Source organism: Cryobacterium melibiosiphilum (assembly GCF_003602235.1).
GTDB classification, from domain to species: Bacteria; Actinomycetota; Actinomycetes; order Actinomycetales; family Microbacteriaceae; genus Cryobacterium; species Cryobacterium melibiosiphilum.
Genome location: NZ_QZVS01000069.1, coordinates 1 through 52,250, shown reverse-complemented (window position 1 = coordinate 52,250; position 52,250 = coordinate 1). Strand labels below are relative to the sequence as shown.

Annotated in this window: 46 protein-coding genes; 13 read left to right on the top strand and 33 right to left on the bottom strand. The window is 67.4% G+C overall.

Features of this window, described 5'->3' with window-relative positions; all coding sequences use genetic code 11:
- Positions 1-331 precede the first annotated feature (331 nt).
- Entirely contained in the window at positions 332-1,228 is an 897-nt protein-coding gene (locus tag D6T64_RS05960) for an IclR family transcriptional regulator (RefSeq protein WP_158594829.1), read from the top strand.
- 69 nt (positions 1,229-1,297) lie between these two features.
- On the opposite strand, the gene D6T64_RS05955 is transcribed toward D6T64_RS05960, so the two are convergent.
- From D6T64_RS05955 to D6T64_RS05925, 8 genes are all read right to left on the bottom strand, one after another.
- Complete coding sequence (locus D6T64_RS05955; RefSeq protein WP_119973118.1) at positions 1,298-2,203, bottom strand: glycine betaine ABC transporter substrate-binding protein; 906 nt, start codon at positions 2,201-2,203, stop codon at positions 1,298-1,300.
- Positions 2,200-3,165, bottom strand: a complete 966-nt coding sequence (locus D6T64_RS05950; RefSeq protein WP_119973116.1) for an ABC transporter permease — start codon at positions 3,163-3,165, stop codon at positions 2,200-2,202. Before D6T64_RS05950 ends, D6T64_RS05955 begins: the two co-directional genes overlap by 4 nt.
- Positions 3,165-4,475, bottom strand: a complete 1,311-nt coding sequence (locus D6T64_RS05945) for a quaternary amine ABC transporter ATP-binding protein (RefSeq protein WP_119973114.1) — start codon at positions 4,473-4,475, stop codon at positions 3,165-3,167. The genes D6T64_RS05950 and D6T64_RS05945 overlap by 1 nt, the downstream gene beginning before the upstream one ends.
- Positions 4,476-4,610: 135 nt before the next feature.
- Positions 4,611-6,071: an aldehyde dehydrogenase (NADP(+)) gene (locus D6T64_RS05940; protein ID WP_119973112.1), complete on the bottom strand. Its 1,461-nt coding sequence runs from the start codon at positions 6,069-6,071 to the stop codon at positions 4,611-4,613.
- Between the two features lie 21 nt (positions 6,072-6,092).
- On the bottom strand, positions 6,093-6,881 hold the full coding sequence (locus D6T64_RS05935; RefSeq protein ID WP_119973110.1) for a 2-keto-4-pentenoate hydratase: 789 nt from the start codon (positions 6,879-6,881) through the stop codon (positions 6,093-6,095).
- Positions 6,878-7,315, bottom strand: coding sequence for an ester cyclase (locus tag D6T64_RS22890; protein ID WP_233550856.1), 438 nt, complete (start codon positions 7,313-7,315; stop codon positions 6,878-6,880). Before D6T64_RS22890 ends, D6T64_RS05935 begins: the two co-directional genes overlap by 4 nt.
- Entirely contained in the window at positions 7,312-7,887 is a 576-nt protein-coding gene (locus D6T64_RS22885; protein WP_199719077.1) for a flavin reductase family protein, read from the bottom strand. Before D6T64_RS22885 ends, D6T64_RS22890 begins: the two co-directional genes overlap by 4 nt.
- Before the next feature lie 12 nt (positions 7,888-7,899).
- The gene (locus tag D6T64_RS05925; protein WP_233550853.1) at positions 7,900-9,294 is read right to left on the bottom strand and encodes an LLM class flavin-dependent oxidoreductase; all 1,395 of its coding nucleotides are present in this window, start codon (positions 9,292-9,294) and stop codon (positions 7,900-7,902) included.
- A gap of 298 nt (positions 9,295-9,592) precedes the next feature.
- Between D6T64_RS05925 and D6T64_RS05920 the strand changes: the two genes are divergently transcribed.
- From D6T64_RS05920 to D6T64_RS22220, 3 genes are all read left to right on the top strand, one after another.
- A complete protein-coding gene (locus tag D6T64_RS05920; RefSeq protein ID WP_325049777.1) occupies positions 9,593-10,387 on the top strand; it encodes an HpcH/HpaI aldolase family protein in 795 nt (264 codons plus the stop codon).
- A gap of 41 nt (positions 10,388-10,428) precedes the next feature.
- The gene (locus tag D6T64_RS05915; RefSeq protein ID WP_119973103.1) at positions 10,429-11,754 is read left to right on the top strand and encodes a flavin monoamine oxidase family protein; all 1,326 of its coding nucleotides are present in this window, start codon (positions 10,429-10,431) and stop codon (positions 11,752-11,754) included.
- Positions 11,755-11,870: 116 nt separating this feature from the next.
- Positions 11,871-12,113, top strand: a complete 243-nt coding sequence (locus tag D6T64_RS22220) for a hypothetical protein (RefSeq protein ID WP_147364493.1) — start codon at positions 11,871-11,873, stop codon at positions 12,111-12,113.
- A 282-nt stretch (positions 12,114-12,395) separates the two neighbouring features.
- Here D6T64_RS22220 and D6T64_RS05910 read toward each other — a convergent pair whose 3' ends face one another.
- The 8 genes from D6T64_RS05910 to D6T64_RS23410 form a co-directional block, all read right to left on the bottom strand.
- Positions 12,396-12,728 (bottom strand): GIY-YIG nuclease family protein, encoded by a 333-nt coding sequence (locus tag D6T64_RS05910; protein ID WP_119973125.1) that lies wholly within the window; start codon positions 12,726-12,728, stop codon positions 12,396-12,398.
- 144 nt (positions 12,729-12,872) lie between these two features.
- Entirely contained in the window at positions 12,873-15,038 is a 2,166-nt protein-coding gene (locus tag D6T64_RS23415) for a type VI secretion system tube protein Hcp (protein ID WP_147364492.1), read from the bottom strand.
- An 824-nt stretch (positions 15,039-15,862) separates the two neighbouring features.
- Entirely contained in the window at positions 15,863-16,906 is a 1,044-nt protein-coding gene (locus D6T64_RS22550) for a RyR domain-containing protein (RefSeq protein ID WP_158594828.1), read from the bottom strand.
- Between the two features lie 311 nt (positions 16,907-17,217).
- Positions 17,218-17,568, bottom strand: a complete 351-nt coding sequence (locus D6T64_RS22545) for a hypothetical protein (protein WP_158594827.1) — start codon at positions 17,566-17,568, stop codon at positions 17,218-17,220.
- Between the two features lie 253 nt (positions 17,569-17,821).
- Positions 17,822-18,220 (bottom strand): TolB-like translocation protein, encoded by a 399-nt coding sequence (locus D6T64_RS05890; RefSeq protein WP_119973095.1) that lies wholly within the window; start codon positions 18,218-18,220, stop codon positions 17,822-17,824.
- 236 nt (positions 18,221-18,456) lie between these two features.
- Positions 18,457-19,926, bottom strand: coding sequence for a sugar porter family MFS transporter (locus D6T64_RS05885; RefSeq protein ID WP_267900474.1), 1,470 nt, complete (start codon positions 19,924-19,926; stop codon positions 18,457-18,459).
- Positions 19,927-20,012: 86 nt separating this feature from the next.
- Entirely contained in the window at positions 20,013-20,177 is a 165-nt protein-coding gene (locus D6T64_RS22540; RefSeq protein WP_158594826.1) for a hypothetical protein, read from the bottom strand.
- Positions 20,178-20,788: 611 nt separating this feature from the next.
- A complete protein-coding gene (locus tag D6T64_RS23410) occupies positions 20,789-24,592 on the bottom strand; it encodes a putative Ig domain-containing protein (RefSeq protein ID WP_158594825.1) in 3,804 nt (1,267 codons plus the stop codon).
- Positions 24,593-25,091: 499 nt separating this feature from the next.
- Between D6T64_RS23410 and D6T64_RS05875 the strand changes: the two genes are divergently transcribed.
- The 3 genes from D6T64_RS05875 (at position 25,092) to D6T64_RS05865 (ending at position 27,549) form a co-directional block, all read left to right on the top strand.
- Complete coding sequence (locus tag D6T64_RS05875; protein ID WP_119973089.1) at positions 25,092-25,751, top strand: hypothetical protein; 660 nt, start codon at positions 25,092-25,094, stop codon at positions 25,749-25,751.
- A 73-nt stretch (positions 25,752-25,824) separates the two neighbouring features.
- Positions 25,825-26,868 (top strand): DUF2382 domain-containing protein, encoded by a 1,044-nt coding sequence (locus D6T64_RS05870; RefSeq protein ID WP_119973087.1) that lies wholly within the window; start codon positions 25,825-25,827, stop codon positions 26,866-26,868.
- 135 nt (positions 26,869-27,003) lie between these two features.
- A complete protein-coding gene (locus D6T64_RS05865) occupies positions 27,004-27,549 on the top strand; it encodes a hypothetical protein (RefSeq protein WP_119973085.1) in 546 nt (181 codons plus the stop codon).
- 123 nt (positions 27,550-27,672) lie between these two features.
- Here D6T64_RS05865 and D6T64_RS05860 read toward each other — a convergent pair whose 3' ends face one another.
- Entirely contained in the window at positions 27,673-29,805 is a 2,133-nt protein-coding gene (locus tag D6T64_RS05860; RefSeq protein WP_119973082.1) for a PKD domain-containing protein, read from the bottom strand.
- 365 nt (positions 29,806-30,170) lie between these two features.
- Here D6T64_RS05860 and D6T64_RS05855 point away from each other — a divergent pair, with 365 nt between their 5' ends.
- Positions 30,171-31,757, top strand: a complete 1,587-nt coding sequence (locus tag D6T64_RS05855) for a sensor histidine kinase (protein WP_147364491.1) — start codon at positions 30,171-30,173, stop codon at positions 31,755-31,757.
- 116 nt (positions 31,758-31,873) lie between these two features.
- On the opposite strand, the gene D6T64_RS05850 is transcribed toward D6T64_RS05855, so the two are convergent.
- Genes D6T64_RS05850 through D6T64_RS05830 form a run of 5 tightly spaced genes read right to left on the bottom strand, consistent with a single transcriptional unit; the run spans position 31,874 to position 36,743 of the window.
- Positions 31,874-32,707, bottom strand: coding sequence for an alkaline phosphatase family protein (locus D6T64_RS05850; protein ID WP_119973078.1), 834 nt, complete (start codon positions 32,705-32,707; stop codon positions 31,874-31,876).
- A complete protein-coding gene (locus tag D6T64_RS05845) occupies positions 32,704-33,816 on the bottom strand; it encodes an ABC transporter ATP-binding protein (RefSeq protein WP_119973075.1) in 1,113 nt (370 codons plus the stop codon). Before D6T64_RS05845 ends, D6T64_RS05850 begins: the two co-directional genes overlap by 4 nt.
- On the bottom strand, positions 33,813-34,655 hold the full coding sequence (locus D6T64_RS05840) for an ABC transporter permease (RefSeq protein ID WP_119973071.1): 843 nt from the start codon (positions 34,653-34,655) through the stop codon (positions 33,813-33,815). The genes D6T64_RS05845 and D6T64_RS05840 overlap by 4 nt, the downstream gene beginning before the upstream one ends.
- Positions 34,652-35,599, bottom strand: a complete 948-nt coding sequence (locus D6T64_RS05835; protein ID WP_199719076.1) for an ABC transporter permease — start codon at positions 35,597-35,599, stop codon at positions 34,652-34,654. The genes D6T64_RS05840 and D6T64_RS05835 overlap by 4 nt, the downstream gene beginning before the upstream one ends.
- Positions 35,583-36,743: an ABC transporter substrate-binding protein gene (locus D6T64_RS05830; RefSeq protein ID WP_119973068.1), complete on the bottom strand. Its 1,161-nt coding sequence runs from the start codon at positions 36,741-36,743 to the stop codon at positions 35,583-35,585. The genes D6T64_RS05835 and D6T64_RS05830 overlap by 17 nt, the downstream gene beginning before the upstream one ends.
- Positions 36,744-36,909: 166 nt before the next feature.
- Between D6T64_RS05830 and D6T64_RS05825 the strand changes: the two genes are divergently transcribed.
- The gene (locus tag D6T64_RS05825) at positions 36,910-37,638 is read left to right on the top strand and encodes an HAD family hydrolase (RefSeq protein WP_119973065.1); all 729 of its coding nucleotides are present in this window, start codon (positions 36,910-36,912) and stop codon (positions 37,636-37,638) included.
- Here the strand turns inward: D6T64_RS05825 and D6T64_RS05820 are convergent.
- Complete coding sequence (locus D6T64_RS05820; RefSeq protein ID WP_158594824.1) at positions 37,621-38,490, bottom strand: GntR family transcriptional regulator; 870 nt, start codon at positions 38,488-38,490, stop codon at positions 37,621-37,623. The genes D6T64_RS05825 and D6T64_RS05820 overlap by 18 nt on opposite strands.
- A gap of 170 nt (positions 38,491-38,660) precedes the next feature.
- On the opposite strand from D6T64_RS05820, the gene D6T64_RS05815 reads away from it, so the two are divergent.
- Positions 38,661-39,911 carry a sensor histidine kinase gene (locus D6T64_RS05815; protein ID WP_119973059.1) on the top strand — a complete coding sequence of 417 codons (1,251 nt, stop codon included), beginning with the start codon at positions 38,661-38,663 and terminating at the stop codon, positions 39,909-39,911.
- A gap of 112 nt (positions 39,912-40,023) precedes the next feature.
- On the opposite strand, the gene D6T64_RS05810 is transcribed toward D6T64_RS05815, so the two are convergent.
- The 6 genes from D6T64_RS05810 to D6T64_RS05785 are packed head-to-tail and all read right to left on the bottom strand — an operon-like array spanning position 40,024 to position 45,453.
- Entirely contained in the window at positions 40,024-40,719 is a 696-nt protein-coding gene (locus tag D6T64_RS05810; RefSeq protein WP_119973057.1) for a nucleoside/nucleotide kinase family protein, read from the bottom strand.
- Positions 40,706-41,623 carry a sugar phosphate isomerase/epimerase family protein gene (locus D6T64_RS05805; RefSeq protein WP_119973053.1) on the bottom strand — a complete coding sequence of 306 codons (918 nt, stop codon included), beginning with the start codon at positions 41,621-41,623 and terminating at the stop codon, positions 40,706-40,708. The genes D6T64_RS05810 and D6T64_RS05805 overlap by 14 nt, the downstream gene beginning before the upstream one ends.
- Before the next feature lie 54 nt (positions 41,624-41,677).
- A complete protein-coding gene (locus D6T64_RS05800) occupies positions 41,678-42,586 on the bottom strand; it encodes a sugar phosphate isomerase/epimerase family protein (RefSeq protein ID WP_119973049.1) in 909 nt (302 codons plus the stop codon).
- Between the two features lie 2 nt (positions 42,587-42,588).
- Positions 42,589-43,368: an ATP-binding cassette domain-containing protein gene (locus D6T64_RS05795; protein ID WP_119973046.1), complete on the bottom strand. Its 780-nt coding sequence runs from the start codon at positions 43,366-43,368 to the stop codon at positions 42,589-42,591.
- 26 nt (positions 43,369-43,394) lie between these two features.
- A complete protein-coding gene (locus D6T64_RS05790; RefSeq protein ID WP_119973043.1) occupies positions 43,395-44,405 on the bottom strand; it encodes an ABC transporter permease in 1,011 nt (336 codons plus the stop codon).
- 10 nt (positions 44,406-44,415) lie between these two features.
- Positions 44,416-45,453 (bottom strand): substrate-binding domain-containing protein, encoded by a 1,038-nt coding sequence (locus D6T64_RS05785; RefSeq protein ID WP_119973040.1) that lies wholly within the window; start codon positions 45,451-45,453, stop codon positions 44,416-44,418.
- 134 nt (positions 45,454-45,587) lie between these two features.
- Between D6T64_RS05785 and D6T64_RS05780 the strand changes: the two genes are divergently transcribed.
- On the top strand, positions 45,588-46,763 hold the full coding sequence (locus D6T64_RS05780) for an ROK family transcriptional regulator (protein WP_119973037.1): 1,176 nt from the start codon (positions 45,588-45,590) through the stop codon (positions 46,761-46,763).
- 136 nt (positions 46,764-46,899) lie between these two features.
- Entirely contained in the window at positions 46,900-47,388 is a 489-nt protein-coding gene (locus D6T64_RS05775) for a hypothetical protein (RefSeq protein WP_119973034.1), read from the top strand.
- Between the two features lie 134 nt (positions 47,389-47,522).
- Here the strand turns inward: D6T64_RS05775 and D6T64_RS05770 are convergent, their stop codons facing one another.
- The 4 genes from D6T64_RS05770 to D6T64_RS05755 all read right to left on the bottom strand — a co-directional run bounded on the left by D6T64_RS05770 (position 47,523) and on the right by D6T64_RS05755 (position 50,914).
- Positions 47,523-47,990 carry an HAD domain-containing protein gene (locus D6T64_RS05770; RefSeq protein ID WP_147364490.1) on the bottom strand — a complete coding sequence of 156 codons (468 nt, stop codon included), beginning with the start codon at positions 47,988-47,990 and terminating at the stop codon, positions 47,523-47,525.
- Positions 47,991-48,081: 91 nt separating this feature from the next.
- The gene (locus D6T64_RS05765; RefSeq protein ID WP_119973027.1) at positions 48,082-48,870 is read right to left on the bottom strand and encodes an ATP-binding cassette domain-containing protein; all 789 of its coding nucleotides are present in this window, start codon (positions 48,868-48,870) and stop codon (positions 48,082-48,084) included.
- Complete coding sequence (locus D6T64_RS05760) at positions 48,867-49,931, bottom strand: ABC transporter permease (RefSeq protein WP_119973024.1); 1,065 nt, start codon at positions 49,929-49,931, stop codon at positions 48,867-48,869. Before D6T64_RS05760 ends, D6T64_RS05765 begins: the two co-directional genes overlap by 4 nt.
- Positions 49,928-50,914: a sugar ABC transporter substrate-binding protein gene (locus D6T64_RS05755; RefSeq protein ID WP_119973021.1), complete on the bottom strand. Its 987-nt coding sequence runs from the start codon at positions 50,912-50,914 to the stop codon at positions 49,928-49,930. The genes D6T64_RS05760 and D6T64_RS05755 overlap by 4 nt, the downstream gene beginning before the upstream one ends.
- 274 nt (positions 50,915-51,188) lie before the next feature.
- Here D6T64_RS05755 and D6T64_RS05750 point away from each other — a divergent pair, with 274 nt between their 5' ends.
- A complete protein-coding gene (locus D6T64_RS05750) occupies positions 51,189-52,220 on the top strand; it encodes an aldo/keto reductase (protein ID WP_119973019.1) in 1,032 nt (343 codons plus the stop codon).
- The last annotated feature ends 30 nt before the right edge of the window (positions 52,221-52,250 follow it).

Sequence of the window (52,250 nt, the reverse complement as noted above, 5' to 3'; positions counted from 1 at the left end):
GCAAGGCCGGCAGCTTCGCCGGGCCCACCACGAAAACCAGGACTCTGAATTTAGCGACGCCCTTCAGTCAACGCGGGGCGGTGGATCGAGGCTAAGCACGCACGTCGTCCTCGCCCCGCCCGGTGCATTTCCCGCTCCTGACAGCCGAACGTCGCCTCACCGCAGGTTGTGCGGGCGCGCGCAGCGGGCCTCGGCGTTTATACTTGCAAAGAATGTTCCAAGAAGCCGTCGTAGCAGCTGGTCGCCTCTTTCAACTGATCCAAGCCCAGACCGGCATTTGATGTCGCCAGGGTGCGGCCTCAAGAGATCCAACCGTTCAAGCCCCGCACGCGTGGCACGACGGAGCTGGTCGACCAATGTTGCCACGCTGGCGACTCTATTAGACGGCATCTTCGATGCGAATCGAGAGGCGAACGGTATCGACGAGCGAACAGATCAAACGGGCGAGACGCCCGAAGCTAATGAGAATGTGCCCGAACTCATGAACCGTTCGGTGCTTCGAGCGATGGCCCTACTTCAGGAACTGGGGAAACGACCCGAAGGGGCAACCGCAGCCGAGTTAGCCGTTGCCACCCGACTAGCGCGACCCACCGCGTTTCGACTGCTCCTCAGCCTCGCGCACTCGGGCATGGTGGTCAAGATCGAGAGCAGATTCTCGCTCGGCCTAGAACTCGCCCGACTCGGCCGCATCGCAGATCCCTACCGCGAGTTGCAACCGCGCGTCCAGGTGTTCATCGACCGTCTCTCGAAAGAGCTGAACGAAGCCACTGCCTTTTCGATCGTCACGGGACCATCCGGTCTCGATCTCATCGCTGAGGCCGCGGGATCCCATCTGCTCTCGACCGCGATGGGTTACATCGGGCGCGATATGCCCCTGCATGCCAGTGCGATGGGAAAAATTCTGCTGGCCGAGCTTGCAGACGACCAGATCGTCGCGCTTCTGCCCGAGCAACTGGAGAAGCTCACACCCTTCACGATCACCGATCGCAGACTTCTACTCCATGAACTGGCTGACGTGCGGGCTCGGGGGTACGCCACCCTCGACAATGAACTCGAGGACGGACTGTATGCAGTGGCCGTGCCCGTGCGCGATCACGCCGGGCACCTCACCGGCATTTTGTCGGTTTCCGGTCTCGGCCAGCGCATGAAGGCGGTCAACGTGCACGCCTATATCGAGAAGCTTCGCACCGCATCCAACCAGCTCACAGCGGACATCCTGGGTAGCTGAGGGCCCGGCCCGCGCAGGGAACGGGGCGTATCCACCGAGTGGATACGCCCCGTGATCACTCGCCCGTGGTTACGGGATCAACGTGGGGAAAGCATCCGGGTTCTCCTCGATCCACTTGGCGACGGCACCCTCGAAATCGTCGAGGTACTCGTCGCTCGTGATGAGGCTCTCGAGAGCTCCGTATGCATCATCGTCAAGCTGAATTCCAGCGATCAGCTCGGCCGCATCCGGATGCTCTTCGGAGAACCCCTCCACGGCGAGGGTCTGCAGGCTTTCTGCTTCCCCCATCGCGCCTTCGGGGTCCTCGAGGTCCCGCATGTCGTAGGCGCTGTTCGCCCAGAAGGGACGCCACAGCGTCACCACGATTTCTTCTTTATTCTCCAATGCCTCGCCCAGAACGGTGAGCATCGACGCCGTCGACGACGTGCGCAGCGTCCAGTCATCCAGACCGTAGGCCGGCATCGCGTCTTCCTGGGTCACCCGAGTCAGACCGGCTCCGGGCTCCACGCCGATGATCTCGCTGTTGAACGTGGAACCTTCACCGGTCAGATCTGCGATGGAATAGGCACTCGAGTACGACGGGACCGCGAGCGTCAGCTTCGCGTTGTCGTAGTAAACATTCAGGGATTCGAGAGTCTCCCCGAACTCATCCATGTAGGACTTATGCGTAATGTCCGGCCACGTGGATGCAAAGATATCGAGGTCGCCATTGGCGGTCGCCGCAAAGATCGGACCATTGTCGGCAAGCGTTTCTACCTCAATGCTGTAGCCGAGCTTCTCGAGCTGGTTCTTGATCAAGTACGTCAGGCTCTCTTGATCCGTCCAACCCGCGACGTAGCCCATGGAGAGGGTGGTGCCGGCGGCATCGCCGCTGTCGTCGCCGCCACCGCCACTGCCGGAGTTGGAGCAAGCGCCGAGGGTCAGTGCGGCCGTGGTCGCGATTGCCAGGGCCGTTATGAGCTTGATCGATTTCATTTTGCTACCTTTTCTAGAATGTTCAGCGGGGCGCTCTGGTGGGTTGGCACAGTGATGATTCTCGATCTAGCGGCGGCGATGGCTTTGTTGCTCTTCCGGCGGCTGAGCGTCGCGCGGATGGAAGTCGGATAGTCGGCGCGGTTGCCCAGCGCGGCCGTCAAACGGTCGAGGAAGACCGCGATGATCACCACGCACAGCCCGGCCTCGATACCGAGTTCGAGACGTTGGGTGGCAACCGCAGCGACGACGTCTTTACCCAAGCCGTCGGCTCCGACAAAGCCGGCAAGCACGGCCATCGACAGGGCGAGCATGATGACCTGGTTGATGCCGGCCATTATGGTGGGTGTCGCGAGCGGAAGCTGGATGCCGCGGAGGATCTTGCCAGGAGTGACGCCGAAAGCATGGCCCGCCTCAACGGTCTCGCTATCCACACCCCGGATGCCGAGCTCGGTGAAGCGCACTCCCGGGGGGAGTGAAAAGATCACCGTGGCAAAGATGCCCGGAACGAAACCGATGCTGAAGAGCAAGACCGCCGGAATCAGGTAGACAAACGCCGGCATGGTCTGCATGAAGTCCAGAACGGGCTTCACAACGGCGCTGACTGTGTCGTTCTTAGCCGCGAGGATTCCGAGCGGCACGGCGATTGCGATGGCTATAAGCGTCGCAATGATCACGAGGCCGAGTGTCTGCATGGTGCTTTCCCAAAAGCCCATCGAGTCGACGACCAGCAGTGAGATCACGGTGCCGACCGCCAACTGCCACGAACGTAGGTACCAGCCGATCAGTGCGAGTAGCAGGATGACGATCGGGGTGGGGGTGACCAACAACAGATCGACGAGACCCTCTACGGCCGATTTAACCACGACCGTGAAGATATCTATCAGCCATTGAAAGGTTTCCTTGAACCAGTCGAAGATGTCTCTGCCCCAGGTTCCAATCGGAATGCGATAGAACTCATCCATCAGAATGCCCCCTTCTCACCCGATGCCGGGTTGCCCGGCGGCTTGACGATGGAGATCGCACTCGTCGCGGGAGGAAGATTCGCCAATGACGCGAGCAAGGTCACACGGGGCACGACACCCAAGAGTCGATCGTCGTCGTCGGTGACAGCGATCGGCAGACTGCTCTCGACGACCATCTCAAAGAGATTCGCCATGAGCTGATTCGGTTTCACGATCGAAGGAACGGGACACATTCTCTCGGTGAGATCGGTGCCTTCCTCGCGCACGAGCCGCATCATGTCTTTGTCGCGAACGATGCCGAGCAGCCTGTGCCGATCATCGGTCACGTAGCAGGCGGAGACCTGCAGGCGACGCATCGTATCCAGCGCCGTGCGCGGTCCGGCGGTCGCCCTCACCACGGAGCGTGCGGGCTCCATGACATCGCCCGCGGTGAGAATGCGTGCGCGATCAACATCCTGTACGAACTGAGCGACGTAGTCGTTGGCCGGGTCGGTGAGGATGCGATTGGGGGTACCCACCTGCACGATCCGGCCATTGCGCATCACGGCGATGCGATCGCCGAGAAACATTGCTTCGTTCAGATCGTGCGTGATGAAGACTATCGTCTTGCCAAGTTCGCCTTGCAGCTCGATCAACAGTTCTTGCATCTCGCGGCGGATCAGCGGGTCGAGTGCGGAGAAGGCCTCGTCCATCAGGAGGATCTCGGTGTCGGCCGCGAAAGCCCGGGCGATCCCGACACGCTGCTTCATCCCGCCAGAGAGTTGGCCGGGCAGGCTGTCAGCCCACTCGCCCAGGCCGACACGGTCGAGCCAATGCCGAGCGCGCTCCTGACGCTCCACGGCCGGTAGTCCCTGGCTTTCGAGGCCGTACGCGACGTTGTCGACCACCGTACGGTGCGGCAGCAAGGCAAAGTGCTGAAAAACCATCGACATCTTGTCGCGTCGCCGTTCGCGAAGTTCGGTCGCCGAACAACCGACGACTTCCTCGCCGAGCACCATGATCGATCCTTCGCTGGCGGGGTTCAGCCCGTTCAGCATGCGGATGAGCGTCGACTTGCCCGATCCGGACAAGCCCATAACGACGAAGATTTCGCCTTTTTGAACGTTGAACGAGACATCGATCACGGCTGCGGTGCCCAGGCCGAGAAGGTCGTCGCGGTCCCGTCCCGTCTTGAGGTGTTGGACAACCTCCTGCGGGCGCTTACCGAAAACTTTGTAAACATTTGACACGTCGATTGCAAGTGGCCGTTCGTCGGGGGGCGAATCCCTCGGGGCGGTTGCCACAAGTGTGGCGGGTAGTTGGTCGGTCATCGTTGACTCCAATCCAGCAGGGTGGTTCTAGGGCTCACCAGACACGGACCGTGCACGTGCCGGTCAGTGAACGGTGAGGTTGAGCGGAAGTATCCGCTTCGTGGTCGATCGGCGCCGCGGCGAAGCGCCGGATGGTTATCGGCCGTCGACCAGGCGCGGCACGGGGTCTGCGGAGTCCTCCCGTAGCTCGTCGGGAAGCTGACGCTGGGGAAACCCCTGCAACGCGACCGGTCGCACAAAACGACCAATCGCCGCGACGCCGACAGACGTCGACACACTCGACGTTGATGCCGGGTACGGCCCACCGTGCTGTTGTGCGTATGTCACCGAGACCCCCGTCGGCCACTGGTTCCAGAGCACCCGGCCAGCCTTCACCATGAGTGTATCGATGAGTTCGGCTACGTCGTCGCCATTTTCGGCCTGGATCGAGGCGGTGAGCTGGCCCTCGAAGGCCAAGGCCAGGTCACCGAGTTGCCCGGCGTTGTCATACTCGATGACGAGCGCGGAGGGTCCGAAGCATTCCGCGAGCAGGGTGCTCGGGTTGGCGAGCACGTCCGCCGCGGAGACGAGGTGCAGGATGGGTGACGGTATGTCGCCGTAGGGGGCCGGTCCCGCATTGATGATTTCGGCACCGCCCGCCTGCAAAGCACGCACCGACTCGACATAGCCGGAGCGAATCCGCTCGTTCAACATCGGGGCACCGTCCGGCAACTTGGCCTTGCGCAGCGTCGCCAGCATTCGGGAGTTCAGCGGCACAAGGACCGTGCCCGGCTTGGTACAGAACTGGCCGGAACCCAAGGTAAAGGATGCGATGAATTCGCCTGCGATCTCAGCGCCGCGGGCTGTGTCGGCCGCCTGAGTGACGAAGACCGGGTTGTTGCTTCCGAGTTCGCCGAAAAATGGAATGGGTTCGGGGCGGGACTGGGCGAGCTCAAATAGAGCTCGGCCACCGGAGATCGAGCCGGTAAACCCGGCTGCTTTGATTCTCGGATCCTGAACCAGGGCTCGTCCCACCGCCGTGCCGAACACCAAAGCGAAGGATCCCGGGGGAGCTCCCGCGGTAGCTAGGGCCTCAGACACGACCTGGGCCGTTTCCCGGGAGAGTTCGGCATGGCCGCTGTGTGCCTTGACCACAACCGGGCAGCCAGCGGCCAGAGCAGAAGCGGTGTCGCCGCCGGCGACCGAAAACGCGAACGGGAAGTTGCTGGCAGCAAATACGGCGACCGGTCCGATCGGTATGTGCGTGCGGCGCAGGTCGGGTCGGGCGCCCATGGGCCATTCGGGATCCGCATGGTCGATGCGCACATCGAGGTAACGGGCATCGGCGACGGCCTCAGCGAAGAGTCGAAGCTGGAAGGTGGTGCGGTTGAGTTCCCCTCGGAGCCGGACTTCGGTCAGCTGGGTCTCGTGGTGGGCAAGCAACACGAGTGGGTCTGCTGCCGCGTCGAGGGCATCGGCGATCGCGATGAGGTAGGTCGCCCGTGTGGTGCGATCACCTCGCCGCAACTGGCCGGAGGCCAGCTCGGCTGCCGAGAGGATCACCTCCAATTCGGAGAGTTCGGTCGGCGGTATGGTGTTCAGGTCTGTGGAATTCATTGTTTCTCGCATCGCTTTCGGTTACACAGCCGTGTATTCAAAGCTGACGCTGCCCCAACCAGCGAACGTTCCTGTGACCTTCGTGCCGGGATGGAGTCTTTCGGCAGCGAGGCAGCTGCCGGGCAGAATGAAGTCTCCCGCCTTGAAGGTGATGCCGTATTCCGCGACGCGTCGGCATAGCCACGCGACGGCGGAGACCGGATTGCCGTAGATCGCCGACGTGTTTCCGGAGGCGACCACCTTGCCGTCGAATCGGACCTCGCCGTGAGTGTCCGCGAGGTCTACTTCGCTGAGCCGGCGAGGCTGGGCGCCAACGATGACGCCGCCGACCGAGCCGCCGTCGGCGATAGTGTCCAGGATGCCGATATTCCAGTTCTTGACCCGTGAGTCGATGATCTCGATCGCTGGGACCACGTAGTCGGTGGCCGAGATCACGTCGAACGCCGTGACGTTGGGGCCGCCCAGGTCAGATTTCAAAACGAAGCCGGGCTCGAGTTCGACGTAGGGGGCGATGAACTCATCTGCCGAGATTCGGAGGTTTTCGGGATAGAACTGCCGGGCCAGCAGGGGGCCGTAGTCGGGCTCCGAGACTCGGAATTTTTCTTGCATAGCTTTCGCGATATTGCCGAGTTTGAATCCAACCTGCCGGTCCCCTTCCCGGACACGGCGTCGCACAACTTCCTGCGCGACGCGAAGTGCGTCGAGCGGGGAGTCGGCAGGTTCGCCGGAACCGATGAGCAGCTCCAGGGGGATCCCGGTGCGTTTGGCCTCGATCAATCGGTCCGCGGTCGCGTTGATGTTGATGGTCATACCTGCTCCTTCGCGCGCGTGGACGAAGTGCCGAGGTGCATGATCTTCATGGCCGACAGCAATTCGCGGGGATCCCACACCGTGGTCTCTTCGAGGATCTTGCCGTTGGCGTGCTTGATGAAGGCTGCTCCGCTGACAGCGACAGTGCGCCCGGTTGGCGGCACGCCCATGTACTCGCCTGTGTGTGTGCCGGTGCTCTGCCAGTGGATCGCGATCCACTGGTCATCCTCGACGGCGTGTAAAATCTTGACGGTAAAGTCGCTGAACGCGGTGTGTGACGTCTCGATTTGTCTGATCACGACGTCGAGCTGTTCCTGTCCTGTTTTGGAGTGGCGAACATAGCTATCGGCCACGATCTCTTCGAAGGCACGGGTTTCCCCGTGCGCCCAAGCGCGGACCCAGGCGGTCACCACTTTCTCAAGCATGGTGCTCATTCTGACGTCTCCTCTGCGATGGGCTTGGGTGCAGGTGCGGGCTGATCCCACTCCGTGAATTCGCCGAACTTGCCACCCCGGAAGACCAGTGCGTCACCGCTCCCGACTTCCATCCCGATGATCGAGGCGACAATGATGTAGTGATCGCCCGCAACCACTTCATAGAGCACGTTGCAGTCGAGCCAGGCGGTCGAGCCGGGCAATCGAGGATTGCCATGCGGTCCTTTGCCATGAGCGAGGTCCGCGAACTTGTCAACGCCCCGCCGCGACAGTGCGCGGCAGACCGGCAGCTGCGCGGTGGAAAGGACGTTAGCGGTGAAGTTTTCGAGACTGCGAATCGTGGGCCAGGTGCTCGACCCTTTGTCAACGGAGAAGGCAACCAGTGGAGGATCGATCGACAGCGACTGAAATGTGCCGACGACAAACCCGACGGGCTTGTCCTCCTTCGAGGTGCCGGTGATGGCGGTGACCCCTGTCGGGAGCATGCCAAAGACCTGCCTGTAGTCCAGGGGGTCGATGGAACCGTCTTCCGCCACGGTGATGGTGGTGGTGGTGCTAGTGCTGGTGCTCATGGCTCAGTTCTCCTAGCTGACAGTCAGTTGGTAGGCGATGCCATGGCTGGATCCAGGGTGATCCGAGGGCAGGAGGGCATTGCCTGCTCCGAACAGCTTTTCGCGCAGGGTGGAGGCGCCACCGTCCGTTCGCATGGCACCACGATTTTGCAGCTCGGGAACCACGAACTCCGTGAAGTCCTTTATGTCCTGGTATTTGACGGCATGTGCGATGTTAAAGCCGCTGATGCCTGTCTCGCGTACCCAGGACTCGAGTTCGTTTGCGCAGGTCTCGGGCCCACCCACGATGACGGGTGAGGTTCCCCCGATGCCGATGTATTCGGCAATTGCGCGTGGCGTCCACACCTTGTCGGGATCCATCTTCGTGAAGACGTCCAGCATCGTCTGCGTGCCACTCGTCTTTACGTCAGCAAGGGGGACATCCGGATCCAGCGTGCTCATGTCGAGGCCTGCCCAGCCGCTGTAGCGGGCCATTGCGCCTTCATAGGAGACGTACGACAGGTAGTCCTCATATTTCGCTTGGGCTTCCTCATCGGTAGCCGCGCTGATGACGGTTACCATTTGCAGAACGGCAATGCTCTCGGGTCGGCGCCCGGCTACGACGGCCGCCGCCCGCAGGGTATCCACCCACTTCTTCAAGCCCGACTTTGTCGTCGAGTTCATGAACACCGCCTCGGCGGTGTTAGCGGCCAGAGCTATTCCGCGGCTTGACCCTCCCGCCTGGAAAATTACGGGAGTGCGCTGCGGAGAGGGTTCGCAGAGGTGGATTCCCGGAACCGTGAAACTAGGTCCGCTGTGTGCAATGGCATGTACTTTCGCCGGATCCGCGTACGTACCGCCCGCGGCGTCCCGCACCACAGCGTCGTCCTCCCATGATCCTTCCCACAGTTTCAGGCATACGTCGATGAATTCCTCGGCACGGGTATAGCGATCATCGTGGGAACGCTGCTCTCCCGCACCGTGGTTCTGTGCCGCACTTTCTGAATAGGAGGTCACGACGTTCCAGCCGACCCGCCCCTTGGTCAGGTGATCCAGCGTGCTGAATTTGCGAGCGACCGTGTAGGGCTGCTCGTACGCTGTCGAGGTAGTGACGCCGAAGCCAAGCTTCTTCGTCGCCGCAGCCATCGCGGGGATGAGATAGGCGGGATCGTTGGCCGGGATCTGCGCGGCATCGCGCAGAGCCTCGTCGACGCTGCCTTTGTAGACATCGTGGTAACCGATGTTGTCGGCGAAAAAAATGCCATCAAAACAGGCGTCCTCCAACAAGCGGGCGTACTCGACCCAAAACTCGACGTTGTTGTACTCGGCGCCGCGGTCCTTCGGGTGCCGCCACAGCCCCGCTGATAGGTGAGCTGGGCCCGAGAAATCGAAAGCGAAGATCTTCATCTGTTCACTCAAAATAGTCACACTTCCTTGTGTCAATACTGTCCAGCTAGTGAACTTGGCGTTCATCTAGTGGCTCAAAGCTAGGGATTGGCTCCAGAAATGTCAAGCAGAATCAAGAAATGAGTGTCTCAGAAAGCCACAGGTGGCGGAGTAATGAATTGACTAGACGGAATTTCTCGTCATCGACGCATAAAAAGAATTCGATAGCCTAAGGTCATCTAATAACCGTGGTGTTCATAGAGTGACCATCCGGTGTGGCCGCGCCTGGCCCGTGAAGGCTCGAGACAGCCGCACTCCCTCTCAATGACGAAAGGTCCTCGTGTCTGTGACCGCAGCAGAATCGCCCCGCTTCGGGGCTTGGATAACCGTGAATTCTTCGATAATGGTCGAGCAGATTGCCCGGCTAGGTTTCGACTTCATGGTCATCGACGGGCAGCACGGCGTGCTGGGTTACGCCGAGATGCGAGACGCGCTCGTCGCGGTGACGGCCGGCGGGTGCCCCTTGCCGTTCGCACGAGTCTGCGCCAACGAGCCTGGAGAAATCGGCCGCATGCTCGACGCCGGCGCTCGGGGCATCATCGTCCCCATGGTGAACACCGCCGAAGATGCGCGACTGGCCGCGCGGGCCGCCCGCTACGCCACGTCTGGCGGTCAGCGCTCATATTCCCCCGTTCGTCACGGCGCGCATTTTGCTGTGACGCCAGGCCAAACCGATGCGGGAGTGATCGTCCTCGTGATGATTGAGACTCGGGAGGCCCTGGCCCAGATCGAGGAAATTCTCGATACGGATGGCATCGACGGCGTCTTCGTTGGCCCCTACGATCTCTCGCTCGCCTTGGGTGCCGACGTGCCCCTGCAGGTGAGCGTCCGGCCCGAGCTTGAGTCCGCCATTAGTCGAGTATGCGAAGCAGCAGCGCGGCGGAGCAAGATTGCCGGCATCTATTGCGGCACCGGCGAGGAAGCCGTGCAGCGTGCACGCGAAGGTTTCACGCTTATCAACACCTGCCACGACATGACCGCGCTCCGTGCGGGCATGGGGGCAGAACTTGCTGCCGTCGTGGAGCGCGGCCTCACCCTAGCCACTCACCTCGAAGAGGAATTGCGCGCGCACTAAGCGCACCGCAGCATCCGATCACAAAACAAGGAGTTAGATACATGCAAACCGTCGATGTCATCGTTATCGGTGCAGGCCTCGCTGGCCTCACTACCGCTCGAGAGTTGGGCAATTCCGGGCACAAGGTGCTCGTGCTTGAGGCGCAGGATCGTCTCGGCGGCCGCATCTACACAGATGATCGATTGGGTGTGCATCTCGAGCTGGGCGGTAACTGGTTGCACTGGCTCCAGCCACACGTGTGGGCAGAAGTCACCCGCTACGGGCTCGAGGTTGATCGTGGCCCGCGCTCGGAGGAATGTTATTGGCTGCAGAACGGTGAGGTGGTCAAGAATGACCTTGCCGGCTTTCTCGCCTTCATCGATCCGGGTCAGAGGAAACTGGTCGCCCGCAGTGCCGAAATCATGCCTCGACCAGACCTCATCGAAGGCGGTGCAGAATTCCGCGCGGCGGACCAGCTATCGCTGCAAGAGGTCTTTGACGGCCTGGACTTGAGCGACGAAGAGCGCGATGCAAACGAGTGCGCCTGGGTTGGTCACTGCAACGGCCCTCTCGATCAAGTCAGCTACTCCGCTGCGATTCGCTGGACAGCAGCGACTGCCGGCGAGTGGGGTGTCATGCACACGGCCAGTTCAGTCCTGCGCATCACGGCTGGCAACAGCACCCTCGTCGACGTGATTGCTGGCGATGTCAAAGGCGAGATTCGTCTGAATTCCCCCGTGGTCAAGATATGCCATCAGCGTGACGGCGGTGAGGTCACCCTCGCCGACGGATCGATCAGCCGGGCTCGACGGATAGTCAATACGCTGCCGCTCAATATCTTGCACAAGCTTGACATTGAGCCGCCCCTCAGCCCGGTAAAGCGCGAGGCCAGCGAGGAGGGGACCGGTTCACGCGGTCTCAAACTCTGGATCCGGGTGAAGGGGCCCATCAAACCCTTCTTTGCCTACTCGTCGCAGCATCACAACCTCTCGGTTATCCGCACGGAATTCGTGAATGCGGAAGATGCGGTGCTGGTCGCATTCGGCGCTGACATTGATCGCTTTGACTTCGAAAATATCGCGGCGGTGAGCGAGGCGCTGAAGGTTTGGCGAGACGACCTTGAAGTCCTCGAAGTTGCCGCACACCCTTGGGGCCGTGACCCGTATGCCGAGGAGACCTGGATGATTCAACGACCCGGGGCCTACACTCGCAGCCAAGCAGAGCTCCAGCGCAATGAGGACTCCCTTTATTTCGCCAGCTCCGATATTGCGAACCTGTGGGCCGGCTTTTTCGACGGCGCCATCGAGAGTGGCCTGCGCACCGCCCGCGAAGTCCACACTTCGCTTGGCGCCGCGTATCGGGAGTTCCCCAGGAGCGCGGATCAGTAAGGCCGATTGCATGTAAATCGGGTGCGTGTTGATGGGGCAAGTGCGAGCCGGCGGCGCTGGAGCGAGCCAGCGGCGGTGGAGCGGCCTGGGGTGCGCACGGATGACGAGGTCACTCGGTGCGTGCCAAGCAAGACAATTACTTTGAAGCACGAGCTGAGCTAGTTTTTCGAGCTGCCAAGCATGTCTCTGAAGATGCAGATTTGCTCTCCTATGCAGACAAGGACTCGCTCGGCGATGCTGTCTTCATCTCGACGGAGCAAGGCGAGTCGGTCACGCTCGTTGTTGAGCGAAGCAGCAAAGTTGAATATCTCGGACGCGCGTGTCCAAGCGCTGAAAGTGAGCCGCGGCATCCGTATTGATAAAGAACCGGGGTACCGGCTCCTCGGCCAGCGGAGGTCTCGCTGGTTGAGCCTGCGCGCGTAGCGCGCTGGTCGAAACCCAGTGGGCCGACCTACAGTCGGGAGGTCGGCTCGCTTGGTTTCGACCGCTCCTTCGTCGCGGCTCAACCAGCGGGTGGGGTCTCGCTGGTTGAGCCTGCGCGCGTAGCGCGCTGGTCGAAACCCAGTGGGCCGACCTGCAGTCTGAGGGTCGGCTCGCCGGGTTTCGACCGCTCCTTCGTCGCGGCTCAACCCGCGAAGGGGTTAACCAGCGGGTGGGTTACCCAGCGGGGGAGGAGGGGCCGGCGGCGGGATCTTACTGTGGCGGATGCTGAGGGCCGGGAGGTCGTCGAACCGGCCCTCGATCAGGGCTATTCGTTTGGCACGATTCCAGCCCTGGATCTGCTTTTCGCGGGCGTAAGCATCCGCTATTCGCGGACACTCTTCGAGGTAGACGAGCTTCACCGGCCGTCGACGCTTGGTGTACGCCGCGCCGCCTTCGCCCGAATTGTGCTGCCAGAGGCGGCGGTCGATGTCCCAGGTGCTGCCGACGTAGAAGGAGCCATCGGCGCATTCGAGGATGTACATGTGCGGCATGTCGGCATCGTGGCACGCGCGCCGGGCCATCGCGGGTTATGCACAGGCAAGAGGTCGGCCTGCGTGGGCTCGAGACGCTGGCGAGCTTCGACAGGCTTGACAACCCGGTGCCAGCTCCTCGACGGAAGGCCCGGCGGCATCCGCTTACTGCTGCGCGGTGTTTTCGGCGACGTTGTAGGAGAAGCGCTTGTTCTGGTTTAAGTTGCGCGTGTCGTCGTGGCGGTTCCAGGTGATGGCGCCGTAGTTGAACTGCGCCTGGTCGTAGAGGGCGGGGGATCCGAGCACGAGTTTGGTGACCAGGACGTCGCTGAGCTTGGTAGTGGTGGTGCAGTTCGTGAGCTCGCAGCCGGCCAACTCCACGGTAGGCAGCACCTCGCCGCTGGCGACCGCGCGCAGCAGCGCGATGGTGCCTGGGCCGGTGCGGGTGTCGGCGATCACGTCGGCGAACTCCGACTTGCCGGCGCCGCCGCCACTCTCGTGGGTGTTGCCCAGCTGGGTGGAACTCTGACTCCAGCTGAGGGCGCTAAACACCGAGCCTCCGGGCAGGGTGGTGGTGTACGTGGTATTGCCGGTCGCCGTGGCGATGGCGGAGCCGCTCTCGGAGACGAGCACGTTCTGGGCGATGTCCCACTCGTAGGTCACGGCCTGCGCGGTGCCGGGAAGAATCGACACCTTCTCGCGGGCGAAGTTCAACACCAGGGTCGCGGTCGCCTGCGTCGGATCCTGCTGCACGTCAATTCCCTTGACCAAAACGTCAGTCATGGCCAGCTCGAGGGTGCACTGGCCGGTGGTCTCGCCGGGCAGGCACATCTCCACAGAGGCGCTCGGCACGTGGGCGCCCCTGGCGAGGTTGTTCATAAGGGTGATGATCTGCGAGTTCATCGGCAACGTCAGGGAAACGTCGCCGAAGATGGCCTTGCCGGCGCCGCCGCCGCCGCCCATATGGGTGCTGCCCGACTGGGTGATCTCCTGGGTGAACCCGGTGACCTGCACGAGCGGGTTTGTGCCGACCTTCATACGGTAGGTGAGGTCGTTCGGGTTCGCATCGACGACGGATGCCCCGCCGGCCGGCCCCTGCGCGCCGGTCGCTCCGGTCAGCCCGATGAGGCCCTGGGCTCCGGTTGCGCCGGGTTCGCCCTGGTCACCTTGCTGGCCGGTGGCTCCCTGGTCGCCCTGCGTTCCCCAGGACCCGTCCGCTCCGGTGGCACCGCGGGCACCGGCCGCTCCGGTCATGCCCTGCGGCCCCATGGGCCCGATCGGCCCGTCCGCCCCGATGAGGCGCTGGGAGGTGCCCGACCAAGATCCTGCGGCCTTGGGGCCGTAGAGGATGAAGTCCGTGGTGTTGAGGTAGAAGTCGCCGTCGATGCCCACCGTGGCCGCGGGCGTGCCGGATCCGTTGAGGATGCTGGCGCCGTCCCTGCCTGGGAGCCCCGCGAAGCCGGTGGTGCCGGTGGCTCCGGTGGTGCCATTGGTGCCGTTCGTACCGTTGGTGCCGGCTGTGCCCGTTTCACCCGCGGCACCCGCGGTGCCAGCAGCGCCGTCTGTGCCGTTCCTGCCAGGGCTTCCGGCTGTTCCGTTGGCACCGACTGCGCCATCAGCGCCGTCGGAGCCGTTCGTGCCGTCGGTGCCGTTCGTACCGTCGGAGCCGTTCGTGCCGTTCGTACCGTCGGAGCCGTTCGAACCCGTTGCACCGGCTGTTCCGTTGGCACCTATTGCGCCATCTGCCCCATCAGCCCCGTTGGCGCCGTTGGTGCCGTCGGTGCCGTCGGTGCCGTTCGAGCCAGCGGCACCGGCTGTTCCGTTGGCACCTACTGCCCCATCAGCTCCATCAGCGCCGTTGGCGCCGTTGGTGCCGTCGATGCCGTCGGAGCCGTTCGTACCAGCGGCACCGGCTGTTCCGTTGGCACCTACTGCCCCATCAGCCCCGTCAGCCCCGTTGGAGCCTGTTGCGCCCGTCGCACCGGTACTACCGTCACTGCCGGAGTCGCCGGCCGTTCCCGTGGTGCCGGTTGCGCCATCCGCGCCCGTCGCTCCGGTGTCGCTTTGTGCCGCGTCGGTCGGCGAGGGCTGGGCGGGTTGCTCGGTGGTTGCCGAGACCGCAGCCATCCAGGAGACCGCGGCTTCGGTGGGCCCGCAGGTGGGTGCGGCACGGGACCCGAAGGAGATCGCGGAGAACTGCAGACTGGCCGTGTCGAGGCAGGCGTTGAACCTGTCCGGTTCGGTCTGGGTGATGCAGCCAGCCATCGTCAGGCAGGCGACCAGCGCAGCAGATACGAGAAGGAATCGCTTAGTCGTGACGCCACCGGCCATGCGGATACTCCTCGGAACGTGGATTTCCGGGCTGTTATTGGGCACAGACCGACAAGGATGAGCACCCCGACGCGAGGCTGAGCTTCTCCCCCGGAGGGGCCGAATCAGACGGGTACATGCGAAGGCTACTGGCCGGGCGGTGCCAGAACCGGGTGTGGTCCTGTTTTGGGGGTGCCGGGCGCGACCGGGGCTTCGAGCCCGAGCGGTGGGGTGGTTTTTCGCTGGTTGAGAGTTCGACAGGCGCAATCCGGCGGCCGGCGCAGGGAGCGCGGCGGCATAACTCCTGCTGATCGTGGTGACCGGCCCGGAAGTACGGGCACGTTTGCGACGATGACGGAAGCGAGCAGGAGTTATGACGAGACGCGGTGTTGACACCCTCTCAGCGCCCAGAAATCCGACGCCGCCTGCGCGTTCGGGCTGCCTCGGGCGCAATCTCGCTGGTTGAGCCTGCGCGCACAGCNCGCCTGCGCGTTCGGGCTGCCTCGGGCGCAATCTCGCTGGTTGAGCCTGCGCGCACAGCGCGCTGGTCGAAACCTCGCGAGCCGACCTAAAGTCTTGAGTTCGGCGTGCCTGGTTTCGACCGCTCCTTCGTCGCGGCTCAACCAGCGGATGGGGACCAGCGCGCTGGTCGAAACCTCGCGAGCCGACCTGCAGTCTTGAGGTCGGCTCGCCGGGTCTCGAGACGCCGGCGAAGGGCGTGCCGGCTCCTCGACCAGCGGATCGCTGGTTGAGCCTGCGCGCGCAGCGCGCTGGTCGAAACCTCGCAGGCCGACCTAAAGTCTTGAGTTCGGCCTGCCTGGTTTCGACCGCTCCTTCGTCGCGGCTCAACCAGCGGATGGGGACCACCTCGCTGGTCGAAACCTCGCGAGCCGACCTGGAGTCTTGAGTTCGGCTCGCCTAGTCGCGACCGGAACCGAGGGGGTATAGTTCGCCGCGAAGTGGGCGGCGGGCGTGACCCAGCGGTCGCCGGCGGGCCCGCGCACGACCCAGCTGTCGGCCGGGGCGGTGACGACGCCTTCCCGGGTTTCAACCGTTTCGGCCGGGGTTGCCGGTCGGGCCTGCACCTGGCCGGTGCGCCGCCAGCGGCCCGGCCCGGCCGCGGCGTAGGTGGCAGCGAAGATCTCGGGCTTGACCGACCAGGGGGCGCCGGCGCCGTCATCGACGAGCCAGTCGCCGGCGCTGGCGTGCAGGGTGTCGCCGGCGGCCGAGGTCCAGTCCCACGCCTGGTCGGCTGGGCTCGCAGTGACCTCGCCGCTGCGGGCGAAACCGCGCCACAGCGACCGGGACCGGTACCCGAGCGCCTCGAGCAAGGCCATCGACGTGGCCACGGTCTGCCGCGTCCTGGCCCGGCCGTCATCGCCGAACGCCGCCCAATCCACGAGAAGCGGATGCCGCCGCCGGCCGTCATCACGCACGTCACGCTGGGTCCACCCCGCGTCGCGCAGGTGCTGGCACCAGGAGGCGTGTTCCAGCTCGGCCATCTCGTCGAGCTCCGCGGCGGTCAGCTCCGCGTCGCTCGGCGCGCTCGTGCCCAGCCCGGTCGCCGGCTCCCAGCTGCGCCCGATCGCCCGCGCCGACGCGAGCGCCGTCGTGATCGAGCGCAGGTTGGACTGCTTGAGAAACAGCGGCAGCGCGGGCCAGTCGGCGAGCCGAAAAGTGTCTCCGACGCGCTCGTTCCACCGGTAGTTCAGGTGCACGATGCGGGCCGCGCGTTCCCAGGAGCTGAGCGCGCCTCCCGCATGCGGCTCAAGGGTGAGCCCGAACGGAAACAGCCGGGCCATGACCGGGCTCGCGCTGAGGCCGCGGGTGTGGCTGTCGAGGGCCAGGATCGTCCAGTCGGAATGCCTCCGCCGCAAGGGCGGAGGCATGCCGGTCGCTGTACTCGGCGTCGGTGCTGATGACGAACGCGCGCCGGCTGTCGGCGAGTTCGGCCTCGAGACCCCGCGCCCGAGCAGGCCCGGCGCCGGCAGGATCGCCTCCCGCGGGGTGCCGCCGGGGACACCTAGGGGGTGACGGGGACGACCAGAGCCGTGTCCCGTGCGGGAATCCATCGCAACCCGACAGCGCAGGCGCGCCCCGTCGCGGCCAGCCCGCATAACTCCTGCAGATCGTACTGATCGCAGGCTGTGTGACCCGGAATCACGGGCAGGTGTGCGGCCTCGTTTAAGGCGAGCAGGAGTTATGCCGCCGGCGCGTCGGTAGCGGCGACCATCGCGCGCTGGACTGCGCGGTCGAGGGCGCGCACGGCGAGGAGCGCCGCGATCACCATCAGCACGGCGCCGCCGAGCGGCACCGCGGTGGCGAGATGCTCGGGAACGACGAAGAGCAGGCACCCTACTCCGATGAGGCAGGCCGCGAGGGCGAGGCCGTAGGGGAGGGTGGCGCGCAGGCCGGCGGTCCAGGCGGCATCCGTCTCGTGTGGTTTCTTGCGGCGCAGGCCGTTGAGCGAGGTCGGGCGCAACACGCCGCGGTAGGTGAGAACGTTGGTGGCGATGCTCAGCAAGCCGAGCACGATGAAGAAGTATGGCATTGGTGACCCCCGCATTCAGACTACGCGGACGCGGGCTCAGCGCCGTTGGCCGCATAACTCCTGCTGGCAGCAGTGCGGGACAGTTCCCGGCCCAGTGAAACACTGGGCTCGCGGGAACAGGCTGAGCAGCGAGCAGGAGTTATGCCGGGGCGGCCGGGCAGAAACCCCGCCATCGGCCCTGAGCCGCGCCCCTGAGGCCTGAATCCCGAGTCAGATAGTGACCGTCAGCCGGTTACGCGGCGCAACGGCGTGCTCAGTCAAGCGGATACGCGACAAACGCGAACCGGGAGCTGTCGGGGGCCCAGCTGTTGACGTTCAGGGTGCCCGGGCCGCCGGACAGCAGAGCGCGGTAGATGTGGCCGTCGTTGGCGCTGAGGTAGACGTGCTCGCCGTCGGGGTCGAGCACGTGGTCGTTGTTGGTCTCGAGCAGGCCGACGCGGTCGATGGCGTGCAGCCCGCGGTCGGGCGTGGCAAGGTCGAGGGACCAGAGGCATCCGGCGCCGTTGAGGTAGAGGGTGCGGCCGTCGAGCGACCAGTTGGGCGCTTCAACGAGCAGGTCGGCGGTCTCGAAGACCACGACGGAGGCGGATGGGCCGGGCCCGCCGATGCAGATCTGCGAGCGTTGGCCGGGGGCGAGCCTGCGGGAGGTCATTCTCTAGGGTGCACCCGCGGGCAGGCGGCGGCCGCACCGCTCGGTGGTCGAGCCGGGACTCCGAGGGCATCGGCAGGCTCGAGCGCGGCGACGTGATCGGCCGGTTGGTCGCCCTGTCCGACTGAGCGCGGCATCCGCTTGTCGATAGGTGACAGCTGTGGGCGAGGGAGGCCGCTAGAGCGGGCTTGCTCGCCGGTGGCTGTCACCTATCGACAGGTCGGCCCGGCGCGGCCGGGTCAGCGGCGGCGGGGCTTGATGGTGTAGATCGCGCCGGTGCTGAAGTCGTCCTCGAGCTGTTCGAGCGAGCGGCCGTTGGTTTCGGGCACCGTGGTCACCACGAAGATCAGGGCCGCCACGTTGAGCGCGGCGAAAATGAAGAACGTCGTGGAGATGCTGAGGGCATCCACGACGATCGGGAACCCGAGCGTCACGGCGAAGTTGGTCAGCCACAGGCAGAGCACGGCCAGGCCCATGCCGGCGCCGCGCAGGTGCAGCGGGAAGATCTCGGACAGCATCAGCCAGACGACCGGACCGATGGTGCCCTGCATCACGGCGACGAAGCAGATCACGAAGATCAGCACCATCACGGCGCGGGGCGTGCCGGCCGGGAGCAGAACCGACGACAGGCCGATCAGCAGGTGGAAGACGGTGGTGCCGATGAAACCGAAGATCAAGAACGTGCGGCGGCCGAACCGGTTGATGAAGCGGAGGCCGACGACGACCGCGACGACGGCGATGATTCCGCTACCGACGTTGGCGATCAGGGCCGCCTGCTGGGAGAAGCCCGAGTCCTGCAGCACCTCGGTGCCGTAGTACATGATCGAGTTGATGCCGGTGAGCTGCTGGGCGATGCCGAGCCCGATGCCGATGAAGAGCAGCTTGCGCAGCCAGGACTCCTTGAAGAAGTCGGCCAGCTTGCCCTGCTTGGTGGCGGCCTCTTCGTCGGCCAGGTCGCGCACCTCGTCGAGTTCGGCGATGGCGCGGTCGTCGGACCGGATCTGCTTGAGCACGGTGAGGGCTTCGGCCTCCCGGCCGCGGGCGAGCAGCCAGCGCGGGCTTTCCGGCACCCGGAACATGCCGATGAACAGCGCGATCGCGGGCAGCACCGCGACGATGAGCATGTAGCGCCAGACGTTGTCGTGGCCGGCCCAGACCGAGCCGATGATGGCGTTGATGGTGAAGGCGGAGAGCTGGCCGGTGACGATCATCAGCTCGTTGCGGGTGACCAGGCCCCCGCGCTTTTCCGTGGGCGCAACCTCGGCGAGGAAGACCGGAACGGTGACGGATGCCCCGCCCACGGCAACACCAAGCACGATGCGGGCCACGGTCAGAAACTCCCACGTCGGGGCGATCACGGCGGCCACGGCGGCGAAGAAGAAGATCACGGCCAGAACCTGGATCGTGGGTTTGCGCCCGATCGCGTCGGAGATGCGGCCGATGAAGAAGGCGCCGAGCGCCGCTCCGACCAGCAGCGACGAGGTCATGATGCCCTCGGTCGCGGGGGTCAGCGCGAGGCTGGACTCCATCGAGTCGAGCGCGCCGTTGATGACGCCGGTGTCGTACCCGAACAGCAGGCCACCGAAGGTGGCGATGACGGCGATATTGCCGAGGCGGCTGCTGTGCGCGCCCTTCGTGAGCGGCGGCAGCGGTCTGCGTTTGCCGGGTGTTGCCGATGTGGCCTGTGTGGCCGATGTGGCGTCCACTATTCCTCCGTGGGATGGGTGGGTCTGGGTTCGGTGGGTCAGTGGCGGTTCGGGTCAGCGGATGTCCGCGCGGGGCAACAGAATCGAACCTAATACAGCATCAGTGCCTTTAAGTACTCTTGGTGCGATCTCGGCGCTCGACGTGGTCGCGACGCCGGGTTCTCGGTGCCGCCGGAGGTGAGGGAGACGACCACGTCGATCGTCTCGCGCAGGCTGCGGTCGGGCTGGATTGCGTTGTCAACGCCGAGTTTCATCGGGCGGCCGTGCCCTGGTGGATAGCGTTGCGCATGTCCTCCTTTGGCGAAGGCGCGAACGAATCTCTACTTCTAACATACGGACCGTAGTATGTCCTGTCAAAGTCTGAGGGCTGAAGTGCTGCCGCTCACCCGCGTCGGTGAACGGATATCGATACGTGACAGCTGTGAGCGAGGGACCCCGCTATAGAGGGGTCGCGGGCGCACAGCTGTCACGGATCGACACGGCACCACCCGCTGAGCCTGCGCACGCGTAATCCGCGAGTCGAGCCCGCACGCGAAATCCGCTGGTTGAGCCTGCGCGCGTAGCGCGCTGGTCGAAACCTCGCGAGCCGACCTTCGGTCTTGAGGTCGGCTTGCGGGGTCTCGACACGCGCCCCCAAAAGCGTGGGGCGCTGCTCGACCAGCGGGGAACCGTCTCGCTGGTTGAGATCTCGACAAACTCGATCCGGCGGCCTGCGCGCGAAATCCGCTGGTTGAGCCTGCGCGCGTAGCGCGCTGGTCGAAACCGCGCAGGCCGACCTTCGGTCTTGAGGTCGGCTTGCGGGGGTCTCGACACGCGCCCCCAAAAGCGTGGGGCGCTGCTCGACCAGCGGGGGTGCGGGCGGCGGCTAGCGGATGCTGCGCGTCGGCTGGGTGCGGCGGCGTGCGAGCAGCAGGCCGGCACCGAGGAGCAGCGCCAGCAGGGCCAGGTTCAGCGCGATGTCGGCGTTGGCCCCGGTGTCCGACAGCGCTGCGGCGGCGGTTGCCGGCGCGGAGGTCGGCCCGGTGAGGGAGATCGCCGTTACCAGGCCCTGCGCGTTCACCTGGAACCATGCGGTCGCGGTCAACGCAGCGCCACTCGCCGAGACTCCGGTGAACAGTAGGTGGTGGCTGCCCGCGGCGAGGTTGCTCGGCAGGGTGACCGGCGAGGTGACCGCGCCGGAGATTCCGACCGTGCCGTTGGCGAGCAGCTGTGGGGTGGAGAAGACCTGCACGGTCCAGGCGGAGCCGGCCTGCAGTCCGACCGCGGTCGCGGTGGTCGTCGCGCCGCTGATCTTCGCTCCGACCGCGAACCCGAGCTTCAGGGCCGCGGCGGGAACGGCGATGGCCAGGGTATGGGTCGTGCCCACGGCATCCGGGTCGACTCCGTTGCTCGCGGTGACGGTGAAGGTGCTCGATCCGGCGGTGGTCGGGGTGCCGGCGAGCACGCCGTCCTCGGTCAGGGTCAGTCCGGCCGGAAGGGTTCCGGTCACCGCGAAGGTCGGGGTCGGGAAGCCGCTGGCCGTGAAGGTGTAGCTGTAGGCGACGCCGACCGCCGGGGTGGGCGGCGCATCCGCGGTCAAAGCGGATGCCTCCGCCACCGTGATACTGTGCGCGCTGCCGATCGCGGGAGAGCCGACGCCGTTGCTCGCGGTGACCGTGAAGTCGGAACTCACGCCGCCGGCACCCGTCGGGGTGCCCGAGAGCACGCCGTCTGCGGACAGGGTGAGTCCGGCCGGCAGAACTCCGCCGATGACCGTGAAGGTCGGCGCCGGGTAGCCGGTGGCTGCATATATATAGGAGTACGCGGTGCCGATGGTGCCGTCGGGGGTGGGGGCATCCGCGGTCAGGATGGGCGCGGCGTTGACCGTGATGCTGTGGATGCCGCCGTCGACGAGAGTGACGCTGTTGCCGGCCGTGACCGCGAACCGGGTGACTCCGCCGGTGCCGGTCGGGGTGCCCGAGAGCACTCCGGTGCTGCTCAGCGTGAGGCCCTCGGGGAGCCCGGCCGAGGTGAAGGTCGGGGCCGGGTAGCCGGTCGCCGCGAAGGTGTAGCTGTATGCGGTGCCGACGGTGGCTGTGGTGGTGGGGGCGTCCGCGGTGAAGACGGGCGCAGCCGCGACCGTGATCGTGCTGGCGCTGGCGTCGGAGCCGGCGGCGTTCACAGCGGTGACGGTGAAGTCGCTGATGCCGCCGGTGCCGGTTGGGGTTCCCGAGAGCACGCCCTCCTCGGACAGAGTCAGGCCGGCGGGCAGGGTGCCCGTGACGCTGAAGGTCGGCGCCGGGAAGCCCGTCGCGGCGTAGGTGTAGGTGTACGCGGCACCGACGGTGGCCGGGGTGGGGGCATCCGCTGTCAGAATGGGCGCAGCGCTGACGATGATGGTGTGCAAAGTACCGGCAGCGCTGAGGCCGGCCGTGTTGCGGGCGGCGACGCGGAACGTGTATTCGCCGCCGAGGCCGGTCGGGGTGCCGGCGAGTACGCCGGACTCGGTCAGGGTGAGGCCGGCGGGCAGAACCCCTGAGGTGACGGTGAAGGTCGGGTTCGGGTAGCCGGTCGCTGTGAAGGTGAACCCGGCGTAGGCGGTGCCGACGGTTGCGACGTTCGGCGGGGTGTCGGTGCCCAAAATCGGCGAGGTGGCCAGGATGAGCAGGTGACTGGTGCCGGTGACGTTTCGTGCGACGCTGTTGCTGGCCTGAACGGTGAACGAGTAGAGGCCGCCGGCACCGGTCGGGGTGCCCGAGAGCAGTCCGTCGGTCGAGAGGGTCAGGCCGGTGGGCAGGGCGCCCCACGCGAGGTCAAAGGTGGGTGCCGGGTAACCCGACGCCGCAAATTCGTAGCTCAGGTACGGCGTGGACGCCGTCGCCGTCAGCGTCGGGCTGTCGGCGGTGAAGACCGGCGCGGCCAGGGCGGGTGTGACGGTGATGGTGTGGGGCTGGCCGACGGCATCCGCGCCGACGCCGTTGCTGGCGGTGACCGTGACGGTGATCGTCTCAGCGGTGGTCGGCAGCGCGCTCAGCACGCCGTCGCTCGAGAGGGTCCAGCCCGCCGGCAGCGTGGTGCTGGTGAACGTCGGCGTCGGGAAACCCGATGCCGTGAAGGTGTAGCTGTAATCGGTGCCGACCGTCGCGTCGAGGGCCGGCTGGTCGGTGGTGAAGTCGGGCGCGACCGGGACGGACAGCACGATCGTGTGCTCGATGCCGGTGGTCACCGCGAAGAGCGGGGCGGGGGAACCGGTCGCGGCGAAGGTGTACCCGGCGTACTCGGTTCCCTGGGTTGCGGTCAGCGGCGGGGCGTCGGCCGTGAAGACCGGCGTGGCGTAGACCGTGATGGTGTGGGACGCGCCGGTGGCGGCGGGCTCGATCTCGTTGCTGGCCGTGACCGTGAAGGTGCTGCTGCCGGTCGCGGTCGGGGTGCCCGAGAGGATGCCGGTGGTTGCGTCGAGCGTCAGGCCGGCCGGAAGGGTTCCCGCGCTCACGGCGAACGTGGGTGCCGGACTGCCGGAGGCGGTGAACGTGTAGCTGTAGGCGGCGCCGGTCGCGGCGGTCTCAGCCGGCGAATCGGCGGTGAAGACGGGCGCGACGATCGCACTCGGATCGACGTACACGGCGGAGCGGTAGCCCTTCCAGGTCGGTGCCTCGAAGCCGGCAGCGCCGTTCGAGTAGTAGACGGTCAGGGCCACCAGTGTCGTCGGATTGACCGCGCGCCCGAGCGAACCGGAACCGTCTACTGCCGCGACGAAGGTCGTCGGGGCCGCACCCTCGAAGGTGACTGAGGTGAGTGGGTTCGAGGCCAGAGCCCATTCACCCATCGACGTCACGGAAGCCGGGATCAGCACTTCGATCAGGCTGTTGTTGTGAAGGGCGCGATCGCCCAGAGTCGTCAGGCCGCTCGGCAGGGACACCGACGTGAGACGGTTTGAGGCGAACGCGGCCGTCTTGATCGCCGTGACTCCGGCCGGAATCGTCAGCGTCGTGAGGCTGTTCATCTCGAAGGCTGACGCCTCAATCACCGTTATTGCAGCCGGGATGTCGAGTGTGGTGAGACTGTTCAGGGCGAACGCGTGCTCGCCGATGGTGGTCAGGCCGGAGGGAAGGACTACGGATGTCAGAAGATTATCGAAGAAGGCGTATTCGCCGATGTTCGTTACGCCCTCTGCCACGGAGACGGACGTCAGGTCGTTCTGACTGAACGCATAGCCGCCAAGTGTCGCGACGCCCGACGGGATCGTCACTGACTCAATGTTGTTGTTCGCGAAAGCACCGAAAGCGATTTCCGTCAAGCCGGTGGGGAGGGTGACCGCCGTGAGCTTGTTCAGGAGAAAAGCCGTTTCGCCGATGCTGGTGACGGTTGAGGGAAAGCCGACCGCCGTGAGGCCCTTCGATTTGAATGCTGACTTGCCGATCGCGGTCACCGGTTTACCGCCGAGCTTGTCGGGAATCGTGATCGCGGTGACGCCCGTCGCCGGGGCGAAGGCCGTGATCGTTGTTGCGCCCGATGCGACGGTGTAGGTGAAGGTGCCGCCGGCGAAGGTCTTGGTGTCGGCCATGGCGGGGGAGACGACTACGAACGAGGTCGCGACGAGCGCGAGAACCATTCCGAGGCCCGTGAGCAACTTGGCGCGCGCTGTGCGCAGCGACGTGGGGGGTCGAAAGAAGGGGAGGTGACGCGACATGGCGGGATCTCTCTGCTGTGGGCCAGGCTGAAATGGTTGCCAGCACCGATCAGAAAATCGGCAGGCGAACGACAAGCGGCGAGCAGTACAAACAGCAGAATAAGCGGATGCCCCCCGGCGCTGCACATGCTGGTATCGCCACAATAGCCCACTTTGAGCATCCGTAGCGCCACAATCTGGACCACTCTCCCTGATTGTTGAGCCCCGTCGAAACACGTCGCGGCTCGACCGGCGGGACCACCTCGCTGGTTGAGCCGGCGGGCGTTCTTCCCGCCGGTCGAAACCGAGTGGGCCGACCTGCAGTCTTGAGGTCGGCGTGCGGGGTCTCGACACGCGCCCCCAAAAGCGTGGGGCGCTGCTCGACCAGCGGGCAGGCGCGCGGCTCGACCAGCAAAGGTCGACTTTTTTCGGCGCGCGGCGTGACGATTGCGGGCCGGGCTCCGTCTCATCAGGAGACCCACTCGGGTCGGGGGCGCTCGTTCGACGGAAAGGAACAGCCATGACCTCTGCACCTGATGACCCGCGGCTCGGCCGACGCGAGACGACGCCCACCGACAGCCAGCCGGCTGCGTATGCGGCGACATCCGCTACGACCGTGCGGCAAGACGTCGTCGCGAAGGAGAAAAGCCAGTTCGGCGGCATGCAGTTCGGCACGGCATTCTTCGGCTGGCTGACCGCGAGCGGCGCGGCCGTTCTGCTGACGGCGCTGGTCGCCGGCGCGGGAGCTGCCGTCGGCCTCGGCAACCAGACCGACCCCACTCAGGCAGCGGATGCCGCCGCCGACAACGCGGCGACCGTCGGCCTGGTCGGGGCGATCGCCCTCGCCGTCGTGATCTTCGTCTCCTACTTCTGCGGCGGCTATGTCGCCGGTCGTATGGCCCGGTTCAGCGGCGCGAAGCAGGGCGTTGCGGTGTGGCTGTGGGCTGTGATCGTGGCCGTGATCCTCGCGATCGTGGGAGCCATCGCCGGCAGCCAGTTCACCGTGCTCGCCGACCTGAACACGTTCCCGCGCATCCCCATCAACGAGGGCGACCTCGCCGCCGGCAGCATCATCACGGCGATCGTCATCGCGCTCGTCAGCCTCGGCGGCGCGGTTCTGGGCGGCCTCGCGGGCATGCGCTACCACCGCAAGGTCGACAAGGCCGGGCTCGGCGCCTGACCGCCTGCATCTCCTATCCCCTCTCATTTCCCACCAACGCCGGGCATCGGCTCGGCAGAAAGCGAGACCAGCAATGATTGACTCCAACACCATCGATTCCCTCATCGGCGTCGACGTGATCGACCGCAGTGACCGCAAGGTCGGCACCGTCGGCCAGGTGTACGTGGACTCCGACACGAACCGGCCCACCTGGGTCACCATCAACACCGGGCTCTTCGGGCTCTCCGAGTCGTTCGCGCCGCTCGACCAGGCCGACTTCACCGGTGGAGTGCTGCGCGTCGCCTTCGAGAAGGCGTTCGTGAAGGATGCCCCGCGCATCGACAATGACGGCGCCCTCGACAGCGCCGACGAAGACGCGCTCTACCGCTACTACGGGCTCGGGCAGGCCGGGGCCGGTGCTCGCTCCGGCGACGACCGCATTGACCGCGCAGACCGCAACGACGGCGAAGGCTTCCTCGGCAACGACCGCGAAGACCGTGACCGCAGCTCCGGCGGCGACGGCGTTCTCGGCAATGGCGAGCGCACTCCGGGTCGCGATGGCATCCTCGCCAGCGACGGCGACACCGGCCTGCTCGGCAACGACCCGGCCACGACCCGCGACCGCGACCGGGTCTCGGGTGCCACCGGCGTCGGGCAAGAGGATGTCGCCGCCTACCAGGACCTGCACACCGAGGGTTACGAGGGCGCCGGCCACGACACCTCCGGGCCGAACACCGACGACGCCATGACCCGCTCCGAGGAACGCCTGCACGTGGGCACCGAGCAGGTCGGCGCCGGCCGGGCCCGCCTGCGCAAGCACATCGTGACCGAGAACCAGACCGTCACCGTGCCGGTCAGCCGCGAAGAGGTGCGCCTCGAGCGCGAGCCGATCACCGACGCGAACCGTGGCCAGGCCCGCTCCGGTCGCGACCTCAGTGAGGAAGAGCACGAGGTTCAGCTGACCGAGGAGCGCGTGGTCGTGAACAAGGAAACCGTTCCCGTCGAGCGCGTGCGCCTCGGCACCGAAACGGTGACCGACGAGCAGCAGGTTTCCGAGGACGTGCGCCGCGAAGAGATCGACTTCGATGAGTCAGAGGTCGACCGCAAGCGCCGCCAGGGCCGCGACGACCGCAACTAGCGGCCAATCCAGGGCCTGAGGGTCGTCTTGCGGGGTTTCGACCGGGCGCATGAAGCGCGCGCCCGGCTCAACCAGCGGAGTTGGGGCCGACGGGCATCCGCTTTCTACCTGTACCTCTATACATAAGGAGCACACATGTCATCACGTAACACTGTGGTTCGCAGCCTGCACGACGTGGGCCTGGCCGCCTGGTTCGGCGGTTCGCTGATGGGCGCGGTCGCGCTCAACCGCGCGGCGGCCGCGGCGCGCGACCCGAAGGAACGCATCAGCGTCGCCACCACCGGCTGGAAGAACTGGGCCCCCGTGCAGCTGGGCGCCATGGTCGCGCACGGCATCGGCGGGGCCGGGCTGATCCTCGCCAACGCGCCGCGCCTGGCCGGGCAGCCGGAAGCCCGCACCAACACGATCGTGAAGCTCGGCCTGACCGTGGTCGCGATCGGCTCCACGGTCTACTCCGGCCTGGTCGGCATGAAGATGGGCGCGCACGCCGACGAACCCGTCGAGGGCACCACCGAGCCCGGCGCCGACACCTCGGATGAGCTGGCCACCGCACAGAGCCAGCAACGCTTTCTGCAGTGGGTGACCCCGGCGGTCACCATGGTGCTCGTCGTGCTCGCGGCCCAGCAGGGCGAGCAGCAGCGGCCCGTCGCCGGACTGTTGCAGCGCGTCACCAAGCGCTGACCGAGGGTTATTCGCGAGCGGCCCCGAGGCATCCGTCTTCTCGAGCGGATGCCTCGGGGCCGCTGCCGCTCGAGTCACGGTCGTCGTGTGGTCCCCGGTGTGTGGGAGTTGCCCGGACCCGTGCTACGCCGCGGCTGTCCCGCGGCGCCGCTGCAGCACGGCCAGCCCCAGCCCGGTGAGCAGCACCAGCAGCGCGCCGCCCAGCACGCCGCCGAGGTCGACGCCGGCTTTCGGGAGGGTGGATATGCTGGCTGCCGTCGAAACGGATGCCGGAGCGTTGATCACCCGCACGCCGAGGTCGTTCACGCGGGTCGACCCGTTCGGGGCGAATCCGACGACCTGCAGGGTGTGCAGGCCCGTCGCGATGCTCGCCGGCACGGCGAAGGTGCCGCTGAAGGCACCGGCCGCGTTCGTGGTCGCGGTGCCGACGCGGGTCGCTTTCGAGAACAGGTAGACCTCGACGGTGGAATTCGGCGCGAAGCCGTCGCCCGAGACGCTGATGGATGCACCCCGATGAAACTCGAGCACGGTGTTCGCGCCCATCGCGATCGCCGCGCCGGCCGAGTCGATGCCGCCGAACGTGAGCGTGAAGCCGGTGCCCGACAGGGTCACCCGCGTGCCGGCGGCATTGCGGGCGAGAGCGACGGCATCCGCCTGGCCGTCGACCGTGGACAGGGCCTCGCCGACGGCCGGCACGGTGGTCGGCGTGACCGGGTCCAGGGAGCCACCGACCGTGGGAAGGTCGGTTCCCGGGTCGGTGCCCGGGTCGGTTTCGGGGTCGGTCGATGCGGGGAAGACGACGACGGGCGTGAATCCCCAGGCGCCGTTCTCGGCGCCGACGACCAGAAGATACGGGCCGGAAGCCAGATCGGCGGGCAGGGGCACGCCCGTGGTGGTCCACGCCGCGGGCAGCACGGCGCTGAAGGCCGGTTCGGCGCCCCAGGGTGACGGCGAGGCCGCCGGAACCAGGAGCACGGTGAGCTCGGAATCGGTGGGGGCACCCGGCACCGCGAGCGGCAGGGCGGTTCCGGCTGCGACCGGTGCCGGTGCGGTCACCATCATCGACGGTGTCGCCAGAACCACCTTCGGCACGGCCGCAGCACCCGGCGCGACGGTGTACGGGAGCACGGTCGTGTCGCTGCGGCCGGCGTGGTCGGTCACCGTCACGGAGACGGTGTGGTCTCCCGCGGTGCCGGCGGGCGCCAGGGCCACGCCGGTCTGGTTGGTGTCGACGGTGCCGCCACCGAAGTCGAAGTCGTACGTGACCTGGGGGTCGGCGGACTGCGATCCGACGGCGGAGACGACCGTCGGCGCGCCCTCCATGGCCAGAACGGATGCCGCGGCCCGGGCCACGGGGCCATTCAGCGGCGACACGGCGGGTGCCGGGTGCAGCCGGGTGTCGGCGGCAAGGGCCTGGAGGGCCTGTATCGCCGGTGCCAGGTCAGCCGCGGAGACGAAGTAGGCGTGGTTCTCGTAGGCTTTGGTCGCGACGCGCCAGATGCTGGCCCAGCCGAAGTCACAGACCGGGTCGCCCGCGTGGCAGAGCGCCGCGGTCGCGGTGTCCTGCCCGTAGACGCCGTCGAACCGGTCGCCGAAGTACGGGGCGAGCCAGCGCAGCAGTCCGTCACCGGACGCGCCGGCGCCGACGTTGCCCGCCGCGTCGGGTTTCTGGGCCGGGTCGCCGATCGTGACGGCGCCGACCACGTCGGTCGGGTTGAGCTGGGCGAGCACCCGTGCCGCGAGGGCGCCCTGCGAATAGCCGACGGCGATGAAGCGCGGTGCGAACGCGCATCCGGTCGCGGCCGCGGTCGCCTTCGTGCGCTTGATGATCAGTTCGGCGGCGACGGCGCCGGCCTGGGCGGAGGCCGCGAGGGTGAGGACGTCGGTGGGATCGACGGCGACGGCGGGATAGCCGAACGGATTGGTGCTGTCGGGCGCGCCGACCCCGACGACGGGAATCGAGGCGGCATCCGCTTGCGGTGCCAGCTGGCCGATCAGGCGCTGGAGGGTGGGACCTTCCCAGCCGTTCGTGACGAGGGCGCTGCCGGGGTACACGACGTCGGCGCCCGCGTGGGACGTCACGGCGGGAACGACATTGGTCTCGCCGCTGCCGCGGAACGCGAGCACGGTGACGGCCGCGCACGAGGAACCGGTCGTCGCGACGGCCGCCGTGGCCGCGCCCCCGACCAGCGCCGAGGCGACGACCGTGCCGGCCAGAACAAACCCTAAAAATCGACGAACGGCGACCGCGGCCATGTACTTCCCCCTGAGTGGTGCTGCCTGAGATCGATGCCGGAGATCGATACACCCCATCGACACTGATAGTGATCAACCTAGTGAGGCCGGGACGGCCGTCACAACGCCCCCAAACGCGCAGGGGTGCTCGGCGCACGATCCGGCCGCAACGGCTGCCCCCAGTACTAGGGGTTTGGGGGGCACGCGTGTGGGGGGTCTGATAACTTCGCGATATGGGCCTCGAACGCTCATGGCTGTGCGCCGGAGGTCGGCGCATAACTCTGGGGGAGAGATCGATATGACACCAATCCTGCTGCAGCGCTGCCGAGAAACGCCTCGAGCATCCCGACCCGGCGGCGGTGCCCGACCGGGCTCCGGAATCCCTGATGCTGCAATTCCTGCGCACCCAGGTGCCCTTCGCGGCGGCGCTCAGCTGCCTGGCGATCTTTCTGGCCATCGCCCGGCCCGCCCTGCTCGGCGATGCCTGGATGCTCAGCGCCCTGGTGCTCGGCGCGGCGGCGACCCTGCTGTCCCTGGTCCTTCCGCTGATCCTGGCGCGGTTCCGGCTGCCCTCAAACTGGCTCATCGTCACCCCGCTGCTCGACATCGTCGCCGTCGTGCTGCTGCGCGAGGCGGACCGGTCGGCGTTCGCGGCCGTGGGCATCCTGATCGTGTTTCCGGTGATCTGGATGGCCTATTCCTTCTCCCGCCGGGTGCTTGCGCTCGCGATGCTCGCGGCCTTTCTGGTGCCGGCGATCCCCTTCGCGGTGCTGCGGGACTGGCCGCACTCGCCCGCCGCCTGGGCGACCGTGACGCTCGTGCCACTCTTCGTCTGCTTCCTGGCCTTCTCGATCTGGATCGCCGCCAGCACGCTGCGCCGGCATCAGCGCCAGCTCGAGTCGGTCACGATTCAGTTGCGGGAGGCCCTGCATGCCGCCGAAATTCGGGCGATCAAGGTGGATGCCATGATCAACTCAGTGGAGGCATCCATCGTCTTGTTCGATGCGGAGGGCGAGGCAATCCTCTGGAACGACGCGTCGGTGGCCATGTCCCAGCGCGCGGGCGGAGCCGGTGACGTGAGCGCGATCGGCCTGCCGCTGGTGTTCGCCGCGGACCGGGTCACGCCGGTGCCGGTAACCGAGCAGGTTTTGGCCGGGGCGGCGCACGGGGATCTGCCCGGTGGCGACATCGTCTGGCTCGGGACTCCGGGCGACCAGGCCGCCGTCATTGCCAGTTCGCATACGGTGACCGACGATGACGGGTCGACGATCGGCCGCGTGGTCGTGGCCCAGGACGTGACCGAGCTCGTCGAGGCGACGAGCGTGCGTGACGACTTTCTCGCGGCCGTGTCCGACGAGCTGCAGACGCCGCTGACGACGATCGTCGGCAAGTTGGACCTGCTCGCCGAGGACACCGCCGATTCGGCGCGCGGCCTGGCCGCGATTCAGCGCAGCAGCGAGCGCCTGCTGGAGACGGTCGACCACCTGATGGATGCCGCGGGCCCGCCCGCGATCACCCGCCACCGCGTCGAGGTGGGCTCGGTCATCACCTGTGCCGTGGAGCGGATCCGCCCGGCGGCCCTGCTGGCAGGGGTGGAGATTGCCTGGGAAGCCGGGCACGACCTGGTCGCCCCGGTCGACGGCGGGGCGATCGCGCAGATCCTCGACCAGTTGTTGTCCAACGCGGTGAAGTTCGTCGGCGACTCGGGCCGGGTGCGCGTCAGTTCAGGGCTCGACGGGAACAACGTCGTGATCCACGTCGCGGACACCGGAATCGGCATGTCCATGGACGAACAGCGGCAGATGTTCGACCGGTTCTTTCGGGCGCCGGCCGCGCGCGCGGCGGCCGTTCCGGGAGCCGGCTTGGGGCTGTCGATCGTGAAATCCCTCGTGGCCGCACACGGCGGCACCGTCCAGGTCAAGAGCGCCAGTGGCGTGGGCACCGTGGTGACCGTCACGGTGCCGGTGGGCTGAGGCTGGCAAGCCGGTTCGTGTCGATGAGTGACAGCTGGGAGCGCGCAGGCCTCGTATAGCGGGGTCGCGCGCTCACAGCTGTCACGTATCGACAAGCGGATGCCGCGTGACGGTTTCTAGCGGAGGTGAGCCAGGAGGTAGGGCGTGATCTGCTCGGGGCGGATGGTGGCGGGCAGCGACAGATCGGCGGATGTCCACGCCTCGGCACCCGTGCAGCGTGCGACCGCGAAGAATGAGCCGCGCACCACGTCTTCGCCGCCGCCGTGGCCGCCCTCATCGAGGTGGCCGTGGTCGGTGGTGATGCCCACGAGCCAGTCCTCGTCCACTCCCTCGGCGGCCGCGCGCCTGGCGATCGCGTGCAGCAGCGTGCCGAGGTGCGCGTCCACCCGGCGAACGGCCTCCAGATACTCGGCCGACACCCCGCCGTACACGTGCCCGGCCTCGTCGACCTCGCCCAGGTAGACGAAGCTCGCGTCGGGTCCGCCCTGGCCGAGGTACAGTCGGGACACGTCGGTGACCTCGGAGTCCGCGCGCCGGTAGCCGTACATTTCCCCATCGCGCACGACGACCTTGTGTACGCCGGCGTTCTGCTGGTCGAGTCGGGGACTGACGACCGGGCCGGGGCCGACCGGATCGGCCAACGGGGGCCATCCGCTGGCGACGTAGCTGGTGACCGACTGGTCAGCGAAAAAGGCCCGGCTGAGCAGGTCGGCGTTGCGGCTGAGGGTGTGCCCGTGAAAGGTGTTGTCGACGACGTGGTGCTCGGCGTGGGTCGCGCCGGTCAGGATCGACGACCACCCGGGGCCCGAAATGGTGGGCACCTCCATGACCATCGGAGCGAAGAGCCCCTTTTCGACGAACGCGCTCAGGTTCGGGGCCGCGCCCGAGCGCAGGGCGAGGTCGATGATGAGGCCGTCGATGCCGATGAGGCAGAACTTACGGCGGGTCATGCTGCAGCCCGCTCGCCGGCGCGAACCGCGGCGGACGGCACCGCAGACGCGTCGATCAGGGCATCCTCGGCGTGCACGATGACCCGGACGCGGTCGCCGCGGGTGAAGTCCTGGGCCTCGCGGGACGGCAGGTCCACGCGAATCGTGTCGGGCAGCTCGGGCAGCAGCACGGTCAGGCTCGAAATCGCCCCGCGCAGGGTGAGCGCGGTGACGACGCCGGTCGCGGCGTCGGCCGCAGACGCGTCGGCCCGCTGAATTGCCAGGTGTTCGGGCCGTACGAGTACGGCGATGACGTGGCCGACGCTGTGCCCCGCCGTGCTCAGGGTCAGGCCCTGGCCGAGGACCAACACCCGGTCGCCGCCGACCACGCGGCCGCTCAGGCGATTGACCACGCCGATGAACGACGACACGAAGGCGGTCGCCGGCCGGCGGTACACCTCGTGCGGCGTGCCGACCTGCTCCACCTGCCCGGCGCGCATGACCGCCACGCGATCGGCCATGCTCAGGGCTTCCTCCTGGTCGTGCGTCACGAGCACGGTGGTCGTGCCCATTTCGTATTGGATGCGACGAATCTCGTCCCGAAGCTGCACCCGCACCTGCGCGTCCAGCGCCGACAACGGCTCGTCGAGCAGCAGAACCCGCGGCTCGATGGCGATGGCGCGGGCCAGGGCCACGCGCTGCTGCTGGCCGCCCGAGAGCTGCTGCGGATACTTCGAGCCGTGGTCGGCGAGCCCGACCATCGCCAGCAGCTCGGCGGCCCGGGCCTCGCGGCTGGAGCGTCCGGTGCCGCGCACCCGCAGGCCGTAGGCCACGTTCTCAGCGGCGGTCTGGTGGGGGAACAGCGAATAGGCCTGAAAGACGATCCCGATGCCGCGCTTGTCGATGCGTCGGTGGGTGACGTCGTCGTTGTCGATGTGCACGGTGCCGTGGTCGGGACGTTCCAGCCCGGCGATCACGCGCAGTGCCGTGGTCTTGCCGCAACCCGACGGGCCGAGCACGGCGAGCAGCTCGCCGCCGCGGATCGTGAGGTCGACGTCGTTCAGCACGGTCTGGCGACCGAAGCTCTTCTGGATGGAGCGGAGGGTGACCTCGGCACTCGTGGTGGTCATGCGGAAATCCTTACGTCAGGGTTCAAAATCGGGGCAACAACGGGCACGGCGGCGTCCGGCGCCGCGGGGCCTCGGCGCCGACGTGCCAGCCCGCGGCCGGTGAACGCGCTCAGCATGAGCCAGGTGCCCACGATGGTGATCAGCGACAGGGCCGCCGCCGCCCGGGGGCGGTCCTGCCCGATCTGCACGAGGAACACGGGGAAGGTGTTGTGCAGCAGCAGGGTGGCGAGCACGTATTCGCCGAGCACCATGGTGAACGAGAGCAGCGCGGCGGTCAGTAGCGCGGGCCGCAGGTTGGGCAGGATGATGCTGAAGAAGGTGCGGATCGGTCCCGAACCGAGACTGGCGCTCGCCGTGACGAGTGTGTTCAGATCGATCGCGCGCAGTCCGGTGTCGAGCGCCCGGTAGACCAGCGGCAGTGTGAGGATGACGTAGAACGGCACCAGACTGTAGACGCTTGTGAGAAAACCGGGCACCGTCAGCCGAAACGCCAGGTTCGCGCCGTTGACCAGGGCCACCGCGGGAACCACGAACGGAATCACCGACAGCGCCTCGGCGATCGGCAGCCATCGCCGGGCCCGCAGGTGCAGCCAGACCAGGGTCGGGATCAGCAGGGCGAACGACGCGATGGTCGTGAGCAGGGCCAGCGCGAGGCTCTGCAGAACCTGCGGGCCGAAGCCCGAGTCGGCGACGGCATCCGCAATCGGGGTGAGCGTGAAGCCCTCGGCCGGCAGCGTGAAGCCAAAGGAAGCGGATGCCACGAGCGGCACCGCGAACAGCAGCCCCGCCACGACGAGCACGACGCCCTGCACAATGCTGCGCGAGCCCGCGCCGCTCACTGCAGCCACCGGGTGGTGCGCCGTACCAGCAGGTGCCGCAGCACCATGGCGACGGCGATGACGAGCATCATGCCGGTGGCCAGGGCGGCGCCGAAGCTTTGGTCGGTGAGCACGTTGCCCGAGATGAAGAAGCCGATCAGGATCGGCACGAGGTTGGCGCCGCCGCCGCTCAGGGCGTAGGCCGTGGCGTAGGCGCTGAAGGAGTTGGCGAAGAGGAGAAGCACGGCGCCTCCAATGGCGGGCGAGAGGATGGGCAGCAGAATGTCGATCAGGTAGCGCCAGCGGCCGGCCCCGAGGCTGAGCGCGGAATCGCTCCACTCCCGGCGGATGCCCATGATGGCGGGCAGTACGAGGATCGCCATCAGCGGCACCTGAAAATACAGGTAGACCACGACGAGGCCCCAGAACGAGGACACCGCGAAGGTCTCGGTGAGGTCCCAGCCGGTCGCGTCGTAGACGGCGAGGGTGATCAGGCCCTGCGAGCCCATCGCGGCGATGAACGCGAAGGCCAGCGGAATGCCGCCGAGCTGCGAGGCGACCACCGAATACGACAGCATGATCGAGCGCAGCCAGCGGGGGCGCTGCAGTGTGGCCAGCGCCCAGGCGACGACCAGTCCGAGCGCTCCGCCGAGCAGTGCGGTGACGGCCGACAGTGCCATCGTGTTCAGGAACGCCGAGACGTACTGTTCCTCGCCGAGTCGGCGCATGGATGCGAGCGACCAGCCGCCGGTGTTGTCGTGCAGGCTGGTCCACACGTTGGCGACGGTCGGCAGCAGCAGGAAGAGCGTGATGAACGCGAAGTACGGCAGCAGCCCCAGGGTGTCGCGGCCGGGAAGGCCGCGAAGGCCGCGACGTCGGGGGAGCCGGGGAAGAGGGGTCGGCGGGGTCGGCGGGGCCGGTGGGGCCGGCCGCTCACGCGGGCGCAGGCTACTGGCCAGCGACACTCGTGCCCCACTGGTCGACGATCAGCTCGGTCGCGGCGGCGGCCTGCTCGAGCGACGGGAACTCGATCTGCTCGAGGGTGTCTGCGGCGGGCAGGGAGTCGCGGGCTTCCTGCGGGAGGGTGCCCGCGGCATCCATCGCGGCGTAGCGGGCGGGAACGGCGCCGCTCTGGGCGTAGCTGATGGCTCCCTCATCGCTGAGGAGCCACTCGACCCAGAGGCGGGCGGCGTTCGGCTGCGGGCTGTCGATGGTGATCGGCTGGGCGTAGTAGTTGCCGAAGACGCCGTCGCCGGGAACGAGTACCTGCAGGTCCACGGCCGACTGGGTCATCTCCTCTTCGATGCCGCTGTAGTTGTAGTTCCAGTCGAAGGTCACGGCGGCTTCGCCGGTGGAGAGCGCGGCGGCGTTGGAGACGGAGTTGACGAGGTAGCCGCCGGTGGCCAGATCGGCGAAGTAGTCGATACCGGGCTGGATGTCGTCGAGGCTGCCGCCATTGGCGAGGGCTGCGGCGAACACGGTGGCGAGCGAGGATGCCCCGTCGCGCGGGTCTCCGATGGTGATCTTGCCCTTGTACTGCTCGTCTTTCAGGTCGGCGAACGAGGTGGGCACGTCGACCTCGTCGGCGTTGACGCCCATGCTGAGCACGCCGTAGTACGCGCCGACCCAGTAACCTTCCGGGTCCTTGAGGTTGTCGGGCACCTCATCGATGAGGGTGGGCTCGTAAATGTCGAGCAGCTCCTGGTCGATCGCGGGCTGCGTGAAGGAGTAGCCGATGTCGAGCACGTCGGGCTGGGTCGACTGGCCCAGCAGGTTCTTCACCGCGGACAGTTCCTCGCCGCTCGACGCATTCGGGCTCGCGACCTCGACCTTCACGCCGTACTTGGCTTCGAAGCCGGCAAAGGATTCGCCGTAGTTCGCCCAGGTCTCCGGGTAGGCGATGAGCTGCACGAAGCCTTCTTCCTGGGCCAGGGCGATGATCTCGTCGAGGGTTCCGCCGATCTCACGGGCCTCGGCCTTCGGCGTGGCGCAGCCGGCCAGCAGCGGAAGCGTCACGGCGAGACCGATCACCGCGGCGACCGAGCGGATGCCGGCGCGACGCCGAGGGGACACGGACGGCCGGGCGGGGTGTGAGAAAAAGGCAGACATGGTCGTGCTCCAAAAAGAAGTGGCGGGTGGGATGCCTTCAGCGTCGGACACGAAAGTGACGACGGGATGAACGCTGAATGACCGCCAGCTGAATTTGGTCTAGACCCTTTTTTTGGGGCCGCATAGTGGGTGTCAGACGCGACTACCCACACGAAGGACGACCCTGATGACCCTGACTGACCCGATTGACCTGACTGACCCGATTTGCACCCCGAACGCCGGCTGGAGCATGGCCGAGATGCAGGGACTGCTGCTCGATTTCAATGGCACCCTCAGCGATGATGAACGACTACTGTCCGAGCTGATTCGGGAGCTGGCTCGGGAGGCCCTCGGCGTGGACCTGTCCGCAGATCGCTACACGACGGCGTATGCGGGGCGCAGTGATCGTGGCATTCTGACGCTGCTGGCCGCCGAGAGCACGCGACCACAGGCATCCGTCGACGACCTGCTCGTCGAACTCGCCCGGCGTTACGAGCGGGCGGCCGCGACGGCGGACCTGATCGCGCAGCCCACCCGGGACTTTGTGCGGGCGGCAGCGGGTCGGGGCCTCGCCCTGGCCGTGGTGACGGGAGCGAGCCGGCAGAGTGTGCTGCCGGCCCTGCACCGGGCGGGCCTCAGCGAGCTGCTGCCGACGGTTGTCGCCGAGGAGGACGTGGCCGCGGGCAAGCCGCACCCGGAGGGGTTTCGGCGCGGGGCCGCGCTGCTCGGGCTCGGCGACCCACGCCGGGTGGTGGTGCTCGAGGATTCGCTCCCGGGGCTGGCCGCGGGCCGGGCGGCCGGCATGCGGGTGATCGCCGTCGCGGGCACGCATCCGCTGAGCGAGCTGCGGCCACGGTGCGACGGCGTGCTGCCGACGCTGACCCCGGCGGCGCTGCACCTACGGTTCGGTGACTGAAGCGGATGCCGCGTCGTCGTCGGGGAGGCCGGCCGGGGCATCCGCTGCCGAACTGACCCGCCCGGACACGGTGACGCGGAGCTTGTCGGAGCGGAAGAGGTCGCGGGAGAACTCCACGGGGGTGCCGTTGCCGGCGAGCGAGGTGCGCGTGATGCCGAGGATCGGGCCGTTCGGGGCGATCTCGAGCAGCGCGGCATCGGCGGCGTCGACGATCAGGGCGGTCAGTTCCTGGGTGGCCGATACCGGGGCAAGTGCGTAGTGGCGGCGCATGAGGGAGTACATCGACCCGGTGAGGTCACGGTCGAGCAGGCCGGGGAACAGCCCGGCGGGAAAGTATGAGCGCTCGAGCACGACGGGGATGTCGTCGGCGAAGCGCACCCGGATCACGTCGTAGACGCTGTCGGCGGGGCCGAGCCGCAGGGCGGTGCGAGTGGCGTCGTCGGGAGTGTTCTGGGTGGCCGAAATGAGGCGAGAGGATGCCGTCAGCGCCGACTGCAGCAATTGCGCTCGGAGTCCGACCAGGTTGGAAATATCTACGTTGGAACGGTGATCGGCGATCACGGCACCGCCGCGGCGGCCGCGGGTGCGGGTCAGCCAGCCAGCGGTTTGGAGGCCCTCGAGGGCCTGGCGGAGGGTCATTCGGCTGACCAGGAGCGCTTCGGCGAGTTGGCGTTCCGGGGGGAGTCTGTCGCCGGGGGTGAGCTCGCCCGAGACGACCAGGTTGCTGAGCCAGTCCGCGATCTGCAGGTGCACGGGTGACGCGGCGCTCCACGGCGCGGGGCGCAGGCGAGCGAGAGTCAGCACGGCCGGCGTCGCGGGTGGTGTGCTCGTGGCAGGGGTGCTCTGTGTCAATGGTGTGATCTCCACAGTTTAGAGGGACCCTGCCGCGGGGCTTCGCTGGTCGGGCGCGGTCACGGTGCCGGTGGGCTGGGGCGAGGCATGACGATCAGGGGTTCTCAACCCCAGAATTTCAACGTTTATGAGCATACTTTCCGTTTATGCTGTGATCAGGGGGACCAGCCATGGTGAGACGCTACGAGGGCTACGCCCGGTCCCTGCTGGAATTTCAGGTCGTCGTGTTCGCGGCGCTGCTCGTGGTGGGCACGGCGCTGCTGGTCGGCGGCCCGAACACGCTCAATCCGGTGCTGTATATTTCTGGCGCCGGGCTCATCGGGCTGGTCACCGTCGTCACGGTGTTGTGGCGCAAGACCGCCTGGCTGCAGAGCTTCTCGCTGGCGCTACCCCTGCTGGATATCGTGGGCATCCGCCTGACCGTCGTGGCCGACCAGGCCGCGATGTCGGGCGGCGCGCTGCTGCTCATCCTGCCCATCATTTGGATCGCCTACTCGTTCGGCCCGGTGGGTTTTGCCGTGTGCCTCGCGCTCGTCGCGGTGACGAGCCCGCAAAGTTTCTTCGCGAACTACGTCGACTTCGACTCCGCCGACTTCGCCCGCCTCATCGCGTTTCCGCTGATTCTGGTCGTGCTGGCGGGGGCCGCCGGAATCTCGGGCGCGCGCATTCGTCGTAAACGCGTCGAACTGGCCGCCCAGACCGAGCTGACCGAGCAGGCCGTGCGCCAACGCGACCGGCTGATCGAGGCGGTCACCCATGAGCTGCGCACACCACTCACCTCGATCCTGGGCAATGCCGAGCTCGTGCTGGAGGACAGCGGGCAGATGCCGCTGGTGCAGCAGCGGGCAGCCGTGATCGTGCGCAACGCCGAGCAGATGGAGGCGATGTTCGCAGACCTGCTTATGGCCCGCAGTACCGCGGTGCGGGAACCTCCACTCGAGTACGCCGCGACGGATCTGCGCCGGCTCGTGGCGGAGTGCCGGGAGACGCGCCTGGTTTCTGCTGATGTGCGCGGCATCACGATCAGCGTGAGCGAGCCGATGCCGGGCGTGCCCTCGCCGTTCGCCGAGGTCGATGCGAATCGGGTTCGGCAGGTGGTCGACAACCTGCTCTCCAACGCCATCAAGTACAACCGCGTGGGCGGCACGGTCACCGTCAGCGTGACGAGCGACGCCGACACGGTCACGCTCGCCGTCGCCGATTCGGGCGGCGGAATCGCCGACGAAGACCGGTCGCGCGTGTTCGAGGCGTACTATCGCACGCCCTCGGCGCGCACCTCCGATCAGGCGGGCACCGGCCTGGGCCTCGGAATCAGTCGCCACATCGCACGGCGCCACGGCGGCGACCTGCGCCTCACCCGGTCATCGCCGGCGGGCAGCCGCTTCGAGCTGACCCTGCCCGTGGGCCGCCGCGGGTTGTGACGATTGGCTGGGCCCGTGTCGATGGATGACAGCTGTGAGCGCGCAGGCCTCCTATAGCGGGCTCGCGCGCTCACAGCTGTCACCTATCGACAAGCGGATGCCGCCGCCCGGCTCAGGCCTGGCCGGAGATCGTCAGCGTGGCGCGCGGGCGGGTCGCCTCGATCAGCAGCGCGTTCTGGCCATCGACGGATTCGGCCCAAGCCAGTGCCGCTTCGTGGCTGCGGCCGTGGCGCTCGTGCCGGTCGACGAGGCGGCGCAGGCGTTCGGCCTCACTGGTCTCGCAGAACCAGCTCTCGGCGAGCAGCTCCCGAATCTGTGCCCACGGCTCGGAGTCGGCGAGCAGGTAGTTGCCCTCGACCATCACGACGCGGGCAGTCGGCAGCACGGCGATCTCGGCGGCGATGCCCTCGTCCACGGCGCGGTCGAAGCTCGGCGCGTAGACCGTGTGCTCGGTCTCGGCGAGCAGCCGGCGCAGCAGGCCGACGAAGCCCCAGCCGTCGAAGGTGTCGATGGCGCCCTTGCGGTCGTGGCGGCCCAGCCGGTCGAGGGTCTTGTTGGCGAGGTGGTAGCCGTCCATGGGCAGGTGCACCGCGGCATCCGTCGACCCGAGCAGCTCGTTCACCGTGGCCGCGACCTGCATCGCGAGGGTGGTCTTGCCGGCGCCGGGACTGCCGGCGATGCCGATCAGGATGCGCCCGTGTTCGGGCAGCAGCGTGATCACGCGCTGCGCGAGTTCGGTCAGCTGAGCGGATGCAGGTGCGTCGGCCAGCTGGGTCGCCGCGGCGGACCGGTCGTCACCATTCGGCATGTGTCGACTCGGCAGGTGTGGACGCGGCATCTGTGGACTCGGCATGAGTCGACTCTAGGGCGGTGGCGAGATAGGTGTGGGCGTGCCGGGCCAGGGCGGGGCCGTCGTACCAGAGGTTGCGCCAGATGGCGAGGTCGTTCGACAGGGTCGGTGAGACGATCGCCGACGAGAACGATTCGAAGGTGATCGGTCCGGTGTAGTCGATGTCGGCGAGGGCGTGGAAGAACGACCCGAAATCGAGGTGGCCGCTGCCGAGATAGCCGCGGTGGTTCTCGCCGATGTGCACGTAGCCGAGGCGGTCGCCCACGAGGTGAACCGGGCGCACGAAGTCGTCCTCCTCGATGTTCATGTGGTACGAATCGAGGTGGATCAGCACGTTGTTTTCGCCGATGTCGTCGGCGAGGGTGAGCGCTCCGGCGGCGGTGTTGATGACGTTGGTCTCGTAGCGGTTGCAGATCTCCAGGCCCAGGCTCATGCCGAGCCCCTGCGCCTCGACGGCGAGGTCGCGCAGCACCGCGACGACGTTGGCGCGGCCCCGCGTGCTGAGCGGGGCGCTGTACTTGCCGAGCGCGCTGTAGAGCGCGCCGGTGAAGAAGGTGCCGCCGAGGTCGTGGGTGAGCTGCAGGGAATCGTGCAGCAGGGCGGCGCCGAGGGCGACGACCGCGGGGTCGTCGCTGGAGACATCCGCCTGAAAACTCAGCCCGCGGGAGCAGACCACGTCGAGGCCGGCCGCGTGAAGCTCGGCGCGGGCGCTCGCCGCGTCGAGATTGTGGGCGTCGTGCAGCGACAGCTCCAGAATGTCGAAGCCGGCTTTCTTGGTCTGTTCGATCGCGTAGCTGACTTCGGCGGGGCCGGTGCCGCCCGAGAAGACGAGGGCGTGCACTCCGAGTGAGTTGCTGGACATGAGGGTTCCTTTGTTCTGTGAAAAATCGAGACTGTGTGGTGGTGAGCAGACGAATTAAGCGGATGCCAGCGCCGGCACGGCAGCGTGCGCGGCGGCCAGTTGGGCGGTGAGAAAGGTGTGGGCCTGGCGGGCGAGGTCGTGCGGGTCGGTCCAGAGGTCGCGCCAGAGGCCGATGTCGGTCGCGACCGCCGGCGGCTGCACCACGCCCGAGAACGATTCGAAGGTGATCGGTCCGCGGTAGTCCGACAGGGCGAGCTGGCGAAACAGCCCGGGCCAGTCGATGCTGCCGGTGCCGAGGCCCCCGCGATGGTTCTCGGCGGCATGGATGTAGCCGAGCAACGGCCCGGCATCGCGCACGGCAGTGGCCTGGTCGGGTTCCTCGAGGTTGGCGTGGAAGGTGTCGAGGTGCAGCACGACGTTGGGCGCAGCCAGGTCATGGATGAACTGCACGGTCTTCGCGGCGGTGTTGAGCAGATTGCTCTCGTAGCGGTTGACGTATTCGAGGCCGAGCTCGATGCCCGACTCGGCCGCCACCCGCGCCACCCGCCCGAGCACGGCCAGGGAGTTGTCCCGAGCCTGCGCGCTGGGCGCCAGGTCGTACTTGCCCATCATCGAGTAGAGCACCCCGCCGACGTAGGGCGCGCCGAGGCTGTGGGCGAAGGCGACCGCCTGCAGCAGGCGGCGTTCCCCGCGCGCGGATGCGTGCGCATCCGTCGTGTTGATGTCCTCGCCTCGGCCGAGGGCGAGCGAGACGACGGCATCGAGGCCATGGTCCCGCAGCAGGGCCAGTGTGACGCCCGGGTCCGACACGTCGTGGTCGGCGTCGGAGCTAACCGCCGGAATCTCGATCAGGTCGAACCCGGCGGCCGCGCTCTGCTCGATGGCGTAGCGGGCGGATGCCGGCGACCAGTCCCCGACCCAGACGCCGGCGTGGATGCCGAGCGGGTTGTGTGGTGCGGTCATCGTCAGTGCGCCTTCGCGCCGGTGATGAGCGCGACGAGCTCGTCGCCGCTGGACTCCGCGGTGCGGCGTTCGGCCACGGCGAGGCCGGCCCGCATTACCCAGACGTGGTTGGCGAGGCGCATCACCTGGTCGAAGTTGTGGCTGATCAGCAGCACCGAGACGCCCGAATCGCGCAGGGTCTCGATGGTCTGCTCGACCTTCGCGGTCTCCTGCACGCCGAGGGCGGCGGTGGGTTCGTCCATGATGACGATCTTGCTGCCCCAGCCGGCGGCGCGGGCGATGGCCACCGCCTGGCGCTGGCCGCCCGACAGCCGGCGCACCTTGCTCGCGACCGGCGGCGCGTTCACCGCGAGGTCGGCGAGCATGTCGGCCGCTTTGCGCTTCATGTTCTTGCGGTCGAGGGTGCGGAACGGGCCGTGCACGAGCTCGCGGCCGAGAAAGAAGTTCTGCCAGACGGCGAGTTCTTCGACCAGGGCGAGGTTCTGCTGCACGGTCTCCATGCCGTGCTTGCGGGCCTCGTTCGGGGTGCTGAAGTGCACCACGTCGCCGTCGAGCCGGATCGTGCCGGAATCGGGCCGGTGGATGCCGGACAGGCAGCGCACGAGCGTGGACTTGCCGGCGCCGTTGTCGCCGACCAGGGCGGTGATCTCGCCGCGCCGCATGGTGATCGAGGCGCCCTTGAGGGCGTGCACGCCGCCGAAGGACTTTTTAATGTCGGTGGCTTCGAGCAGAATCTCACTGGCGGGAGCGGAACCGGGCTGAAAATCGGTCTGAGTGGTCATTTCATCTTCATTTCTGCTGGTCTGCGTCATTTCTTCTGGAACCGGGTGAGGAGGGCAGCGAGCACCACAACCAGGCCCACGGCGAGCGGCTGGTAGAACTGACTCACCCCGAGCAGGGTGAGCCCGTTGGTGAGGGCGGTCAGCAGCAGCGCGCCGATGATCGGGCCCACGATGCGGGCCTTGCCGCCGGTGAGGCTGACCCCGCCGAGCACGACCGCGGCGATGCAGTTCAAGAGAAAGGCGGTATTGATTGCCGGCTCCGCGGCGCCCACGCGCGCCACCAACAGCAGGGCGGCGACCCCGGCGAGGCCAGCGCTGATCAGGTAGACCGCGATGCGCACGCGGGGAGCGTTGACGCCGTTGGCGACCGCGCTCTCCTCGCTGCCGCCGGCGGCCTGCACGTGCAGGCCGAAGCGGGTGCGGAACATCACGAACCAGGCCAGTGCGCCGATGATCACGGCGAGGATGATCGGGTAGCCGAAGATGCCGATCGATCCCGACGTGAGCGTCAACAGCTCGGAGCTGTTCACGGTGATCGGCTTGCCGTCGCTGAAGATCAGCGCGAGGCCGGTCGCCACCGAGAGCGTGCCGAGGGTCGCGATGAAGTCCGTGACCTTGCCGCGTGCGATCAGCAGCCCGTTGATCAGCCCGATGACCAGGGCGGATGCGACGGCCACGAGCCCGGAGAGCACAAAACCGAGACCGGCCTGCCAGGCGAGCCCGAAGCCGACCGCGCCCACGGTCATCGTGGCCGAGATCGACAGGTCGATGCCGCCGGTGGTGATGACGAACGATTGTGCCACCGACAGCACGATCAAGATCGCGGCCGCGACGAGCATGGCGCGAATGTTGCCGAGCGTCAGGAACGTCGGACTCAGAATCGAGAAGACGATCACCAGCCCGACCAGGCCGATCGGGGCGGCCTGCTCGGCCCAGAAACTCACCTGCCGGGCCTGGCCGATGATCGGGGCGACAACGCCGTGCGGGGCATCCGCCGGCTTGGTCCTGGTGGGGCCGGTCTTGGTTGGGGTGCTCATGAGCGCGGTCCTACTTGGTCAGCAGCGCGGTCAGCGGGTTCTCGAAAGCCTCGAACGGCTGCGGGAACTTGGCGATGGCATCCGCCGCGACGTCGGTCGTGACCAGGGCCGTCGGGGATTCGATCTGGTCGGGCAGGGTCTGTCCGGCCGCGACGACCTCGCAGGCTTGCAGGCCGAGTTCGCCGATCGCGTAGGGATACTGGGCGACGGTCGCGGTGAGGCCGCCGGCGGCCACCGATTCGAGGGCGTCCTTGTTGCCGTCGACGCTGACCACCACGATCTCGCCGGTGCGCTGGGCGTTTTCGACGGCCTTCACGATGCCGAGGCCCATGTCGTCGTTGGCGGCGAAGAAGGCCGTGATGTCGGGGTTGGCCGCGATGATGTCGGTGGCGGCGGTGAGGGCGACCTCACGCTTCCAGTCGGCGGCGGTCTCCTGCACGACGGTGAGGTCACCGGCGGCAGCCCTGAAGCCGTCGACGCGGGCGGCGCTCGTGACGTCACCGGCGATGCCGCCGATGATGGCGACCTTGCTGCCGGCCGGCACCTGCGAGGCGATGAAGTCGCCGGCCTTGCCGCCGGCGGCCTCGTTGTCGGTGCCGATGTAGGTGGCAATGTCGATGTTCGCGGTCTGCGCCGCGTCGGGGTCGATCGGGCTGTCGATGTTGACGATGGCCTTGCCGGCGGTGCTGACCTGGCTGAGGGCCTGCACGAGGTTGGTGCCGCTGATCGGGTTGATGATGAAGCAGCCGAAGTCCTGGCCGGCGAGCGCGCTGAGCTTGTCGGCCTGGCCGGAGGTGTCGCCGACGTCGGCGGCGGCCTGGATGCTGACGTCGACCCCGTCGGTGTCGGCGGCGTCGTTGATGCCGTCTTCCATGGCCTGGAAGAAGGGGTTGTCGAGGCCCTTGATGACCGCGGCGACCTTGGCGCCGCCGGCGCCGGTCGCATCCGACGATGCGCCGTTGGAGCAGCCGGCGAGGAGCAGGGCGAGTGCCCCGAGGGGAACGGCCACGCGCAGAGTGCGCTGCCATGTTGCGTCTGTGCTGAACATGTCTACCTCAGAAGGTTGGGGCACCACCGTGTGCCAGTGGGATAAAACTAGCGCCACTTTTATGCTTTGACAATACAGAAGTCAGAATTCTTTCTGACGGGTAAGATCGAAACACCTGAGGCACTGGAGCCCGAATGTCCTGGAACGATGCACCCTCCCACGTCAGCGACGTGCTGTCCCTTTTTCGCGACCGCAAGCGGCTCAGCCGCACCGATGTCATGCGCATCACGGGCCTGTCACGGTCGACCGTGAACCAGCGCCTGACCTCGCTGCACGCGGCCGGTCTGATCTCCGCCATCGGCGGGGGCGAGTCCACGGGCGGACGCCCGTCGAGCCTGTTCGAGTTCAATCAGCGGCGGGCGAGCCTGCTCGCGGTCGATATCGGGGCATCCGGTTTCATCGTCGCCCTGTGCGACCTGGAAGGCACGCCGATTCGGCACGTGACCCGCCGGGTCAACGTCTGGGAAGGGCCAGAACGGGTGCTCGGCGACGTGCTCGTGGCGATGGAGGAACTCGGCGACACCGGCGGCGTCTGGGGCATCGGGGTGGGCGTGCCCGGTCCGGTCGATTTCGCGGCAGGCCGCGTGGTGAGCCCGCCGATCATGACCGGCTGGGACGGTTTCGACATTGCCGGCTGGTTCGGCAGCCACTTCGCCGTGCCGGTCGTGGTGGAGAACGACGCCAACGCCCGGGCGGCGATCGAAGCCCGCGTGCTGAAGAGCGACAACCTGATCGGCCTCAAGCTCGGCACCGGCATCGGGGCCGGCCTCGTCTTCAACGGGCAGATCGTGCGCGGCAACGAGGGCGCGGCCGGGGATATCGGCCACACCCGCACGGCGCCGACCGTGGGCCCCGACGAGGTGGCGCTGCTGCAGTGCCGGTGCGGCAACGAGGGCTGCGTCGAGGCCTCGGCGAGCGGATGGGCCCTCGTGCGCGACCTGACCGCCCTCGGCATTGCGGTGACGTCCCCGACCGAGGTCGTGCAACTCGTGATCGCGGGCAATATCGCCGCCGTGCGCCTGGTGCGGCAGGCGGGGCGCACGCTCGGCGACGCGGTCGCCGACCTGGTCAGCATCCTGAACCCGGCGGTGATCGTGGTGTCCGGCCAGCTGGCGGACTGCGGGGAAGTGCTGATGTCCGGCATCCGGGAGCGGGTCTACCAGCGCACGTCGACGCTGGCCACCCGGCGGCTGCGCATCACGACGTCGACGCTCGGCGATCTCGGGGGAGTGTCGGGGCTCGCGCTCATCACGGCCGACCAGATTTTCGGCACCGACGCGATCGACGAGCAGCTGCGCCGGGTCGTGTAGGGCCGCGAGCGCGGCTCGGGGCTGACCGATTGCCCCATAGACTGGGACTGGTCCGTCTGATCTCAGACCGTGGCCGTACGTATATACAGGGGGTTCCACCACGGCTCGACGCATCTTCGCAACGATTGCCCTGAGCGTGCTGGCCGTGTTCGCGATGCCGCTGACCGCCCAGGCATCGGGCTACGTGCCGGCCGACAGCATCAGCGTGTCCGGAACGCCGCTGCCCGGCGAAACCGTCGCCGTCGACTTCGCCGCGGGCGCGTTCACCGCCGGCGAGGCCGTGACCTTCGCCGTCGACGGCGCGGGCACCGCAACCCTCTCCGCCGTTCGCGCGGCCACCGTCACGCTCGTGAAGTCCGCGACGGATGCCGGCGCCGCGAGCGTCAACGTCACCCTCCCGGCCGACGCCACCGGCTCCTACACGACCACCGCCACCGGCCAGCTGTCCGGCGCGGTCGGCGTGGCCACCATCACCGTCTCGGCAGCGGATGCCGGTTCCGGCCTCGCCGGCACCGGGTACGACGCTCCCGTGCTGCTGATCTGGGCCGGTGCCGGCGCCCTCGTGCTCGGCGTGGCACTCGTCGTGGTGCTGGCCGTGCTGCGTCGCAAGCGCGCCGCGCAGTAGCCGCTCGCCGGAGCATCCGTCGCCCGTCGCCCGTCGCCCGTACCATTCGACGGAGTTGAGCTCGGTTTCGCCCGGTTTTGGGCCGAAAACACCCTGTTGAGGGGTGAACACCGTCGAATGGTACGGCGGCGGGGCTAGAGGGCGGCGACGAAGGCCGTCACCTCGTCGACGTGCTCGGACGTGAGTCCGGCTCGGGGCTCCGGGTGCACGAGCAGCGTCGGGTAGGGCTGCGCGGCGGCCCAATCCTCGGCGTCGGCGCGCAGCAGGTCGTCGATCCAGACCACGGCGCGCGGCGGGTCGTCTTGGCGCGCGAGCCAACGGGCAACCCAGTGCAGCTTCGGGGTCGGGGCGGGTGCGGCCGGGTCGGCGTGCATGTCCCGCGGAAACGCGATGCCCTCGGTGGTGTCGGCAAGCTCGAGATCCCGGGTGAGGTGGAACGTGTGCGTCGGCGACCAGGTCGTGGCCCAGACGATGTCCCCGAGCCCCGCGAGCCGCTGCACGAGCAGTGCGCGGTCGGGGCTGAGTACGAGCCGCGGATGCTGCGACTGCGGGTTCAGCACGCCGTCGACGTCGAGCAGGATGAGCACACGGGGAGAAGTCATCCGTTCAGCCTACGGCCGGTCGCGGAGCCGCCCCACTCCTCGCGAGTGAGCGGTTTGTGCACCAAAACCCGCCGGGAAGTGCAAAAAATGCTCACTCGCGGGACGAGGGCGGGCGCTCGAGCTCGTGGGCGAGGGCCTCGAGTTCGGCGCCGCCGGCCATCAGGGCGGTCATCTCGGCGAGGCTGATGCCGGCTTTCGGAAACACGCCGAGGCTGGTGCTGTGCTCGAGCAGCAGAAACCGGTCGCCCACCGGGTAGGCGTGGTGCGGGTTGTGCGTGATGAAGACGACGCCGAGGCCCAGGTCTCGGGCCTGCATGATGTAGCGCAAGACGACTCCCGACTGGGTGACCCCGAGCGCCGCGGTCGGCTCGTCGAGAATCACCACACTCGCCCCGAAGTACACGGCGCGGGCGATCGCGACGGACTGCCGTTCGCCGCCGGACAGGGTGCCGATCGGCTGGTCGACATCACGCAAGCGGATGCCCATGCGCGCCAGTTCGGTGTGGGCGAGGTGGCGCATCCGTCGGATATCGAGCCGGCGGAAGGGGCCGATCGTGAGCTCCGCGCCGAGGAAGAAGTTGCGCCAGACCGGCATCAGCGGCACGACGGCGAGGTCCTGGTACACGGTCGTGATGCCGAGATCGAGGGCCGCGCGCGGGCTCGCGAACGTGACCGGGCGGCCGTGGGCGAGCAGTTCGCCCTCGGTGTGCGGGTGCACGCCGGCGAGGATTTTAATGAGCGTCGACTTGCCGGCGCCGTTGTCGCCGAGCACGCAGAGCACGTCGCCGGCCGCGACCGTGGCCGAGACGCCGTGCAGCGCGCGTACCGGGCCGTAGGATTTGCCGATCGAGCGCACCTCGAGGATCGGGGCGGCGCTCATGCGCGGGCCCCGACGCGCTTCCGCACCGACAGGTTGACGAGCACCGCGAGAAGAAGCATCACGCCGAGGAAGGCTTTGAGCCAGTTGTTGTCCCACTGGGCGAAGACGATTCCCTGCAGGGTCATGCCGTAGATCAGGGCGCCGAGGGCAGCGCCGGCGGCCGATCCGTAGCCACCGGTGAGGAGGCTCCCGCCGACGACGGCGCAGATGATGTAGATGAATTCCTGGCCGATGCCGGTGGTCGCCTGCACGGTGGAGACGTCGAAGAGCATCAGCATGCCGACCAGCCAGCCGGCGCCGGCGGTGGTCATGAACAGGCTGAGCTTAACCTTCAGCACCGGCACGCCGAGCTGGCGGGCGGCGGGCTGGTCGCCGCCGACGGCGACGATCCAGTTGCCGCTTCGGGTGCGCAGCAGCACCCAGGTGGCGAGGGCGATCACGGCGAACCACCACAGCACGGCAACCTTCAGGTCGAGGCCGAAAACGGGGATTGTGGACCCGAACAGGATTTTAACGGTGTCGAAGAAGGGAACCTGGTTCATGCCCTGAATGACGACCGACCCGGTGATGAGCTTTGTGACGGCGAGGTTCAGACCCTGAAGGATGAAAAACGTCGCGAGGGTCACGATGAAACTCGGCAGGCCGGTCTTCACGACGATCAGCGCGTTGGCGGCGCCGATCGTGAGGGCGATCGCGAGGGCGACGAGCATCGCGACCCAGACGTTGAGGCCCCACTGCGTGGTCATTATTCCCACCAGCAGCCCGGTCGTTCCGGTCATCGCGCCCGCGGAGAGGTCGAATTCGCCGCCGATCATCAGCAGCGCGACCGCGACGGCCATGATGCCGAACAGGCTCGAACTGTAGAGCCAGGTCGAGACGCCGGCGGGGGAAAGAAAAACGCTGTTGGTCAGGGAAAAGAACACGAACACGCCGAGGGCCGCCACGAGCGCGCCGAGTTCGGGGCGGCGCAGCAGGGCGCGCACGGGGTGGCGCGCTGTCGGGGCGTCCTGCGCGCTGGGGCCGGTGGTGGTCGGGGCAGCGGATGCGGCGGGGCGCGTCACCGGGTTCCTCGCTCGGCGAACTCCGCGACCTGCCCCGCGTTCTCTGTGGTGACGAAGCCGGGGCCGGAGTAGACGGGCTGGCCGCCGCCGACGGTGTCGCCGTTGCGCAGCTTCAGCGTGAGGAACACCACCGGCAGGTAGCCCTGCGAGTAGGGCTGCTGGTCGAGCGCGAACAGGATCGAGCCGTCTGTGATCAGGGAGGTGACGTCGGCGGAGACGTCGAAGGTGGCAACCAGCGCGGTGCCGCCGGCCTCCGTGTTGGCCTGCGCGGCGGAGACAGCGACGCCGGGGTTGAGGCTGAGCACGCCGTCGATGCTCGGGTCGGCGAGCAGGCTGCTGCGGATCGTGTTCTGGGCGTCGGCGAGGTTGGCGATGTCGACCTGCAGGTTGGTGACGGTGTCAAGCTTGTCGGCCGCTCCCGCGCAGCGTTCTTCGAGCGAGACGTTCCCGGCCTCGTGGATCACGCAGATGACGTTGTTGGCGCCGGCTTCGGCGAGTCTTTCGCCTGCTGCCTGGCCGGCGAGAAACTCGCTCTGGCCCACGTGGGTGAGGGCACCGAACTCGGCGGACTGCTCGAGGCCGGCATTGATCGTGACGACGGGGATGCCCGCGGCGACCGCGCTCTCGACGGCGGCTCGCACGCCGTCGGGGTTGGCCATCGACACGATCAGCCCGGCCGGGTCGCCGGCGACGGCCGCGTCGATCAGCTGGCTCTGCTTCACGGGGTCGCCGTCGCCCTGGTAGGTGACTCTCATGTCGAGGTCGGCGGCGGCCTGCTCGGCGCCGCTTTTCACGACGTCCCAGAAGTTGTCGCCGGGGGTGCCGTGGGTGATGACGGCGATGGTGCCGGTCACGGAGGTCGAGGGGGCGCGGTTGTCGTCGATGGCTCCGGTTCCGGAGCAGCCGGTGAGCGCGAGCAGGCCGGCGAGGGCGAGGGCCGTGGTGGTGTTGCTGATGGGGCGGGTGGGGCGGGCGTGACTCATGGGTGGATCCTCCAGGGCATCTGTCCTCGATTTTGCCAGCTTTTCGGGGCCGAAACGGCGCGGCCGAGCCGGGTGCGGCTCCCGTCGGCGGCATAACTCCTGCAGATCGTGCAGCCCGCACGGCAGAACCCCGGAAACACGGGCCACTTTTTCGGCCGGCCGCGTAGCCAGCAGGAGTTATGCCGCGGGCGCCGGCGAGACCGACCGGGATGCGGCATCCGCCGGCGCGGGCCACACTGGGAACGACCGGTTCACCGACGAAAAGGACTGATATATGCGCTATCGCACCCTCGGCAACAGCGGCGCGGTCGTCTCGACCTACGCCCTCGGCACCATGACCTTCGGCGCGGAGGCCGACACCACCACGAGTCACGAGCTGATCGACGCCTACGTGGCCGCCGGCGGTACCTTCATCGACACGGCGGACGTGTACAGTTTTGGCCGCTCGGAAGACATCGTGGGCGCCTGGCTGGCCGCGCACCCTGCCGAGCGCGAGCAGCTCGTGCTGGCCACCAAGGCCCGGTTCCCGATGGGGCCGGGCCCGAACGATCTCGGCACGAGCCGGCGCCACCTGGCCCGGGCCCTCGACGCTTCACTGCGCCGACTCGGCACCGATCAGATCGACCTGTACCAGCTGCACGCGTGGGATCCGGTGACCCCGATCGATGAAACCCTGCGCTTTCTCGACGACGCCGTGCGCGCCGGAAAGATCGGCTACTGGGGCGTCTCCAACTTCACCGGCTGGCAGCTGACCAAGGCGGTACACCGGGCGGTGGCGCTCGGCTTCACGCCGCCGGCCACCCTGCAGCCGCAGTACAACCTGCTGGTGCGGGAGATTGAGAGCGAGATCGTGCCGGCCGCCCTCGACGCGGGCCTCGGTCTGCTGCCGTGGTCACCGCTCGGCGGCGGCTGGCTGACCGGAAAATACCTGCGCGACACCGATCCGACCGGGGCGACGCGGCTCGGTGAGGACCCGGGGCGCGGCATGGAGGCCTGGATCCCGCGCAACGAACTCGACCGCACCTGGGCGATCATCGACACGGTCCGCGCGGTTGCGACCGAGGTGGGCGCGTCGAGCGCGCAGGTGTCCCTGGCCTGGCTCGAGGGCCAGCCCGGGGTGACCGCCGTCATTCTGGGTGCGCGCACGGTGGCGCAGCTGTCAGAAAACCTGGGGGCGGCATCCGTCGTGCTGAGCGACGCGCAGGTGCAGCGCCTGACCGCGGTCAGTGCGCCGGTGGTGTCGGACTACCCATACGGCGACGCCGCGCGGGAGCAGCGCGGGCGCCAGCTGCCCGGCGGCCGCTGACCCGCGGCGCGGCCCAGCAGACGCGCCGTT

Excerpts from the sequence above, each read along its gene's own strand:
- D6T64_RS05955 (WP_119973118.1), bottom strand. The coding sequence starts at position 2,203 with ATGAAATCGATCAAGCTCATAACGGCCCTGGCAATCGCGACCACGGCC.
- D6T64_RS05950 (WP_119973116.1), bottom strand. The coding sequence starts at position 3,165 with ATGGATGAGTTCTATCGCATTCCGATTGGAACCTGGGGCAGAGACATC.
- D6T64_RS05945 (WP_119973114.1), bottom strand. The coding sequence starts at position 4,475 with ATGACCGACCAACTACCCGCCACACTTGTGGCAACCGCCCCGAGGGAT.
- D6T64_RS05940 (WP_119973112.1), bottom strand. The coding sequence starts at position 6,071 with ATGAATTCCACAGACCTGAACACCATACCGCCGACCGAACTCTCCGAA.
- D6T64_RS05935 (WP_119973110.1), bottom strand. The coding sequence starts at position 6,881 with ATGACCATCAACATCAACGCGACCGCGGACCGATTGATCGAGGCCAAA.
- D6T64_RS22890 (WP_233550856.1), bottom strand. The coding sequence starts at position 7,315 with ATGAGCACCATGCTTGAGAAAGTGGTGACCGCCTGGGTCCGCGCTTGG.
- D6T64_RS22885 (WP_199719077.1), bottom strand. The coding sequence starts at position 7,887 with ATGAGCACCAGCACTAGCACCACCACCACCATCACCGTGGCGGAAGAC.
- D6T64_RS05915 (WP_119973103.1), top strand. The coding sequence starts at position 10,429 with ATGCAAACCGTCGATGTCATCGTTATCGGTGCAGGCCTCGCTGGCCTC.
- D6T64_RS05910 (WP_119973125.1), bottom strand. The coding sequence starts at position 12,728 with ATGCCGCACATGTACATCCTCGAATGCGCCGATGGCTCCTTCTACGTC.
- D6T64_RS23415 (WP_147364492.1), bottom strand. The coding sequence starts at position 15,038 with ATGGCCGGTGGCGTCACGACTAAGCGATTCCTTCTCGTATCTGCTGCG.
- D6T64_RS22550 (WP_158594828.1), bottom strand. The coding sequence starts at position 16,906 with ATGCCTCCGCCCTTGCGGCGGAGGCATTCCGACTGGACGATCCTGGCC.
- D6T64_RS22545 (WP_158594827.1), bottom strand. The coding sequence starts at position 17,568 with ATGCCATACTTCTTCATCGTGCTCGGCTTGCTGAGCATCGCCACCAAC.
- D6T64_RS05890 (WP_119973095.1), bottom strand. The coding sequence starts at position 18,220 with ATGACCTCCCGCAGGCTCGCCCCCGGCCAACGCTCGCAGATCTGCATC.
- D6T64_RS22540 (WP_158594826.1), bottom strand. The coding sequence starts at position 20,177 with ATGAAACTCGGCGTTGACAACGCAATCCAGCCCGACCGCAGCCTGCGC.
- D6T64_RS23410 (WP_158594825.1), bottom strand. The coding sequence starts at position 24,592 with ATGTCGCGTCACCTCCCCTTCTTTCGACCCCCCACGTCGCTGCGCACA.
- D6T64_RS05875 (WP_119973089.1), top strand. The coding sequence starts at position 25,092 with ATGACCTCTGCACCTGATGACCCGCGGCTCGGCCGACGCGAGACGACG.
- D6T64_RS05870 (WP_119973087.1), top strand. The coding sequence starts at position 25,825 with ATGATTGACTCCAACACCATCGATTCCCTCATCGGCGTCGACGTGATC.
- D6T64_RS05865 (WP_119973085.1), top strand. The coding sequence starts at position 27,004 with ATGTCATCACGTAACACTGTGGTTCGCAGCCTGCACGACGTGGGCCTG.
- D6T64_RS05860 (WP_119973082.1), bottom strand. The coding sequence starts at position 29,805 with ATGGCCGCGGTCGCCGTTCGTCGATTTTTAGGGTTTGTTCTGGCCGGC.
- D6T64_RS05855 (WP_147364491.1), top strand. The coding sequence starts at position 30,171 with ATGCTGCAATTCCTGCGCACCCAGGTGCCCTTCGCGGCGGCGCTCAGC.
- D6T64_RS05850 (WP_119973078.1), bottom strand. The coding sequence starts at position 32,707 with ATGACCCGCCGTAAGTTCTGCCTCATCGGCATCGACGGCCTCATCATC.
- D6T64_RS05845 (WP_119973075.1), bottom strand. The coding sequence starts at position 33,816 with ATGACCACCACGAGTGCCGAGGTCACCCTCCGCTCCATCCAGAAGAGC.
- D6T64_RS05830 (WP_119973068.1), bottom strand. The coding sequence starts at position 36,743 with ATGTCTGCCTTTTTCTCACACCCCGCCCGGCCGTCCGTGTCCCCTCGG.
- D6T64_RS05825 (WP_119973065.1), top strand. The coding sequence starts at position 36,910 with ATGACCCTGACTGACCCGATTGACCTGACTGACCCGATTTGCACCCCG.
- D6T64_RS05815 (WP_119973059.1), top strand. The coding sequence starts at position 38,661 with ATGGTGAGACGCTACGAGGGCTACGCCCGGTCCCTGCTGGAATTTCAG.
- D6T64_RS05810 (WP_119973057.1), bottom strand. The coding sequence starts at position 40,719 with ATGCCGAATGGTGACGACCGGTCCGCCGCGGCGACCCAGCTGGCCGAC.
- D6T64_RS05805 (WP_119973053.1), bottom strand. The coding sequence starts at position 41,623 with ATGTCCAGCAACTCACTCGGAGTGCACGCCCTCGTCTTCTCGGGCGGC.
- D6T64_RS05800 (WP_119973049.1), bottom strand. The coding sequence starts at position 42,586 with ATGACCGCACCACACAACCCGCTCGGCATCCACGCCGGCGTCTGGGTC.
- D6T64_RS05795 (WP_119973046.1), bottom strand. The coding sequence starts at position 43,368 with ATGACCACTCAGACCGATTTTCAGCCCGGTTCCGCTCCCGCCAGTGAG.
- D6T64_RS05790 (WP_119973043.1), bottom strand. The coding sequence starts at position 44,405 with ATGAGCACCCCAACCAAGACCGGCCCCACCAGGACCAAGCCGGCGGAT.
- D6T64_RS05785 (WP_119973040.1), bottom strand. The coding sequence starts at position 45,453 with ATGTTCAGCACAGACGCAACATGGCAGCGCACTCTGCGCGTGGCCGTT.
- D6T64_RS05780 (WP_119973037.1), top strand. The coding sequence starts at position 45,588 with ATGTCCTGGAACGATGCACCCTCCCACGTCAGCGACGTGCTGTCCCTT.
- D6T64_RS05770 (WP_147364490.1), bottom strand. The coding sequence starts at position 47,990 with ATGACTTCTCCCCGTGTGCTCATCCTGCTCGACGTCGACGGCGTGCTG.
- D6T64_RS05765 (WP_119973027.1), bottom strand. The coding sequence starts at position 48,870 with ATGAGCGCCGCCCCGATCCTCGAGGTGCGCTCGATCGGCAAATCCTAC.
- D6T64_RS05755 (WP_119973021.1), bottom strand. The coding sequence starts at position 50,914 with ATGAGTCACGCCCGCCCCACCCGCCCCATCAGCAACACCACCACGGCC.
- D6T64_RS05750 (WP_119973019.1), top strand. The coding sequence starts at position 51,189 with ATGCGCTATCGCACCCTCGGCAACAGCGGCGCGGTCGTCTCGACCTAC.